The sequence below is a fragment of the Actinomyces gerencseriae DSM 6844 genome (assembly GCF_000429265.1).
Classification (GTDB): Bacteria; Actinomycetota; Actinomycetes; order Actinomycetales; family Actinomycetaceae; genus Actinomyces; species Actinomyces gerencseriae.
On sequence record NZ_AUBN01000013.1, the window covers coordinates 1 to 57,671 of the forward strand.

Consider the following 57,671-nt stretch of genomic DNA (forward strand, 5'->3'; position numbering starts at 1 on the left):
CGCCGTCGAGTTCGGTTCGGTTCCGGCTCGAGTTCGGTTCGTTGTCGTGGTTGTGTGGTGGGGTGGTTCGTGGCGGGGCCGGTGGTGGGTGGTGGTTGTCGGACGGACGTGCTGTGCGGCTTGCGGTCGGGGTGGGTGGTCGTGGTCGGGGTGTGGGGGTGATGGGTCGGGTGGGGTCTGGTGCGGTGGGAGGGTTGTGCGGTGGTGCCGTTGCTCGTGCGGTCGTACGTCCGACGGGGCCGGCGGCCGTTGCCTCGGGCCGGTCGTACCCGGGCTCGCGCGGTCGTACCCGGGCTCGCGCGGTCGTACCCGGGCTCGCGCGGTCGTACATGAATGCGCGTGGTCGTACGCTGCGGCGCCGGGTCGTACTGTAGGGGGGCTTTAGGGTACGACCGTGCGGCGTCGGGTACGACCCCGTGGATCTGGGTACGACCGTGCGGCGTCGGGTACGACCCCGCGGTGCTGGTCGGGCCCGTGCGGGGTGAGCGGTCCGTGCGGGGCGAGCGGTCCGGCGCTCGTGGGGGAACCCGCCGGCGCACGGCCTCGCCCCCGTCGAGGTCGACATTTCGGCGCGAGTCCGACGGCGGCGTCGTCGGACTCGCGCCGAAATGCCCGCCTCGCGGCCCCGGCCCCCGGGCGCGCCGCCGTCGAACCGATCTCGACGCGGAACTGAACCGATCTCGACGCGGAACTGAACCGATCTCGACGCGGAACCGGACCGATCTCGGCACGGAACCGGACCGATCTCGACGAAGGAAGAAGGAAGCAGAGGGGCGAGCTCGCGGTCCGGGCCGGCTCAACTCGGCTCGGCTCAGCTCAACTCGGCTCGGCTTGGCTCTGCTCGGCTCGGCTTGGCTCTGCTCAACTCGGGGCGGCTCCCGAGACCAGGTAGGCCATGCGGCGGGCCACGGATGTCGAGTGATCCCCGAAGCGCTCCAGGAACCGCCCCATGAGGACGGCATCGACGACCTGCTGACGGCTCAGCTCGTTGGAGGGATCCAGGATCATCTGGAAGGACTGGCGGTGCAGGTCGTCGAGCTCGGAGTCGTCGCGCTGGATCCGGGCCGCCAGCTCCAGGTCGTGGGTCGCGATGAGACGGGCGACGTCGGCCCCGGCGCGCACGGCGGCGTCGGCCATCTGCAGGATCAGGCCCATGACCGGCTCGGGAACCGCGGGCTCGGGGTAGCGGCCGCGCGCGATGGCGGCCACGTGGCGGGCGAGATCCCCTTGCCGTTCGAGGGTCTGCGCCATGCGCAGCGCCGAGATGACGTTGCGCAGGTCCCCGGCCACGGGCTGCTGGCGCGCCAGCAGCATGATGCACATGTCATCGATGTCCCGCTGCAGGTCGTTGATGCGCTCATCGGCGTCGATGACCTGCTCGGCGACGATGATGTCCCCGTTGCTCAGCGACTCGGCCGCCCGCTCGATCGCCGTCGCCACCTGAGTGGCCATGGTCTCAAGGTCCGAGCCGAGTTGCTTGAGCTCCTGGTTGAAGATGTCGCGCACGAGATCGCTCCTGATTCTGTGTGGCGGATCGCGGTGGTCGGGTGCCCGTGCCCGGACGCCCGGCGGTCACCATTGTGGCCGCCGAGGGGACGGATCGGGGAGCCCGGGCCGCGCGCCCCGGGCCCGGCCTCGCCGCGCTGGATTCCGGACAGCCGCGGGCCGCCCGGGCCGCATGCTCGGGGCCGGCTCACAGCGAAGGGCCGACCAGGCGACACGGACGGCCCGGGCCGTGCGCCCCTGGGGCCCGGGCCGCGCGCTCGCCTCCGGGGAACCGTCCGGAGACGACCGGCCGCTCGTTCTCATCGCCTCGTTCCCGCGCTCTTGCTGAGAGACGCCGCCGCCTCCGGCCCGGCGGCTCGCTATCGCCGCCCTCCCGCCTCTACCCTTGGGGACGTGGGAAGCATTGTGCTGCTGATCGGCGTTGCCGTCGTTTGTCTCGGTGCGGGCGCTGCCGTCGCCTTCGCGTTCGCGCTGCCGCCCTATGACCCGCGCTCGAATGGCATTACCGCGGGATCGACCCTTGAGGACGACGGCCTCGTGCCCGTCCTGGCCGCGCTGCGCTCGACCGTCGTCGTGCTGGATGACGACGACGAGGTGCTGCGCGCCTCCGCCACTGCGTACACCTACAACATCGTGCGCGACGATGAAGTCTGCGAACCGCGCGTGGCGGAGATGGTCGCCCGTGTGCGCGCCGGGGGAGATCCCGAGGACGTCGAGCTGGCCGTCGCCCGCGGACGCGTCGCCGGGGCGGGGCAGTTCCATCTCCACGTGCGCGTGGCCGCCATCGGGCGCGGCCGCGTCCTCGTGCTCATCGAGGACCGCACCGCCGCCAAGCGCCTGGAGGACATGCGCCGCGACTTCGTCGCCAACGTCTCCCACGAGCTCAAGACCCCCGTCGGGGCCATCGCGCTGCTGGCCGAGACGGTCGAGGGCGCCGTGGACGACCCCGACCTCGTCCGCAACTACATCGGTCGCATACGCAAGGAGTCCGCGCGTCTGGGCGTCCTCGTCCAGGAGATCATCGAGCTCTCCCGCCTCCAGGAGGGGGACGCGCTGGTCGAGCCCGACGACGTCGATCTCGACGCCGTCGTCGCCGAGGCCATCGACCGCGTGCGCACCGAGGCCGAGAGCAAGGAGGTCGCGCTCGTCTCGGGCGGCACTCCCGGCCTGCACGTGCGCGGGGACGCCGCCCTCATCACCACGGCCGTGCGCAACCTGCTGGACAACGCCATCCGCTACTCCGACCCGCGCACGCGCGTGAGCGTCGGGCTCAGCGTCGATGGAGTCGAAGGGTCCGCCGAGGGCGCGGGGGGCGCGGCCGGTGCCGCCCGTGCGGGAGGGGCCGAGGGCTCCGACGGCGCTGCGGGGGGCGCGGCCGGCGCGAGCGGCCCAGGCGTCGCGGCCGGCGAGGACGACGCCGACGGCGCACGCGGCGCTGATGGCGCGGATGACGATGCCGACGGCGCGGATTCCGCAGCCGGCGCGGCTTCAGCGGATCCGGCCGGTGATGAGCTGGTGCGCATCGCCGTCGTCGACCAGGGCATCGGGATCGCCAAGGAGGCGCAGGAGCGCGTCTTCGAGCGCTTCTACCGCGTCGACAAGGCGCGATCGAGGGCCACCGGAGGCACGGGGCTGGGGCTGTCCATCGTGAAGCACGTGGCCGCGGATCACGGCGGTACAGTGGAGCTGTGGTCGACCCCGGGGCGCGGCTCCACCTTCACCCTCGTTCTGCCGCGCCTGATTCCGGATCAGCCGGATGAGTCGGACGCGGCCCCGGATCCCGAGGCCGCCGCCGCCGTCGCTTCCGGTGCCGCGGGTGCGGCTTTCGCCGCCATCGCCGCGATCTCCGAGGGGGATCAGACGTGACCCGCATTCTGCTCGTCGAGGACGAGGAGAACTATCGCGATCCGCTCGCCCTCGGTCTGCGCCGAGACGGCTTCGAGGTCGTGGAGGCCCAGGACGGCATCACGGCCGTTGAGCGCTTCGAGGCGGCCGGCAGGGCGGACGGGGCCGATCCGATCGACCTCGTGCTGCTCGACCTCATGCTCCCGCGTCTGTCGGGAACCGAGGTGTGTCGCCGCATTCGGCGCGCCTCCCGGGTCCCCGTCATCATGCTCACCGCCAAGGACTCCGAGGTCGACAAGGTCGTCGGCCTGGAGATCGGTGCGGACGACTACGTCACCAAGCCCTACTCCTATCGCGAGCTGCTCGCCCGCGTGCACGCCGTCCTGCGCCGCAGCCACGAGGACGGGCCGTACGATCGGTTGCTGAGCGCGGACCGGGTCGTCATGGACCTCGAGCGCCACGAGGTGCGCGTGGACGGTGAGGCCGTCACCATGCCGCTGCGGGAGTTCGAGCTGCTCGAGCTGTTCCTGCGACATCCCGATCGAGTGCTCGCGCGCAGTCAGATCATCGAGCAGATCTGGGGGGCGAACTACGTCGGCGACACGAAGACCCTTGACGTCCACGTCAAACGCATCCGGGCCAAGATCGAGGTCGAGCCGGGCGCTCCCCGGCTGCTGACCACCGTGCGCGGAGTGGGGTACATGCTGGTCTCCGCCGGGGAGGCCCGGGAGGACGCCTGAGGGCCGACGACGCCGCGGGCGCTGCGGACCCCTCTGGTTCCGAGCCGGTGCGGGCGCGGGCGCGCTGCTCAGCCGCCGGGTGCCGGCCGGGGACGCGGTTCCGAGCCGGTGCGGGCGCGCCCGGCGGCTGAAGGCGCTTGAGAAGACGAGGCGGTGCCGCCGGACTCCGAGCGGCCCGTGTGTGACCTGTGAGGTACCTCCCCGGAATATGCCCAGCATTTCCTGGTAAACTGGGGCTCCTGCCATTAGTTACGGAGTGACGTCACCCATGACCTTTGAAGTCGGCGAGACCGTCGTCTACCCCCACCACGGGGCGGCTCGGATTATTGATATCCGTCAACGCAAGGTGCGCGGCGAGGAGAAGACCTATCTACAGCTGGAGGTCGCGCAGGGGGATCTGACAATCCTCGTCCCCGCGGAGAGCGTGGAGCTCATCGGAGTGCGGGATGTGGTGGACGCCGCCGGTCTTAAAAAGGTCTTCGACGTCCTGCGCGCCCCTCTGACGGAGGAGCCCACCAACTGGTCGCGCCGTTTCAAGGCCAACCAGGAGAAGATCGCCTCGGGCGACGTCATTAAGGTCGCCGAGGTCGTCCGCGATCTCTCCCGCCGGGACACCGATCGCGGCCTGTCCGCGGGGGAGAAGCGCATGCTGTCCAAGGCTCGTCAGATTCTCGTCTCCGAGCTCGCCCTCGCTGAGAAGACTGCTGAGGATCAGGCCGAGTCCAAGCTCGACGAGGTCCTCGCCGCCGGCGCCGCCGCCTGAGGCCCGAGCCGCTCGTGCCCGCGACGAACGGTGCCGATGGTGCTGCTCAGTTCGGTGACGCGGGTCGTGCCGGTCGTGTCGGCGGAGCCGACGGCGTTGTCGCCGTTCTGACCGCGGCCGGATCCGGAGCCCGTCTGGGCGCCGCCGAACCCAAGGCGCTCGTCGAGGTCGCGGGGGAGACCCTCGTGCGCCGTGCGGCACGCGGCCTGCTGTCCTCCGGGGTTGTTGATCACGTCGTCGTCACCTCCCCCGCGGAGCATCTCGACCGTTTCCGGGACGAGGTCGTCGGGATCAGCGCCCTCGGCGTCTGCGGCGCGATCGAGGTCGTCCCGGGGTCGCCCGACTCCCGGCAGGCCAGCGTCGCCCTCGGCCTGTCCGCCGCGATCGCAGCTCGGCCCGACGCCCTCGTCGTCCTCGTGCACGACGCCGCTCGCGCTCTCACTCCGCCCGAGGTCGTGCGCCGCGTCGTGGCGGCGGTCAGGGCCGGTCATGACGCAGTCGTCCCGGCCCTGCCCGTGACGGATACCGTCAAGGAGATCGCCGGGCCGGGCCGCGGCGACCCGGGGGACGCCCTCGCCGGCGATGTGCCGGTCGAGGCGGTCGTCGGCACTCCCGATCGCACTCGGCTGCGGGCGGTGCAGACTCCTCAGGGCTTCGCCATCGCCGCTCTCGTCGCCGCCCATCGGCTGGGAGCCGACCGCGCCACCGATGAGGCGCGGGCCGCCTCCGATGACGCCGGGCTGGTCGAAGCCGCCGGTGGTGCCGTCGTCGTCGTCCAGGGGGATCCGCGCGCCATGAAGATCACGACGCCGGTCGATCTGGCCCTCGCCGAGGTGCTCGCGGCCGCGCGGTGACGCCCTGGTGCGGAGGGGCGCGGAACGCGTCGCCATGGCCCGCCTGTCGGGCGCGGCGTCGTCGGACCGATCTCGGTGCGGAACCGGACCGATCTCGGCGGACGTGGACCTAAGGTCACCTCGCCGACGCCCTCAGCATCGTAGGCTCACCGTTATGACCCAGACCCCCCAGTCCCAGGGCGACCTCGCCGTCGCCGCTCGACCCGAGCCCCGCAGCGGCCCGCATCCGGATGGGCGGACCCGCTTGCTGTCCTGGCCCGTCCTGGCCTGGGGGCTGTGGGACTGGGGGAGCGCCGCCTTCAACGCCGTGATCACCACCTTCGTCTTCACCGTCTACCTCACCAGCTCGGCCTTCGGCGAGAAGGCGTCCAATGAGTCCTCTCTGTCCCTGGGGCTGTCGATCGCGGGGGCGTTCATCGCTTTGCTGGCGCCGGTCACCGGCCAGCGCTCCGATCGGGCGGGGCGGACGGTCTTCTGGCTCGGCGCCTACACGATGATCGTGGTGGCCATCAGCGCGGCGCTGTTCCTGGTCCTGCCCGAACCCGGTTACCTCTGGTTCGGCATCGCACTGCTGGGTATCGGCAACGTCTTCTTCGAGCTGGCGAGTGTGAACTACAACGGAATCCTGTCCCAGATCGCCACTAAGGACCGGGTCGGCGCCGTCTCCGGACTCGGTTGGGGCATGGGGTACATCGGCGGCATCGTTCTGCTGCTCATCGTCTACGTGGGATTCATCAACCCGGAGATCGGCTGGTTCGGAGTCACCGGGGAGAACGGCCTCAATGTCCGCGTGTCCATGATCGTGGCCGCCGTCTGGTTCTGCCTGAGCGCGATTCCGGTCCTGGTGACCCAGTCCGGTAGGCGGGGGAGACGACTCCGTCAGGCCGTCCTCGATGAAGCTCGTCGCGGCGCCGACCGGGAGAGGGCGGGGATCGAGACCGAGCCCGCCGAGCCGTCGTCGGGACCCGTGACGGGCGTTCGCCGTCGGGAGTCGATATGGGTCTCCTACAAGCGACTGTGGCGCACGCTCGTGGCTCTGCATCGGACTCATCCCGAGGTGCTGTGGTTCCTGCTCGCCGCCGCCGTCTTCCGCGACGGTCTGGCCGGGGTGTTCACCTACGGTGGCGTCATCGCCCAGAACACGTTCGGCTTCTCCAGTGGGAGCGTCATCATCTTCGCCATCGCGGCCAACGTGGTCGCCGGCGTCGCGACCATCGCCTCGGGGACTCTCGACGACCGCGTCGGGCCCCGCAAGGTGATCCTCGGGTCGCTCACCATCCTCGTGGTCGCCGGCGTCGGCATCTTCGTCCTGCACAAGGGCGGGGCGATGGTGTTCTGGACGCTCGGCCTGGTCCTGGCCGGATGCGTCGGTCCGACCCAGTCCGCGGCGAGGTCCTTCCTGGCCCGCGTCATCCCCGAGGGGAGGGAGGGCGAGATCTTCGGCCTGTACGCGACGACGGGCCGAGCCGTGTCCTTCATGGCGCCGGCCATGTACGGGGCGTTCATCTGGATCGGCGTCCGAGTGGTCGGGCAGGAGGCGTCGTACTGGGGCATTCTCGGGATCGTATCGATCCTGGTGATCGGCCTGCTGCTCATGGCCCGGGTCAAGGATCCCGCTGGCCGTATCACCGATCTCGGGGATTGACGCGTTCTGGTGATTCGGGGCTCCTCCTCGCCCTCTCCCTCGGACTCGCCGGTACGGGCTCTCGGGATCACCGGCCCCTGCGCGCCGATGACGACGGTTGGGCCTCGATGTCCTCCTCCGACAGCGGGCCCTGGGCGGTGCCCGGCTCGCCGTCGTCGCGGATCCAGACGACGGCGAGCCGATCCCTCTGCCCGAAGCGGGCCAGATGGATACCGGTGACCCGTTCGAGGCGATCGAGGTTCTCCGCCGTGGTGCGCAGCGTGAGGACGAGTGCGCCGTCGTCGCAGGCCAGCTCGACGACGCCGGTCACCGGGCCCTCGAGGTCGAAGGACAGCAGGCCGGTAGCGGAGTCATCGTCCCAGTTCGTCGTGATCTTACGGCCCATATGGGCGACGAGCTGACGTCCGTACCGGGCGGGCCGGTCCGTTGTCACATGCGCGACGGAGCGATGACTGAAGATCGGGGTCTCGGACGAGCTCATGACCCGAGGCTACCCTTACCTCCATTGATCACCTCTGCTGTGTCCGCCCGAGATGCTGCTGATCCCTGCTCCGTGGTCCCCATTAATGATATGCCGAGCCGTGGTAGTCCCTGATCAGCTTCTCGTACAGGGTCACCATGCTCATCGCCATCGTCGATGAGTCGAACTCCCGGGCCACATCCAGAGACCCCCTGGACATCTGCTCCAGCTTATCCGGATTGGAGAACAGGTCGTTGAACGCCCGTGCCAGGCTCTCGCCCTCGATGCCGTCGGTCAGGATTGCGTTGCGCTCGGTCAGGCCCTCCGTCATCTGCTCGTCGCAGTACACGATCGGCAGGCCGCTCGACGCCGCTTCGAGGAACGTCATCGGCTGGTTGTCGAAGTGGTACGACGCGAGGGAGAAAACGTCCGCCTGTTTGAGCAGGGAGGCGACCTTGTCGCTCGGCTGCATGCCAGTGAATATGACCCGGTTCGCGACATTCAGCTCCTCGGATCGCCTCCGCAGGTCCTGCTCGTAGGGCCCTCCTCCGGTGAGGACGAGCGCGACGTTCCTGTCGGAAATGTGCGGGAGTGCCTCGATGAGGGCCTTCTGGCGCTTCTCCGGACTGAGGCGGGCTACTGATATGATGAATTTCTCTCCCGGTTTCTTCGAAATAGGGGAATCGGCGGGGTCGGCGTCGCGGTACCGTTTCGTGTCGATGCCGTTCGGGCGCACGTAGCACGGCGCCGTCAGTCCGCCCTCGTCTATCAGAATCCTCGCCAGGTGCTTCGACGGCGATATGCAGGCCTCGCACTTGTTCGCGAAGGCGGCGGTCAGCCTCCAGCCCTGGTGGGAGAAGGTTTCCTTGATCGCCTCCTTGCTCATTGTGCGCAGCTGCTCGCGAGACGGCGTCGGCAGGATCGGCTTGGTTCGCAGCACGATCGGCAGCGCCGCCGTCAGGGCGATGATGCCGGCCGTCACCATGAGCGGGTAGTCGTCGATCAGCTCCGTGTACAGTGTGTGCACGGTTGTGATGTGAGGAATATTCTGCCGCTTGGCCACGCTGTGCGCCAGGACGCCCACGTAGAACTGCATCTGGCTGTGGACGATGTCGAAATCGTACTTGTCGAGCCTTCTCGCGAGGCCCGGGTATATGACGCCCGTCTCGCGTTTGTCGAAAATATAGCTTTTCGATGATGGGACGCGGATGACGTGGTCGTCGTCATCGTCGTACCCCTTGCATTTCGGGGCTATGATGTACACCTCGTGCCCGAGGTCCTCCAATGCTTTTTTCAGGCTTGTCGTTGAAGTTGCCACGCCGTGCACCGACGGCAGATAATCGTCAATAAATATACCGATCCGCACGGTTCATTGTATCACGGATGCGGATATGCGCGCTTCCGGGTTCGATAGCGGCCCTGCCTGTTTTCGCCCGCCGGAGCGGGGAGGGACTTTCCCTATTTCCGGTGGCGTGGTTGCGCACGGGCCTTTTGCTGAGTGCTGTCACTCTCGGTGCGAGAGGGGTCGTCGCGGCTGAAATCCACTGGCCCGAGATTCTTGAGGAGGTGGGGCATGGTTGCTTCTTCACCGTTGGTGACGATGAGAATGGTGCGCCGCTCTGAACGCCTTGGGTGCCGCCGGCGTTTCTCGCACAGCCAGGCCTCGCTGACCTCCGGAAGCTGCGTGAGGGGTGTCCAGAAGGGGGGCGTGTCGTGAGTGGTGAGGACGAGCTGCGCGCCTGTGCGGAAGAGGACGAGGGAAAGCTGAGGGGTCCGGAGGGTCTCCTCGGGGATCTCCGCGTCCGTCCCGTCGTCGCTTCTGAGGTTGCCTCGCAGCCTGCTGAGGATCTTGGGTGGGATGTCGTGCTCCTCGAGCTCGACGCGAGGACTCGACTCCGGCCAGGAAGCTGCCGGGGCGCGGTGCGAGCGTCGTGAGGTCGCGCGGCCTTCACCGCTCGCCGCCCGGGAGATCGACATGTCCGGGTCCGTCGCCGAGTCGTGCGCTTGCCGCTGTGCGGTGGTGGTCGGGACCGGGGCTCCGGTCCCCGGAGTCCCTGCGACGGGCCGCCCTCGACTCCGTGTCAGGTGTCTGAGGTGCGCTCCTCGTGTCCAAATCTGCCGCAAAGGTCCGGAACCGATCGGGGAGCGAGAAGAGAATCGTTGGTATTCCGGGATTTCCTCCACCGATGATTCCAGTGCGGGGTGTCTTTGTGTCAGATTTGGACAACTGTTGCCTGTATCGGAGGGTGTCGTGCCTGTCCGTGCGGGGCTCGCGCCCAGTCGAGTCCTCGCGGACCACCGCATCGGTCGCCGTGCCCATTGGGGGGTGGCCGGCGCTGTGGTCGGCCACACCGCGGTCGCGGGTTCGGGCTTCTCCGCGTGCTTCGTCAGGTGGATCGATGCTTCGGCCCGCAACGGTGTACGGCACCGGCCCAAGCGGCGAAGTGCACGCGCGGACCGATCTCGACGCGGAACTGAACCGATCTCGGCGAAGGGGCGGGCCGTCGGATCGCTCGCCGGGTCGCCGGGCCGCTGGTCGGGGATCGGCGCGCTCCGCGATTGTGCATGCTGTACATGTGTGATATACACAGTATGTGCACATCGTTCTCTCCCGGACGTCCGGGACGCCCATGTACGAGCAGATCGTCGACCAGATCCGGCAGGCCATCTGGTCCGGCGATCTGCCCGCCGGGACCCCCCTGCCCTCGCTGCGCAGGCTCGCGAGGGACCTCGAGGTCTCCCTGATCACCACCACTCGCGCCTACAACGACCTCGCCGCGGCCGGCCTCATCGCCAATCAGGCCGGCCGCGGCAGCTTCGTCCTCCCCCAGGACGAGGCCGAGACCCGCGAACGACTCCTCGTCCGGCTGGACGCCCAGCTCGACGACGCCGTCGCCACCGCGCGCCTGGTCGGCCTCGACCTCCCCGATCTCCACGAAAGGACCGCACAACGATGGACCGAGAAGAAGCGGACCGGCGGGAAGCCGGCCGAGAAGGAATGAACGGGCCGGCGCCCGCGGACGCGGCCCGTCCTGAGCTCGCAGACGCCATCCGCCTGGATGCCGTCGTGCGCACGCAGGGCTCCTTCACGCTGGGGCCCCTCGATATGACCGTGCCCGTCGGCATGGTCACCGGATTCGTCGGCCCCAACGGGGCCGGCAAGACCACCACCATCAAGGCGATGCTCGGTATGGTCGGCATCGACGCCGGTTCGATCGGCGTGCTCGACGGCGCCCCCGGGGCCCGTCGCGATCGCATCGGCGTCGTCCTGGACACCGTGGCCCTGCCCCGGGAGTGGACGGCGGCCTCCGCCGCCCGCAACCTGGAGCGCTTCTACCCCGACTGGGACCGGGGCCGGCTCGATGAGCTCCTGGCCCGGCTGGACGTGCCGGCCCGGGTCAAGGTGAAGGACCTGTCGCGGGGACAGGGCGTCAAGCTCCAGCTCGCCCTCGCTCTCGCCCACCATCCCGAGCTCCTCATCCTCGATGAGCCGACCTCGGGCCTGGACCCCGTCGCGCGTCTGGAGGTCCTCGACATCTTCCGCGACTTCCTCATCGCCGAGGGGCGGACGATCCTCTTCTCGACCCACATCACCTCCGACCTGGAGCGGATCGCCGACCACCTTCACGTGATCGGCGCCGGCCGCACCCGCTTCGCCGGGCCCCTGCCCGATCTCTTCGAGCAGTGGGCCGCGGCCCGCGGACCCGTCTCCGCTCTGACGCCCGAGGCCGAGGCCGTCCTCGTCGGGGCCCGGCACAACGGGGCGGGCGTCTTCTCGGGGCTCATCAGGACCGCGGACACCGCCGTCTTCGGCCCCGACGTCCTCATCGAGACCCCGTCCATCGACGAGGCCGTCGTGGCCATGACCCGCGGCCCGGACCCCGACCGCGGTCGCACTCGTCCCACCGCCGCGCCCGCGGCACTCGCCGAGAAGCAGTGAGAGAAGCACTGGAAGAAGCACTGAGAAGAGGCGCCGATATGCACATCATCTGGAACCTGCTGCGCGCGGAGCTGTCCGCCCACGCCGCCACGCTGCGCACCTTCGCGGTCATCACGGCCGTGATCGTCGGGACGAACCTCGCCATGGGCGGGGCGACGCCGGCCATCGCCATATGCGTTCTGACGGTCGGCTTCCTGCCCGGCCTCCTGTTCGCGCAGGACGAGCGCGCGCACCTGGACACCATGTACTCGATCCTGCCGGTGACGCGCGCGCAGTTCGTCGTCGCCCGCTATCTGCTCGTCGTCCTGGCCGCCGCTGTTGCGGCTCTCGTGGGCGTCGTCGTCGCGCGGATCGACGACGCCGTGCGCGGGCCCGGGGCCGGTGTCCTCCCCCTGTCCACGGCGGGGGTCGCGGGCCTGGCCGTGGCGGCGGTCGGCATGGTCGCCGCCGTTCAGCTCCTCCTCCTGTTCTCCCTCGGCCACGCGCGCACGGGTGTGTACGCCTACGGCGCGACCATGGTCCTCATGTTCGGCGGAATGTTCCTGATCGAGAGGTTCCCCGACCTGGCCCTCACCATCATCCGGTGGGCGGGCTCGCCGTGGGCCGGGGCGGCCGGACCGGGGGCCGCGGCGGCGGTGCTCGCCCTGTCGGCCATGGGCGCGGTGCGTCTCTACCGGCGTCGGAGCCTGTGAGGCCGGGGCACCGCTGAGCGGGTCGGGACGCGGGCCCGGCCCGCCCTTCGCCGAGACCGGTTCAGTTCCGCATCGAGATCGGTCCGACGGCGCCATGCCCCGTCGAGGCGGGCAATCCTGCGCGGGTCCGACGGCGTCGTCGTCCGGCTCGTTCCGACATGCCCGCCTCGTGTCTCCGGCCTCTTTTCCCCCACTGGTGCGACCGTCAGCGGCGAAGACGACGGTAGTCGGCGTCGAAGTAGCGGCCGGCGCGGATGTCGTAGGTCATTCCCTCGTAGGGGGCCTCGGCGATGACCTCTTATCAGATCCTTATCGCGTGCGGCTCATCCGGATGCCTTCGTGCGTGGCGCGGCTCGTCGGACCGCCACGCCCATCATGACGCCGGCCAGGACTTGGATGCCGGCCAGGACCCACCATCCGATCAGGGCTGGAGTGGTCACGAGAATGCTGAACACAGTTGGTCCGATCATCACGCTAAGATCCAGCCCGGAGTTGAAAGTACCTTGGTACTCGCCCAGGCGATCCCCCGGTGCTAGGTCGAATGCCAGTTCCCAACTGGCGGCTGACTGCAAGAGTTCCCCGATCAGGTGGAAGAGGGCCGCGACGATGAGCGCTGTCACCTGCAGCGGCCCTGCGAGGCTGCTCGAGCACACCAGCAGGAGAACGGCTGCAGTGAGGGCTAGCCCCGTTCCGAGGCATGCGTGCGCGGCGTCGCGAGGCGTTTTCACGAAGCTGCTCATCGGCACCTGGACGAGCACGACGCCGATGGTGTTGATGAGAACAACCACCGAGATGAGGTAACTGGGCGCGGAGGTGCGCTCGCTGATCCACAGGGGGAAGGCGACGCTGAGCATCGGCACGTGAGTCATCAGGATCGCGCTTAATCCGACGACCATCAGGAAGCGCGAATTCTTCATGACCGGCACAGAGGCGATCGCAGGAGTCCTTGGGGAGGACTCGGTCTTCCCGCCCTCGGCGCTGCCTCTCGGAGCACTCGCGTAGGGCAGGCTGACCGACGCTGTCAGTGCTGCACCAAGAAGATACCCCACCGGTACGGCTCCCATGGCGATCGTTGTGGCGGTTGGCGACGCGTAGCCCAGCGCTACTCCGCCGAGGGCAGCACCCACGGCCATAGCGGCGTTGGCCACGGACCTCACCGTGGCGCGGTAGGTGACGAGGCGCTCTCGGCCCACCATTGCGGCCATGAAGGGGCCGCGGACCGCGGCTCCGCCTCGTCCGGCGATGGAGACGGCGCCCACCATGACACCGAGCAGAACGGGCGAGGTGGAGACCAGGTATCCTGCGGCCGCAACAGCCTGGACCACGCCGAGGGCGGGCATGAGCCTGCGAAGATTACGGCCGTCGGACCACGCGCCCAGGGCGACGCCCGCTACCAGACCCAGCATCGCCCCGCAGGTCAGTGCGAATCCGAGGTGCACCGGCGTGATATTGAGGTTCTGGGTGACGAAGACAACCTGGACTGTGAGCATGAGGCCCGTCCCCAGGCTGCTCACGAAGTTCGACGCCAGGTACCGCAACTCGTTCGAGAGTCGTTTGTGGGGTCGAGGAACACAATCGTCACTTATTGTCATGACTTTCTTGCGTGGTCGGCGATTCGGGGTGCGAGCGGCGCGGGGAGGATGCCTCTCATCACTGAGAAACGATCATCCGGCGCTATCCGCTCTCCGTGCGCCACTCGATGGATTCGAGGGCCCGTCGAAGCTCGGCCGAGGAATTCGCTCGCACGATCATGCCTCCGACGGCGTCGACGGAGTGCTGCGGCTCGGCGGTCGTGCGCGGGCGCGTCCAGGTCGACGCGACCCATTCGGGGAGCGGGTCGCCCAATGCGGGAACGACGGCGGTGAAGAGCATCCACCCTGCCGAGGTCTCGGGCGGCGGCGTCGGAGTGATGGCGTCGCCGAGGCCCGCGGCCAGGAGGTAGCCCTCTCGGGCCAGATCCCGACCCGTCGCCTCGCGAACCGCCGCTCGAATCCCGCCGCCCCCCATGCGGGCGCCCACCTCGCCGGCGGTCACACCACTCCCGTTCGGGCTTTCGAAGAGCTCGAAGTGGAGCATGGTCGCTCCATGATCCCGCGGGAGGCTCTCGACGAGATGCTCGACGCAGCGTCGGGCCTCCGGGTAGGTCGGGTCGCTCGTATCCAGGGTGTACGAGGTGTAGTTGTGCGTGGCGTAGGCGCCGGGAGGGGCCAGTGTTCGAGAGACCGAGAAGGTCTTGATGCCGCTGCCCGACAGTGTGACGTCGCAGTGGAGCCCGTCGCCGACGACGTACTTCTCCCACATCAACCGCCCTGCGTGAAGGTCATCCAGAACCGGCGTCACCGCCGCCAGGACGTCGGCGTGCCGAGCGTCGGCATCGATCGTCACCAGGCCCTTGGCCCCCATGCCGTCCAGGGGCTTGACCACCCCGCGGCCGTGCTCGCGAGTCAGCGCCACGATATCGCTCACGCATCGCACCGCCGAGGCGGGAGCGGCTCCAAGACCGGCGTTCGCGAAGAGGCGCTTCATCATGAGCTTGTCACGGAAGGCGAGAGCCGTGCGGGCCGACATTCCGGGCAGGCCCAGCGCGTCACGGACCTCGGCCACGCGCAGGACGTCCTGCTCGGCGTTGCTGACGATGCGGTCGGCTCCCATCGCCTGCGCCTCGTCATAGGCGATGGTCATCGTCTCCGGTGAGAAGTAGTCCTTCGCCTCGACCACCTTCACGCCCTCGGCGTATTCTCCTCGCCGAACCGATCGCGGACCCGTGATGAGCGTCAGATCTGCCTGGGGATCGGCCTGGAGGAGCCAGTGGTCGACCGGCGACGAGGAACTCGGTTGTTGCAGGATGAGTACGCCGGTCATGCGTAGACCAACCTGAAGGACTCTGCGATGCGGGTCGCGGACGCGGTCACGTCGTCGGCATCGGCGTGGAAGACGACATAGCCCGAGCCGACCGAGGAATGACGGTAGCCGGATGTGCGGCCGGCCCGGCAGGTCACGACGATCTCGTCGACTCCCGGCAGGGCCGCTATCTCGTCGGCGGGGGTCCAGTCCGCGACGGGCCGCTTCGCCTCGGGCAGCATCACGCAGGCGATCACCTGGGACGTGTCGTTCTCGATGCCGCGGGGGACCTCGCGACCCAGCGTGGTCGCGACGAAGGCGTCCCACGCGTTGACGCCCAGGTGATGCTTCATGAGCGGAGAGCAGCTTCCGCCCCCGGGGCGTCCGGCGATCTCGCCGACGACGAAGCCCTCGGCGGTCTCGAAGATCTCGCAGTGGGTGACGCCGTCGGTCACGTTCAGTGCGGCCACGGCCGCAGTGGCTAGAGAATCGACGTGGCCGTGGGCGGGATCGTCCGGATGGACGGTGTAAGAGCCGCGCGGGCCCGGCTCGCGCCAGTTCATCGGCGGTGCGAAATAACGTCCGACGAGGTCGTACATGATGACGCCGCCGGAGATGACGGCGTCGACGTGGTACTCGGCGATGACATCGAGTTTCTTCTCGATCAGGGTGTAGTAGTCCTCGGTGCTGACATAGGCGGGCGGACTGGCGAATGCCGCCTCGCGCTCGCTCTCGGTGGTCACGGCGGTGATGCGGACGGCGCCGGTGCCGCGGGACGGTTTGATGATGAGCGGGAGCGGTCGGGAGGAGACGGCCTCACGGAACTGGTCGAGACCCCGGATCGCCTGGAACTCGGCGACGGGAAGACCGGCGGCCCGCCAGGCCCGCTTCATCAGGTACTTGTCGGTGAGGCGCGCGCACTCCTCGAAGCCGGGCCCATCGAGCCCGAAGTAGGAGCGGACGAAACCGGCGGGCTGCACCGCGCGCTCGGTGCCGCCGATGACGCCGACGGGGTCGATCGATTCCAGCAGGCGGGCGAACTCCCCGCGAACCGCAGTGAGGTCTTCCATCGCGGGGACCGAGAAGACGGGGTCGAACCCGGCGGCCTCGTAATCTGCGCGGTACTTGTGCTCGGTGAAGATGATCATCCTGTAACGAGGATCTTCTGCCGCCTGCCTCTTGAGCCCCGAGACTCGGTTTGTGGCAAGGACGACTAAGGTCTCGGTCATTGTTTTCCTCGCTTGAAATCTGTGCGATCAGGGACGGAAATTATTACACGTGAACGAGGTGTTCGAATGACATGCTGTGAACCCTGTGATTCTCCTTCGTGATCTGTCCAGGTGGTGGCAGTGCCTGTCGGGGCGCATGCCCGGTTGTTGTCAACGTGGAGGTGCAAGCAACCGTAACTATAGTGACCTTTGAATGCGTTGGCGGAGCCGACCAGGGCCCGCCGGGCGGTCTCGGGCATGGGGCGTGATCGCACAGCTCCTCCCACGCGCGCCGTCCCCTCCCGCGCACGCCGTCGAGCCGGGGCCCGCGACTCACAGCGGGTTCATGGGGAGCGGATGCCCGGCTGATAGAGACCTCCTCGACAGTGGAGCCCATCGACCGCGCCCGGGCGGCGTCGGGCGACTCGCCGCGTCGCCGTCCGCCGCCCCCGGCGGCACCGGACGCCACGTCCTCCGCCGCGCCGCCCGTCGAGCCCAGCGGGCCTGCCGAACCGATCGGCCCGCCACCCACGGAACCGAGGAGATGCACCATGACCACGTCATCCACGTCATCCACGTCATCCACGTCGCCCCCTTCGGCGCATCCGTCGAAGCCCCCGACCCCGTTCGCGCCGCCCCGCCCGCCTCTCTCCGACGCCGATGCCGGCGGTCCGCCCGACTCGGGGGTCTCCTTCGCCCTGCGGCGCCGCAGCCTCCTGGTGGGAGGCCTCGGCATGGCGGCCGCCGGTGTGCTCATGGCCTGCGGTTCCGGCGGCGCCGACGCCACCCCCTCCGGCTTCTCGACCGCGACCGGCTCCTTCACAGGGACCGACGGGACCGACGCCGATGCGGGCGGCACCGCCTCGGGCCCCGAGTACCACGAGGCCAGCGCCTCCAACACGCCCCTGTCGGCAGGCACCTGGAGCGGCACCATCGGCGACAAGCAGGTGACTCTCTCGGGCGCCTACCTCGTGGACGGCATCACCGCCACCATCGACGGAGGCACCTTCGAGTCCACCGCCGCCGACCAGACCGTCTTCCTCGTCGTGAACGGCGGCAGCCTGTCGATCACCAACGCCAGGGTCGCCAAGTCCGGCGACGCCTCCACCGACGGTCAGCACGGCGTCGATGACTCCTACAACTTCTACGGCCTCAACTCCGCCGTCGTGACCGTGGGCGAGGGCTCCGCCGTCACCGTGGGCGAGACGACCCTGACGACAAACGCCTCCGGGGCCAACGCCATCATCGCCACCGGGGCCGCCACCGCGACCGTGACCGCCTGCGCCATCGCCACCACCGGCGAGTCCTCCCGCGGACTGCACGCCACCTACGCGGGCGTCATCAACGGCTCCGACCTGGCCATCGAGACCCGGGGCGCCCACTGCGCCGCCGTCGCGACCGACCGCGGCTCGGGCACCGTCACCGTCGACGGCACCAACACCTTCACCACCAATGGCGACGGCTCCCCATGCCTGTACTCCACCGGTCGGATCACCGTGTCCGGCCTGACCGGGCGGGCCAACGCCTCCCAGGCCGTCGTCGTCGAGGGCAGGAACCACGCCGTCGTCTTCGGCTCGACCCTGACCAGCGCCTCCGACAGGGGCGGAGTCATGCTCTACCAGTCGATGTCCGGGGACGCCGCCGACTCCGACGCCGCCACCGAGGTCTCCACCCTCGCCCTGACGGACGTGAGCCTCACCTGCACGCAGGAGGCCCCGATCCTCTACGTCACCAACACCTCCTCGCAGGCGACCCTCACCCGCTGCGCGCTGGAGGCCCCCGGGGGCCTGGCCACGGCCGACGAGGACCGCTGGGGGACGGCCGGCTCCAACGGCGGCGTCCTGGCCCTCACCATGGACGCCACCACCTCCGATGGCGCCATCACCGCCGGCTCGTCATCCTCCATCACGGTGACGACAACGGGCGGGGGAGCGGCCACGGGGACGACCTCGGGCGGCGTCACCGTCTCCTGAGCCCCGGGGCGGCGGGGTCGCCGTCGCGCCCCTGGCCGGTGCCGGGGGGGGCGACCCCGACGGGTGGCGGCCCGCCTCATCGCGGGGACGCCGTTACGAGTCTGATCCGGGACGGCCCCGACGGGTGGCGGCCCGCCAGGCGAACTCCTGGACGAGGGCCGTCGTCCAGGCGCGCTGGGTGTGCGAGCCCACGCCGAGGTGCCCGCCCTCGGCGGTCTCCAGGTAGGAGACGTCCTGGCCCAGTGCGAGGAGCCGGTGCGCCATCGCGCGGGCGTGCACGGGGTGGACGCGGTCGTCGCGCGTGGAGGTCAGCAGGAGCAGCGGCGGGTAGACGCGCCCGGCCTCCAGCGAGTGGAGGGGCGACAGCTCCCGCATCCAGGCCCATTGATCGGGGTCGTCCGGGTCGCCGAACTCGCTCGTCCAGAAGGCCCCCGCGAGCAGGTGGGTGTACCGGCTCATGTCCGTCAGCGGCACCTCGGCCACCGCCCCGCCGATGAGATCCGGATGGCGGGTGAGCATCTGCCCGACGAGCAGTCCCCCCGCCGAGCCGCCGTGGACCACGAGCCGCTCCGGCGTCGTCGCCCCTCGCCGGATGAGCGAGCGGGCGACCGCCGCCAGGTCCTCCAGCACCCGATGGCGCCCCGGTCCCGTGGCCGTCAGATGCCAGCCCGGCCCGTACTCGCCGCCGCCGCGCGTGTTCGCGACCACGTAGGTTCCTCCCCGCTCCAACCACCCCTTGCCGGTCAGCGGCTGGTAGCAGGGCGTCTGCGAGGTCCCGAAGGCTCCGTAGGCGTACAGCAGCGTCGGTCCGGGACCGGAGCGCGGCCGGCCGACCTGGAAGTAGGGGATCCGGGTGCCGTCCTCGCTCGTGGCCATGTGCTGGGTCACGCCGACGCTGCGCGCGTCGTAGAGGGCGGGCGCCTGCCGCAGTACGGACATGCCGGTGATCTCGCCGGCCCCGGTGAGACGGCCCACGGCGAGGGACGCCGGCGTCGTCCAGCCCTCCGCGGAGATCCACAGGTAGTCGGTGTCCCGCGGGCGGACCGCCCGGGTGCTCACGGTCAGCAGGGCGCGGCCGGGGCGCAGCTCCGTGCTGTCGGCGCCGTCTGTGCCGCTTGCGCCGTGAGCGGCTCCTGCGTCGTGAGCGCCGACGGGGTCGGCGGGCGTCGAGCGGCCGGGCGGGTCGGCGGCGCCGGTGAGGTCGATCCCGTGGCGGGCCCACTCGCCGTTCCCGGAGGCGGGAGGCGTGCGCACCTCGAGGCGGCTCGCGACGTCGTCGAGGACGGTGAGGATGAGGTGATGGCGCGTCCAGGCGGCAGCGGTCAGGGCGGACGACGGCGTGGGGGAGAACAGGACGGTCATGGTCCGGTCGCCGGCGAGATAGCCGTCGAGGCGCGCGCCCAGGAGCGTCCCGGCGGGGTGGGCGCTCCCGGCCACCCGGCAGGGCTCGCGCAGCTCGACGGTGAGCCACTCGGCACCGACCCCCGCGGACGCCGACTCGGGCACGTCGAGCCGGATGGCGCCGTCGGGCACGACCATCCCGCCCGAGCCCAGCGCGGCCCTGGCCGCCTCCTCGCCGGAGAGGGCGACGACGTCGTCGGGCAGGAGCCAGACGCGCACGGCCCCCGCCGAGGGCATGGCCATGAGCCACGTGCGGCCCCAGGCGTCGCGGGAGGCCTTCGCGACGATCGCGTCCGGCGGGATCGTCAGGAGCACCTCCGCCTCCTCGATCCGCTGGCCGCGGCGCAGACGACGGACCTGCCGGGGGAAGCCCGCCGGCGACAGGGACCCCTCGCCGAAGTCGGCCGAGACGAGAACCGCGCTGCCATCGGCATCGCCCCACGTCAGGGAGCCGTGCGACGCCGGCCGGCGGAAGCCCCCGTCCGCCTCGGCCACGAAGCGACCGGTGCCCAGGTCGAGCTCCTCGGTCGTGGCGGCGTCGGAGCCCTCCTCGGACAGGGTGACGAGGGCACGACGCCCGGCGAGCGGTCCCTCGGCGAGCACCTGCGCCCCGCCCCAGGTCAGGTGCCTGCCGCGCGCGTGGGAGAGCTCGTCGATGTCGAGGAGCGTCTCCCAGCGGGTGGCGGCCCCGTGCCCGTCTCCGCGCCCGGCGGGGGCGCCGCTCCCGGTGGTGGGGGCGCCGGAGGCGTAGGACTCCCACGTCGTGCGTCGCCACAGGCCCCGGGGATGGGCCGGGCCGACCCAGATGTTGTAGAGCATCCCGGCGGCCTCGCTCACGGCCGGGACGCGGTCGGGCGCGTCGAGGATCCCCTGCATGTCGTCGACGAGCCGGAGGAATGCGGGGTCGTCGCCGAAGGCGCGCTCGGTGGCCTCGTTGCGCTCCGACACCCAGGCGCGGGACGCCTCGCCGTCGATCTCGTCGAGCCAGGCGGGAGTCGTCGACGGCGAGGCGGGGCGGCTGCCGTCCGCGGTGTCTGGCGCATGGTCTTCGTCTGGCGCATGGTCTTCCACACCAGTATTCGAGCACATCGGGGCGGGGCGGGACGAGTTCGTTGTCGTGGTCGTCGGCGGCCAGGGCGCGGCGCATCGCGTGCCCAGCACCGAGCAGTCGTGCCCTTGCGGACTCGGGCGATCTCACAGAGACTCTCATCGAGAAGGGACCATGACCGTCGTCCCTTGAGAACCCGGGAGATCTCCGCCCTGAGGGTCTCATCGTGCACGCTCCTGGCGCCGGGAGGCCGGCAGCGACGGGCGCGAGTCAGATGCCCGGGGCGATCCGTGCGCCAGTGTCAAGAGCGTTGACGGAGAGCGACCGGGCCCCGAGTTCCTCGGCGACCCGCCGGATCGCGCCTCTGAACCGCGCCGGACCAGTCGGCACGACCCGACATCATCCATATCGCCCGCTCGCGCGGTCGTACCTGGGCTCGCGCGGTCGTACCTTAGAGCCTCCCTAAGGTACGACCTGGCGCCGTGACGTACGATCTGGCGTGGGAGGGTACGACCGCGCGCAACGACGTACGACCGCGCGGGACCTCGGGGACAGCTGGCAGCGTCGGGGCACCCGGGACCGCCGGCAGCGCCGGGACCGCCGGCAGCGTCAAGGGCGCAGGACTGTCGGGGTGCTGGCCCATAGGATCAGACGCCCGGGCCGCGGCCATCAGCGCTCGGTCATCGGTGCCAGTCCCTCCGTGAGAACGCGCGCAGGCCTTTGAACATGCTCGCAGGCCCGCCCGAGCCCCCGACGACGCTCTCCGACGGCGCCTGCCGACGACGCGCCCCGGGAACGCGAAGCGATCCTTCCAGTCACGTCCGAACAAAGACTTCCCGGGCTGCGCGCCTGTGGCAGGCTCACCCCATGCGCAAAGAGGCCTTCCCCCGCACCGACCGCCCTCGCGTCGTCGTCACCACCGACCCCGAGCTCGACGACCTCAACTCCATGATCCGTCTGCTCACCCATGCCGATGAGATCGACCTGCGCGGCCTGGTCTACGCGGGATCCGAGTGCCACTGGGCGGGGGACCCCGATCGCGGTATCGCCCCGCACCGCTGGCCCGCCCCCGGCGAGACCCTCCACATCGAGACGGCGATCAACGCCTACGCCCGGGTCGAGGACACCCTGCGCGTCCACGACCCCCGTTTCCCCACGGCTGATCACCTGCGGTCCCTGGTCCGCGTGGGCAATGTCGCCGTCGCCGGCGAGATGGACGACGTCACCCCGGGCTCCGCCCTCATCGCCGATCTCCTGCGCGAGACCGCGCTGACCCCCGACGGGGCTCTGGCCGACGACGGCGCGCCGGCCGACGCCACCCGTCCGCTGTTCGTCCAGGCCTGGGGCGGGGTGTCCACCATCGCCCGCGCTCTGCGCAGCGTCGAGGAGGAGCTGGGGCCGCGCCCCGACTGGCCGGATCTCAAGCAGCGCATCCTCGACCGGCTCGTCATCTCCTCCTTCGCGGAGCAGGACTCGGCTCTCGACAGCTGCATCCGCCCCGCCTGGCCGGGACTGGAGCACCGCGAGGTCGCCACCATCACCTGGGGCTACATGACCCGCACGGTGCTGCCGCCCCGGGACCAGGATCTCGTCGGCGCCGAGTGGACCCGGAGGAATGTCAGCGCCCGGGGGCCGCTCGGAGCCGCCTACCGCGTCTGGGGCGACGGCCGTCGGATGGCCGGCGACTTCGACGACGAGGACTACTTCGGCGAGTCCGGCAGGAGCGAGGAGCAGCTGCGGGACCAGGGCTACCGCGTCTGGTGCCCGCTTCAGGAGCCCGGCGCCTTCATCTCCGAGGGCGACACCTCCAACCTCACCCCGCTGATCCCCAACGGCCTGCGCTCCTGGGAGGACGCCTCCTTCGGCGGATGGGGCGGACGCCAGACGCCCGACCCCGAGCATCCCGACACCCTTACCTCCGACATGGTCTTCGCCCTGCCCGGGGCCCCGGCTCCCACCCGCGACAGGCTCGTCGTCGACCGCGCCGCCGACGGCTCCGCCCCGCCCGAGTACCACATGACCCGCTGGTGGCGGGCCGTCCAGAACGAGTTCGCCGCCCGGCTCGCGTGGTCGGTGACCCCGCGCTACGACGACGCCAACCATCCGCCGCTCGTCCTCGTCTCCGGCGCCCCCGCCACCGCCGAGGGCGGTCTGGCCCGCGATGCGCGCCCCGGCGAGGTCGTCACCCTGACGGCCACGGCCACCGACCCCGACGGCGACGATGTCCTCCTGCGCTGGTGGGCCTATCCGGAGGCCGGGTCGAACCCGTGCCCCGCGCCCCCGCGGCTCCAGGACGACGGCGCCGGCACCGTCGTCGTCACCGTCCCGAGGGGCGCCGAGCCGGGCCAGGCGATCCACCTCATCGTCGAGGGCACCGACACCGGAGCCCCGCCCCTCACCCGCTACCAGCGTGTGGTGCTCACGGTGGTGTGAGCCGGGCCCCGCGGAGCTCGTGGGCGTCCGCCAGGTTCGATGTTGAGCGGCCCGCGAGAGTGACGCTGCCCCGCGCGGCCTCAGGCCCGCGGGGCGACGGGCGCGATGTCCGCGTAGGAGGCCGCGGCGCCCGCGGACAGGACCGCCGTCGAGCCCGCGCGCATGCCCTCGCTCACCGCATCCGGGAAGTCGTGACCCGCGGCGAGCGCCGCCGCGAGCACGCCGACCGCGGCGTCCCCGGCTCCCGTCGTGTCGATGACCGGCCCCAGGTCGATCGCTGGGACGTGCACCGTCCCCTCGTCCGAGGCCCGCACGGAGCCGTTTCCGCCGAGCGTCACGAGCACGCAGGGGATGCCCCGCCCGCGCAGCGCCACTGCCGCGGCGATGGCCTCCTCGACCGTCTCGGGCGCCGGAGCCCCCAGGACGAGCCCGCACTCGCTCTCATTGACGACGAGGACGTCCACGCCCGCCAGCGTCTCCGGGGGGATCGGGTAGACGGGGGCCAGGTTGAGGACCACCCTCGCCCCGGCCGCGTGCGTCCAGGCGATGACGGCCTCGTTGACGTCCGGAGGGATCTCGCCCTGCAGGACGACGACGTCGTCGGGCCCGAGCTCGACCTCCGCGGCCGCCTGCTCCCCGGTGACGCGGCCGTTGGCCCCGGCGTCGAGGATGATCGTGTTCTCCCCGGCCGCGCTCACGGTGATGAAGGCGATCCCGCTGGTGACCTCCTCGTCCGTGCGCAGGGCGGAGATGTCCACGCCGTGCGCGCGCAGCCCCTCGCGCAGGGTGATGCCCGACGCGTCGCCGCCGACGCGGCCGACGAACAATGTGGTCGCCCCTCCGTGGGCGGCGGCCGCGGCCTGGTTCGCCCCCTTGCCGCCCAGGCGGTAGGTGGTGGAGGTGCCCGAGAGGGTCTCGCCCGGATGGGGGAAGCGGTCGACCGTGACCGTGATGTCCTGGTTGATGGAACCGACGACGATGACGCGTCCCATGATGAGCTCCTTTGCTTCGGTGGGGTGGGTCGTCACAGGGTGGATCGTAGCGGGGGATCGGCTTCGAGCGGTCAGGATGCGGGCTCGGGGCCGAAGGTCGGCAGAACGCCCTTGGTCAGGAGGCAGCACCCGTAGGGGCGCGTCTCCTGGGTGTGGACGACGATCGTGGCGGCCCTCGCCCTCTCGTAGAAGTCGAAACGGTCCAGGGGCGCCCCGTGGATCGCGCGTCCCTCCGTGCGCGCGGCCGCGTCGAGAACGTCGCGGGTCACCTCGCGCATGTCCTCGCCGGCGGCCCCCGTCATGTACTGCACGGGCGCCTCGACGAAGGTGTCGAGGGGCATGAGCTCGACGATGAGCCGTACCGCCTCGGGGGCGTCGAGCGACGGCATGGGCACGACCGGGCGCCCCGTGGCATAGGCGGGGTAGTTCGAGTCGACGACGGCGATCGTGTCGCCGTGCCCCATGCGGGCCAGGGCGGTGAGGAGCTCCGGCGTCATGAGCGGATTGATTCCCTTGAGCATGCGTGCGTCCTTGTCTGCGGCCTGTGTCTGTTGTCTGTCGTCCCTGGCCCGGTTGCGCCGACCTGCCGGGGTATCGGGGTCCTGCGGCTGAGACCCGGTCGCCGCTGCGTGCCCCGTCTTTCGTCGTTGAGGCGGGTCTGCGCGGGTGAACGGGCCCGTCCGGTGAGGGGCGAACGTGGCTGGAAACGTTTCCATCGACAGTGGAAGAGAATGGCACGTCCGAGGTTCGCGGTCAAGGGAGGGTGCGGTGCTGAGGGGGTGGGGCCGTGGTCGGTCCGGGAGGCCGAGGGAGCCCGAGGTCGAGTGGGGCGCGTGGTTGTTCCCGGATGCGGGGAGACTGCCGGCGGCCTTGTGCGGCAGGCGCGCGGGGTGCGCCGGGTCTCGATACTGATGATCCTCATGCCGCTGTCGGTCGTGGTGACTTGATTTCCGAGGTGCTTCAGCCAGAGTAGCTGAATTCTCTCAGGAATAGGCGGTCCCGTGCAATGCTCGCGATTTGCTGCCGAAGCACTCTGAGCCACTCTATGAGAATAAGCCTCCTGAGCTTCTCGCGGAAACGGTCGGATCCTATGGGCTCTCCCCGTGGAGGGATGGGTAGTACACGGGGAGCGTCCCTTGATGGCACCATCACGTTGTGATTACACTCCGTTTCTGAACACGTTCTCACCAAGGAGTTCCTATGGCCTCGGCATTCTTCCGTTCGCTCCGCATTTCCTCGACGGCGCCATCTCGTCGGTCTTTTGTGGGCCTGTCGCTTTTGGCGGGTGTCGGGGTGCCGGTGCTGGCCGGGTGCGACGTGCTTTCCGGGATGTCGAAGGGCGGGGACGTCTCGGCGCCGTCGGATTCGGCGTCGGCGGGCTCCTCGTCCGCGGTGAGCGGGTCCGCATCCGCCAGCGGGGGAGTCGGGGTCGGCAGCACCGACTGGCAGGAGCTCGATGCTCACATCATGGGCCACAACGTGGCGGTGCGGGTCTCTCCCGTCATCCGCAAGAACGAGACCACCTCGATCATGGCCCTGGAGCTGACCCGAGCCGAGGACGACGCCTCCATCGACGATGTCAACGCCAACTCCTACAGCGACAACGGCAACAAGCTCGGCATCTCGCACTACCTCGGGGCCCCATCCATCTTTCGTCCCGGCGCCGGCGCCGACCTGGTCAAGCTTCTCGACCTGGAGGGCGGGCGCGTGTGGAGCGCCACCGACGGCGGCGGCGGATTCCTCGACACGACCCCCGGTGAGAAAGTCACCTCCTATCTGTCCTTCGGCAAGGTCGATACCGACCAGGTGACTGTCCTCGTCCCGATGGCCGGCTTCACCACCGTCTCGGTGCTGGAGGCCGACGCCGCCAAGAAGGCCGGCATCGACCTGAGCACCGCCAGCAGCGAAGTCGATAAGTTCCCGGGCGCCGCCACCGAGCTCGCCGGGCCCGTGGCCATCGAGCGCTACACCAGGGCCCTGGACGACTCCACCAGCACCCAGGCCGGTGGCGATGACGTCACCGTCACCCTGGCCAGCGATGTCACCTTCGCCTCCGACTCCGCCGACCTGGCCCCGGGTGCCGAGGCCCAGCTCCAGACCGTGTCCGGCCAACTCGCCCAGTACCCCGACGGCGGGACGCTGACCATCGTCGGCCACACCGACGACATCCAGGACGACGCCTACAACCAGACCCTGTCCGAGAAACGCGCCGACGCCGTCAAAACCCGACTCGAGCAGCTCACCGGCCTCGACAAGTGGCAGACCTCCGTGACCGGCAAGGGCGAGTCCGAGCCCCGCGTCAAGGACACCACCGACGAGGCCCGAGCCGCCAACCGGCGCGTCGAGATCACCCTGACCCCCACCGGCGGTACCACCAATAAGAGCGGCAGCCCGACCGCGGCCCCTACTGCCACCCCCGGCAACGGCAGCGGTGGTTCGCTGCCGGCGCCGCAGGGTCCCGTCGCCAAGGGCTCCGAGGGCGTCACCCTCACCGCCAAGAGCACCGACACCAGCGGCGAGGTCACCATCACCCTCGATCACGTCACCCGCACCGGCGGTTATCTCCTAGGCGCCATCACCTGCACCGTCGAACCCGGCTCCACCGGCGCCCCACTTCACCAACTGCTCCAGGACCCTCAGACACTCCTCTCCAACCAGCGCGACGAGGACGGCGGCTCCCTGCCAACCTTCAACGCCTGCGACGGCCTGACTCTCATCGCCGCCGGCGAGCGCATCTTCCCCGCCGACTATCTCAATGCCTACGCCGAGCAGCACATACCCCTGACCGAGCTCAACGTCTCCGATCACCTTAAGGCTGGCACCACCACCATCTGTGTCATCTGGCCCGATCCCGGCGGCGACACCATCACCCTCGACCATCCTGACGGCAAGTACGCACTCAAAGGCACCGCCTACCGCCTCAGCGACATCCCCGTCACGAGCAACTGAAAGGACCCGTAACGATGCGTCGTCGAATGTTTCTCTCCGGGTCTTCGATCCTGGCCGGCGTTGGGCTGCTGGCCCTGGCCGGTTGTGAGCCGCCCTGGAGGTCGCGGGGCGAGGGCCCCGACGCCTCGACGTCGGCGGCGTCGGGCGGCGCGGGCTCAGGCTCGGCCAGCGCATCGGCGTCGGGCTCGGCTGGTGCCTCGGGTGGTTCGGGTCAGGGCGTGACCCGGACGGTGACGACTGTGGGGGCGACCCTGGAGGTCACAGTGGGGCCGGCTGTGGTCTCCGACGACGTCATGGTGGTGCCCCTGGTTGTCCACCTGGTCAAAGCCGGGTCCAGCAGCCCGTCCACGCCTGGTTTCAGCCCGCACCTGGTATGGAACGGCACGGGATCCTTCACTGGTGCTGATGGTGTGCGCTTGGTGGACTTCGACGCCGGTACGGTGCAGGAGACCTTCAAGGCCTCCTCTGAGAGCACCGGGCTGTCGGAGGAGGAGCCCGACGCCACGCTGCACGCCCTGTTCAAGCCGGTTGATGCCAAGACCATCAACGTCCTGGTGCCCGAGTCCGGCTTGTTCGAGGGCGTGCCGGTGGTGCGCGACGGCAAGCTGTCCGACGAGGCCAAGAAGGCGCTGGAGTACGTGAATACGACCGAGAACACTCCTGATCCGGTGGCGTTGGAGACCTTCACCGCCTCGGTGGACGGGGCCTCGGACACGCGGGTGGCGGACAAGTCTGTGGTCATCAACCTGGCCTCCGACGTGCTGTTCGCCTCGGACTCGGCCGACCTGAGCTCCCAGGCGGACGCCACGTTGAAGAAGGCGGCGGACCAGCTGGCCACCTACCCCGGTGGCGAGGTCTCGATCGTGGGGCACACCGATGACGTCGCCGATGACGCTCACAACCTGGATCTGTCGAAGCGTCGGGCGACGTCCGTCTCCGACAGGTTGGGGCAGCTGACCAACATGTCGGCCTTCTCGGTGTCCACTGACGGTAAGGGGGAGAGCACACCGCGGGTTCCCAACGACTCCGACGGCAACCGTCAGCTCAACCGCCGCGTGGAGATCACCCTGGTACCCACCCAGGCCGCCTCCTCCACGTCGAGCCCCGACGCGAGCAAGGGCACGGGACAAGGCGGTGGTGACCTGCCTCAGGCCGAGGGACCGGTCGCCAAGGGCAGCGAAGGGGTCACGGTCACACGGGGCAACAGTGAGGACAAGATGACCTTCGTGCTCACGGAGGTCACCCGCCGAGGGACGTACCTCGTCGGCGAGGTCAAGGCCACCGGAGGCACCGGAGGCACTCAAACCGGCCCAGCGGACTGGTTGCAGCCGACCCAGCTGGACGGAAGCGCCCGCGGCGAGGAGGACAACAATCTGTTGGGCGCGGTGACGGGGCTGAGCCTGCTGACGCCCCAGACGCGCTACTACCCGGTCGACTACACCGTCGCCGAGGGAACCCACCACCCGCTCAGCGAGATCACCGCCAACAACAAGCTGACCGCCGGTGACGCCACGACCCTGACAGTGGTGTGGCCCGACACCGGACAGGACACCGTCACCCTCGACCTCGAACCCTCCACACGCGCCACCCGCCCCAACAACCCCTTCCGCCTCACCGACATCCCCGTCAAAAGGTAAGCATGGGGGCTTATTCATGGGGCGTAGGTGATTATGAGTCCGAGGGTGGATTTGATGGTTGCTGGGAATGTTCTCAGTCGTCTTCTGCAGCCGGTGTGCAGGACCCTCCAGGTGTTGTTCGGCGGGGGTTCTTCTGGTGGCTGCGGAGCGGGATTCTGATGCTTGTTCCTGCTTCCTGCCTGTTGCGGGGTGTGTTGCGGTGAGGGCTCGGCGGGAGAGCGATGACGGTGAAGTGGTGGTCTCCGCGGGCGCCGGTGGTGGGGGCGGGGTCGTGGTGCCGGCTGCTGGGGGTGGGCGTCGGCGGCGTAGGTGGGCGCCTGCTGATGGTGGGGGGCCGACGAGGTTTGACCTGCGCCTGGGCGAGAGCATCCATATCGATGGCATGGGCGCCATCACTCTGCTGGAGGTTGAACCGGCCCCGCTCTCGGGCTCCAATGTCCCTGGCGGCCCTTCGGGCGCTGTCGTCAACATTAGTTTCGCTCCGGGGGTCTCTGAGTGCTGGTTCGGGAATTCTGTGAAAATTAGCCTGCTGGGTGGGTGGGGTTTGCTTTCCGAGTGGCCGTTAGCTGACTGGGCGCGTCTAGGCTGACGCCGGTTCATAGTGTTGTCATGAAGTCGTTTCCAAGGCGGATGACTGGGGTTGTGATGACCCTGAGGCCGAGTGGTTGTCTCAGGGGCCTGACCGAAATTTGTGCGATGAAAGTTTCGCTCATACTCCTCGCGAGTGATTACAATAACGCTGCCCGAATATGTTGTCGAACTGCCGGCTAAATTGAACCCATGGGGATTATGCAAGGTGACGTGCTCGTCCTCAATCGCCACAACCGTGCAGGAATGTGGTGCGACAAGCTGATACGTGCCCTGCTCGTCGTCGTCCCGGGTCACGTGGTCGCGCAGGTACTGCCGGCCCTCCGCAGTTTGCGAGTAGGCCTGCAGAGCCGAGTAGGGCGCAGTAGTTGACTGCGCCCTGGCGGGCTTGAGGGGACCAGGCCCTGTGCCCATCGGCCTGAAGTCTGATCCCCCGAATCTCATTCGGGGTCAAGGGTGTTGTGGCATCAGCCGATGACTCGTCCGCATCCACGCTGCCGGCTCGGGGTCCGCGGTGTCTCCGGCGTCGTCGGTGTCGGTGGTGGTGGTGAGGGGTGCTGCGGTGCGGGTGGTGGCGACGCGGCGTGCCCCGGTACGGAGCGTCCCGCTGCTTCCGGGGCTCGCGCGGTCGTACGTGGGCTTGCGCGGTCGTACCCTCTCGCGCCAGGTCGTACCTTAGGGAGGCTTTAACGTACGACCGCGTGCATCCGAGTACGACCGCAAGGAGTTGCGTACGACCGCGCGTGTTCAGGTACGACCGCGCCGCCCCGGGTACGACCGCGTGAGGTGCGGGGCGATGCGAGGCGCGCGCCCCAGTCCGGAGGAGGATCGTCAGGTTCAAATCGTCAGGTTCAAAGAGAGACTGGAGACGGACATGACCGCGCGCCCCAGTCTGGGAGGAGCGCCGAATATCCGGATCGACATCACGGCGCGAGTGCGACGGCGGCGTCGTCGGACTCGTCCCGACATGCCGGCCTCGTTCGGACATGCTCGACTCGTGGTCCCGGCGGCCGGGCGCGGCGCCGTCGGACCGATTTCGGTGCGGAACTGAACCGATCTCGAGCCGGAACTCGACCGATTTCGGCGAGCCATGCCCACTCGGCGCGCCATGCTCGCCCCGCCCGGCGCGCCCGCTCAGCGCAGCGTGGTCACGGACTCGCGCCGGATCAGCGAGGCGGGCACTCGCTGCGAGGCGGGACGTTCGCCGTCGATCGTCTCGCAGATCATCTCGACGGCGCGCGCGGCCTGGCGCGCCGGATGCTGGGTGATGACCGTGAGCCGCGGAAGCAGGAGGTTGAAGACCTCGAGGTCGTCGTAGCTGATGATCGAGGCATCGCGGCCGATCCTGCGTCCCGTGTCCTGAAGGTGGCGGACCGCGACGAGGGTGTGGGGGGAGTACCCGAAGACGAGCGCCGTGGTCCCGGTCCCCAGGTGCTCGTCGAGCTCGCCGAGCCACTGCGTGTCGGTGTTGCCCGCGCGGATGACGCGCGCCGACCCCTGCGCGAGCAGCGGGGCGGCGACCCTCTCGAAGGCGGCCAGGCGCTCGCGTCCCGTGGGGGAGCCCAGGAGTCCGGCCACGTAGGTGACCGAGCTGTGCCCGTGGGCGACCAGCTCCTCAACGGCGGACCGCATTCCGGGAGCGGGGTCGGAGTCGATCGAGGGCACGTCCAGCTCGGTGATCGTGCGGTCGACGAACACGAGCGGGATCCTCCGCTCGATGAGGGCGTGCAACCCCGGAGTGGCGTCTCCCTGCGGGGCGAGGATCACGCCGTCGATGCGCTGCTCCAGCAGGACGCGCAGGTAGCGGTCCTGCTGCTCGGCGTCCTCGGAGGCCGAGCTGATGAGCGTCGTCAGCCCCCGTGCGAACAGGGCGGTCTGGACGGTGTGGGCGAGCTGGGCGAAGAAGGTGTTGCGCACGTCCGGCACCAGGAGGGCGACGACGTCGGAGCGCGCGGCTCGTAGCGAGCGGGCCCGGGCATTGACGGTGTAGCCGAGCCGGGCGGCGGCGGCGGTGACCCTTTCGCGCGAGCGCGCCGAGGTCGAGGGGTGCCCGGTGAGGACGCGGGAGGCCGTCCCCAGGGAGACGCCGGCCAGCGCGGCGACGTCCTTGATGGTGGGAGCCCCCACGGCGGTCTCCTCGTCTGCGGTCGGTTCTGCACGGCAACGGTGCGGGTCCGCGGAGGGAAACGTTTCCAGCTCCGGACTCGCCGCGATGCTCACACGGCTCGACGCCTCCGTCAAGGCGGACGGCGTCGCGCCTGCGCGGTCGGGAGCGGTGGACGTCCCCGTGCCGACGGCGACGATGGGTGGACCGCGCCCGCGCGGGCCGGGTCGCCCGTCCAGAGCGCTGGGAATCCTCGTACCTCCTGTGGAAACGTTTCCAAATGTCGGAGAAGTCCTATACGATGCCTCAGTGCCGTCAGGGCGCCGCCCTCCCGTTCGCCGGCCATCGGTGCGCGGAGGGCCCCTCGGTCCTCGGCGCGGTGACGACGTCGCGCCGAGGAGCCCACCGCAGGGAAGCACATCCACCGTCACAGTTACAAAGGAGTCGCGTGTGACAACCAAGATGATCCTCGATTGCGATCCGGGCCATGATGACGCGATCGCGATCCTCCTCGCGCTCGGGAGCCCGGAGATCGACCTCCTGGGCATCACGACCATCGGCGGCAACCACAGCCTCGAGAAGGTCACCTTCAACGCCCGTGCGGTGTGCGAGCTCGCCGGCCGCCCCGAGGTCCCCGTCCACGCCGGCTGCATGAAGCCGCTCGTCCGCGAGGCCATCGACGCCGCCTACATCCACGGCGAGACCGGCCTGGACGGCGTCGAGCTGCCCGAGCCGAGCCGCCCGCTGGCCGAGCAGCACGCCGTCGCCTGGCTCATCGAGACCGTGATGAGCCACGAGCCCGGCACCATCACCGTCGTCGCCACCGGCCCCCTGACCAATATCGCGGTGGCCGCTCGCATGGAGCCCCGCATCGTCGAACGCCTCAAGGAGATCGTCCTCATGGGCGGCGCCTACGGCGTCGGCAACGCGACACCGGTGGCCGAGTTCAACATCCTGTGCGACCCCGAGGCCGCCCACGTCGTCTTCAACGAGCGCTGGCCGCTGACCATGATCGGCCTGGATGTCACCCACCGGGCCCTGTGCACCCCCGATGTCCAGAGGGCCCTCGGCCGGGCCAATCCCGGACTCGCCGACGCCGTGGACGGCCTCATGGACTTCTTCCGATCCACCTACCAGGACCAGGAGGCCTTCCCGGACCCGCCGACCCACGACCCCTGCGCCGTCGCCTACGTCATCGACCCCGCCCTCGTCCCGACGCGGCGCTGCCCCGTCGATGTCGAGCTGCGCGGCGCCCTGACCTACGGGATGACCGTGGCCGACATGCGCGCCATCGCCGAGGACGCGGGGGACGCCGGGGACTCCTGCACCTCCCGGGTCGGGATCGGCCTGGAGACCGACCGCTTCTGGGACCTCGTCGCGAGCGCCCTCGCCCGCCTGGACTGAGGCCGCCGTTCGGCGCCGGGCGGCCATCCGGCCCCCGAGCGCCCTCGCCCGCCCGGACTCGGGCCGTCCGAGCGGTTGTCCCCTCCTCCCGGCCGCCCGGCCGGGCAGTCGCGGACATCCGCTCTCCGCTCCTCTTGTCAACCACCCATCTCCCGTCGCACACGAAGGGTCGTTTCATGCCTCTGACATCCTTGGCCGTCAATATCCTGGGAGTTCTCGTATTCCTCGCAGCAGGATGGCTGTTCTCCCACGACCGCCGGAAGATCCACTGGCAGTCGGTCGGTATCCTCACCGCGCTCAACCTCGTCATCGCCTGGATCCTCACGAGCTTCTCGTGGGGCCGCGCCGCCGTTCAGGGCGCGGCGGCGGGCTTCAACGAGCTCGTCTCGGTGGCGTGGAAGGGCATCAACTTCGCCCTGGCCAACTGGGTCGGCGCCGAGGGCGTGGATCCCAAACCCGTGAACTTCATCGTCAGCGCGCTGCTGCCGATCCTCCTGGTCGTCCCCGTCTTCGACATCCTCACCTACATCGGTTTCCTGCCGTGGGTCATCAAGTGGATCGGACGCGGCCTGAGCATCATCACCCGCCAGCCCAGGTTCGAGGCCTTCTACTCGATCGAGATGATGTTCCTGGGCAACACGGAGGCCCTGGCCGTCTCCAAGCTCCAGATGCAGAAGATGAGTCCGGCGCGCAACGTCGTCATCGCCATGATGTCGATGAGCTGCGTGACCGCGTCGATCCTCGCCGCCTACATCCAGATGGTCCCCGCCGAGTTCGTCCTGACGGCGGTGCCCATCAACTGCCTCAACGCTCTCATCGTCACCAGCATGCTCTACCCGGTGGACGTCCCGCCCGAGGAGGACGTCATCGTCGCCTACGAGAGCGAGGCCGAGGTCGAGGCCGTCCCGGTCGCCGCCGGCTCCGCGGCGGGCTCCGCCGTCGAGGGCGACGACGCCGGGGCCGCAGGCTCCGAGACGGGCTCCGGGGAGAGGGCCGGCGAGGCCGTCGTCGAGGGCGCCGACTCCGAGGAGGCCTCCTCCGCCGCCGACTCCGAGGACGAGAAGCGGGACAGGGCCCACTCGGGCGGGTTCAGCGCCCTGGTCGCCAATGTCCTCAAGAAGGATCGCGGCAGGCCCGCCAAGGAGCCCTTCTTCTCCTTCCTCGGCGACTCCATCCTCGGCGCGGGCAAGCTCGTGCTCATCATCACCGCCAACGTCATCACCTTCGTCGCACTGGCTGCCCTCATCGACAAGATCCTCGGCGCCATCTGGGCCCCGCTCTCCCTGGAGTCGATCCTCGGCGTCTTCATGTTCGTGCCCGCCATGCTCCTCGGCCTGGACCCGTCGACCGGATGGGACATGTCGCAGATCATGGGGCTCAAGCTCGTCACCAACGAGTTCGTCGCCATGGGGCAGGTCACCTCCGAGATCACGGGCTACGCCCGCCACTACCAGGCCGTCCTGACCGTCTTCCTCACGTCCTTCGCGAACTTCGGCACGCTCGGCATGATCATCGGCTGCTTCAAGGGACTCGTCGACAAGGAGCGCAACGACCTGGTCGCCAAGAACGTCGGCCGCATGCTCCTGTCCGGGATCCTCGTGTCCCTGATGTCCGCCGGCATCGTCGGCATCTTCGTCTGGTGAGTGAAGGAAGAGAAGGAGAAACACCCATGAGCAGGAAACTCATCCTCGATCTGGACACCGGCATCGACGACGCCCTCGCGATCGCCTACGCGCTCGGCAGCCCCGAGGCGGAGCTCATCGGCATCACCGCCACATACGGCAACGTCCTCATGGAGGACTCGGTGCGAAATTCCCTGGCAGTCCTCGACATCCTCGGCGCCTCCTCGGTGCCGGTGCACCCGGGCCTGCCCCACTCCAGCACCGCCGAGGACTTCTCCGTCCAGGAGATCTCCGCCTTCATCCACGGCCGCAACGGGGTGGGCGAGGTCGACATCGCCCCCTCCCCCCGGAGCGCCGAGGCGACCGGTGCCGTCGATTTCATCATCGAGGCCTCGCACCGGTACGGCGACGAGCTCGTCTACGTCCTCACCGGGCCGCTGACCAACCTCGCCGCCGCCCTGGAGAAGGACCCGGGTCTGGCCGGGCGCCTCAGGGTCGTCCTCATGGGCGGCGCCCTGTCCGTCTCCGGGAACGTCAGCCCCTGGGCCGAGGCCAATATCAGTCAGGATCCCGACGCCGCCGACGCCGTGCTCCGCTCCGGCATCGACGCCACCATGATCGGCCTCGACGTGACCCTGCAGACCCTGCTCACCCGCGAGCAGACGCGCCGCTGGCGCGAGCTGGGCACGCCGGCCGGCGCATTCCTGGCCGACATGACCGACTACTACATCAAGGCCTACGAGACGACCGCCCCCGGACTCGGCGGGTGCGGCCTGCACGACCCGCTCGCCGTCGGCGTCGCCATTGATCCCACCCTCGTCACCGCCTTCCCCGTCAACCTCCAGGTCGACGTCGAGGGCCCGACGCGCGGGCGGACCATCGGGGACGTCACCCGTCTCAACGACCCGCGCAAGACCAGTCGCGCCGCCCTCGACGTCGACGTCGATCGCTTCCTGGAGGAGTTCATGTCCCGGATCACCTCGCGGCTCCGGGCGCGCTGACCCTCGGGCGCGTCGGCGCCCCTCCTGCGTGCGGGGCGCCGTGGACATGCCCGCGGCGTCCCGCACGCTTCGGCGTGGCTCGGAGCGGCTCGGCGCAGGTCGCTGCACCTCGATTCAGTGCGTCGAGGTGAGCCTTCTCGCGCGAGAGTGACATTTTTGCGCGAGTCGGACGGCGTCGTCGTCGGACTCGCGCCGAAAAGCCCGACTCGTGACTCAGGCGGCCGGGTACGGCGTCGTCGGACCGATCTCGGTGCGGAACTGAACCGATCTCGGCGAGAGAAAGCGGCGGAGGGCTCAGCGGGCGGCGGGCGGGTGGGCCTCCAGGTCGACCAGCGGCAGCTGCACGGCGCCGGGGTGCTCGGCGTCGTGCAGGACGGTCAGGCGGACGGGGGATCCGCCCGCCGGGCGGGCGACGGCGTAGCGGGGCCAGTCCGAGCCGGCGAGGTCCACGCGCAGGCGGTGGCCGGCCGGGACGTGCACCCCGGTGGCCCACATATCGACCTCGACCTCGACGGGCTCGCCCGGGACGAGCGGATCGCGGCGATCCGGGCCGCCACGCGCGGACAGGCGCAGCGCCCCGTCGGTGAGCAGGACCGAGGTGCCGTCCGGCAGGACCTCGGTGAGGCGGGCGTGCAGGTGGGCGTCCTCGGCGTCGGCCGCGACCCAGGCGCGCAGGCGCACCGGGCCGAGCACGGTGACCGCCTCGGCGAGGACGGGACCGGTGAAGACGACGACGTCGTCGCGCGCCTCGACGCCGCGCTGGTCGTGCGGACCCGCGTTCTCGGCCGGTCCCATGAGCATCTGGCCGCCCTCGGTGGGCACGGGGCCGCCCGGGTCGTGAGTCCAGGACGTGGCTCCGGCGGCGGGCCGGTCGTCCCCGGGCGCGAGGAGGGCGCCGCCGTCGGCGAGGCGCCAGGAGGTGATGACGGCGTCCGGCGCGGGCCAGGCGGGCAGGTCGATCCAGCGGTCGGCTCCCATGATGTAGACGCGCACCGGTTCCCGGGGCAGGCGGGCGGCGGCCTCCGCGTCCCCGAGGGAGGCCCTCCAGACGTCCAGGGTCAGCTCGCCCAGGCCCAGCTCGCGCGTTCCGCCCTCGGGGAAGGCGCGTCCGGCGAGACGGCCGTCGAAGGTCAGATGGGTCCACGGCCCGATGACGAGACGCTGGCGGCCTCCGGCCGATCCCGAGGCCATGGCCTCGTAGTTGCGCAGGGTCCCGCCGAGGAACAGGTCGTACCAGCCCGCCACGTGGAGGGCCGGCACGTCGAGGCCGGCGAGGCCCTCCCACGGGTAGGAGACGGACTCCCAGTAGTCGTCGTGCAGCGGGTGCTCCACCCAGTCGGTGACGTGCGCCCCGGCGGTGTGCGCCAGGGCCAGCGCCCGGGCGGCGGACGCGATGCCGACCCGCTCCAGGTAGGGGGTGAACGCCTCCACCGGCTCGGGCAGGACATCCTGGGGCGCGTCCTCCTCCCCGTCGTGCGCAAGGCCGGTGCGCACCTGCTGGCGGGCCCACTCGTAGGAGGGGCCCTCCAGGAGGATGCCGCCGCGCATGGCGAGATCGCCGTCGTAGGTGGAGGGGGCGACCCAGGGCGCCATGGCGGCCAGGTGCTCGGTGGAGGCCAGGGCCGCCGTCAGCTGGGTCGTGGACAGGTACGACTGGCCGAAGGTCAGGACGTCTCCGTCGCACCACGGCAGGGTCGCCAGGGCCTCGCGGGTGGCGACGCCGTCGGAGGCCTCATCGGCGTGGAAGCGGAAGCGGCCTCCGGAGATGTCCGTGCCCCGGCAGGCCTGGACGACGACCGCGAAGCCCTCCTCGATCGCCCGGTCCAGGCCCACCGAGGTCTGCATGCCGAGGACCGCCGCCATGAGGCCGGGGGCGGCCGGATCGGCGCCCACGGCCTCGGCGAGCATGGGCCGCCACTGCCCGAGGTAGGGGCAGCGGGCGAGCAGGACGGGATGGGCGTCATCGTCGTCCGGGCGCACGACGTCGGCGCGCAGGACCGTGCCGTCCGTCATGGGGAGGGGGAGGACCTCGTGGACGGCGTGCGAGGCCGGGCCGTCCGGAACGGGCAGCACGAGGGCCGCGCGGACGGCGTCGGGGACGGCGGGAGCATCGGGGGTGGACTGGGCGGACTGATCGGCCATCGGAATCGTGCTCCTTCCGGGACGTGCGCGAGCCGCTTGCCGCATGGGCGCGACGTCGCGATGCGCGCGGCGCGCATACGGCCGGTATAGCAGGTTCCGCCGGCGCGGGGCCGTACGTCCCGGAACCACCGGGTCCGGTCGCGCCCGGGCCTCCGTGATCCTGCGGGTCCGAGGAAGGCCGGCGGCGCGCCGGGCCCGGGGCGCGCTCGGGCCTCCGGCGGATCCTTGAGGCGGAGACGCAGGTCCTGATCGGGCAGGTGGGCGGACGGGGCCGTGAGGCGGAGACGCGAACGAACCGCCGGGCCCGGGGCGCGCTCAGGCCTCCAGGTGGTGGCGGCCGTGGCCGAGCAGGATCGGCTCGGCCGGCGACTCGCCCTCGCGGCCCGGCAGTGCGACTCGCGCCGTGGCCCCCACCGGCACGACGACGTCCAGGCTCAGGCGCCCGTCGTCGTCGAGCCTCCAGGCCGAGGCCGCCCAGCCGCGGGGCGTGCGGTGGACGGACTCGGCCGCGCTCAGCCCGCCGCCGGGGACCGGGGCGATGTCGATGATCCGGTAGCCGGGCGCGGCGGGTGCCAGGCCGCCGACCGTCCGCTGCAGCCATGCGGCCACGGCCCCCAGGGCGTAGTGGTTGAAGCTCGTCATACCGCCGGGGTTGATCGAGCCGTCGGGGAGCATGGAGTCCCAGCGCTCCCACGTCGTCGTCGCCCCCATGGTCACCGCGTACAGCCAGGAGGGGCAGGAGGTCCGGGTCAGCAGCCGGTAGGCGGCCTCCGCGTGGCCGGTCGCGGACAGTGCCGCGGTGAGGACGGGCGTGCCCGCGAAGCCGGTGGCGACGTGGCCTCCCGCCGCGTCCACCAGGTCGGCCAGGTGCTGGCCCGCCGAGGCGCGGCGCTCCTCGTCCCCGCACAGGTCGAAGGCGATGGCCAGGGCGTAGGCGCACTGGGAGTGCGAGGTCATGCGGCCCGTGCCGTCGGTGAAGCGCTCCCGGAAGGCCTCGCCGACGGCGTCGGCCAGCTCGCCGTAGCGCGCGGCGTCGGCCGTCTCGCCGAGCTCGGCCGCCCAGCGGGCGACGATGCGAGCGGAGTGGGCGAAGAACGCCGTGGCCACCAGGTGGGGATCGGTCATGGCCAGCATGGGGTTGTCCGGCGGGGCCGAGGGGTCGAGCCAGTCGCCCAGCTGGAGGCCGGAGTCCCACACGTGGTCCGCCCCGGCCAGGGAGTCCACCAGATCGACCCAGGCGCGCGCCGACTCGTACTGGGCGGCGAGCAGACCCCGGTCGCCGGTGGCCAGGTACAGCTCCCAGGGCACCACCGCGGCGGCGTCGCCCCACACGGCCGCGGGCCGCGGCGGCGTCCAGAAGCCGCCCGGGATGACGGGCACGTACCACGGCACGGTGCCGTGGGCCTCCTGCTCGATGGCCAGGTCGGTCAGCCAGGAGGAGAGCATGCCCGTGCAGCCGTAGTGGAAGGCGGCGGTCGGGGTGAATGCCTGGATGTCGCCGGTCCAGCCCAGGCGCTCGTCGCGCTGGGGGCAGTCGGTGGGGATGGACACGAAGTTGTCGCGCATGGACCAGCGCGAGTTCTCGTGCAGGCGGGTCACGCGCTCGTCGGAGCAGGAGAAGGCGCCCAGGCGCTCCATGTCGGTGTGGATGACGACGGCGCGCACCGCTCCGTCCGCGATCGCCTCGGCGGCGGCCCGGGCGCCCCCGGGCCAGCCGGTGACGTCGGCGTAGCGGAAGCCGTGAATGGTGAAGGCCGGTTCCCACTCCTCGACGCCGTCGCCGGCGAGGGTGCAGGTGTCGGTCGCGGCGGCATCGCGCAGGGGGCGGGTGCCCAGCACCCCGTCCTCCAGGACCTCGGCGTGGCGCAGTTCGATGGTGGTGCCGGCGGGGCCGGACACGCGGATGCGCAGGCGGCCGGAGATGTTCTGCCCGAAGTCGATGAGCGCCCGCTCGGGGGAGGTCTCGATCTCGCCCTCGCCCAGGTGCATGACCCGGCGCTCCTGAACGGTGACGGCGACCGGATCGAGGATCTGGGTGGCGCGCACGGGCGCGTCGGCGGGCATGACCAGTCGCTCGGCGTCGGAGGCGCCGACGGCGACCGGGGACCAGGTCGAGTCGTCGAAGCCGGGGGAGGACCAGCCGGGGGTGGCCCGGCGGGCGTCGACGGTCTCGCCCTCGTACAGGCCGGTGAAGAGGATCTCGCCCGCGCCGGCTCGCCAGGACGCGTCGGTGACGATCGTCGAGCGGGAGCCGTCGGCGTGGGTGAGCTCGAGCTGGATGATGGCGGCGACGTCCTCGCCGTAGAGGTTTCGGTACCCGCCGTCGAAGCCGATGTGGCCGCGGTACCAGCCGTCGGCAAGCCGGGCGCCCAGGGCGTGACGGCCGACGCCGTCCCCGGGGGAGGCGGGGGCGCCGTCGGCGTTCGGGTCATTGGACGCGCCGGCCGGAGCGTCGGGTGCGCCGCCGGGGCCGTCGGGGCGGGTTCCCGTACTGCGGGGCCCGGCTCCCGTGCCGCCGGAAGAGGTCAGGAGCGTCTCGGTGACGTCGTAGGCGCGGGCCACGAGCCGCTTGCCGTAGACGGTCCAGCCGGGGACGAGCTCGTCGTCGCCGATGCGAAGGCCGTCGAGCTCGGCGCGGATGAGGCCGTGGGCGCTGACGTAGGCGCGAGCGGCGACGACCGGGGAGGCCACCTCGAACTCGCCGCGGACCCGTGGCGGTCGGCGGTCGGCGCCGGGATTCTCCGGCCAGGCGGGCCCCACGGGGAGGGCCTGCCAGTCCTCGGGGGACAGGAGGCCGGTCTCGTAGACGACCGGGGCGGACCAATCGGTGGTGGTCGCGACCGTGGCGGGGGCGGCCGGGGCGTTGGGGGAGGCGGAGCCGGGCGTGGGGGAGCCGGGTGCGTCGTTGTCGCTCTTGCCGATCCTGCCGCTCACGCGCACTCGCAGGGCGACGCGCTCGCGGGAGGTGAGCGGCGCGGCGGGCCAGGCGACCAGGACGCCGTCGGCGGCGGCCAGGGGGAGGCGCTCGGGTGCGGCGAGCGGAGCGCCCGCCAGGTCGGTGCGGGTGATCTCGAGCTCAGCGGAGGTCGCCGTCCAACCGGTCGGGGCGGAGGCGATCTCCCAGGAGATGCGCGGTGTCGGGGAGCTGCCGCCCAGGATGTCGCCGGGCAGGTACTGCTCGAGGCGGAGGTGGCTGGGGTCTGCGAGGTCCCCGAGGGGGTCGGGCAAGCCCGCGGCGGTGATCACGGGCTCGGGGGAGGCCGGTCGAATGGTCGTGAGGGTGGTGCGCTGGGCGTCGGGGCGGGTGTCCACGGTGGCCTCCGGAAGCTCGCTGCTCGTCATTGAAACGACTCAACGATAAGTTCTCGGGGTGAGCGCGGTCAATGGCCTGGCCTGTTCGCGCGGTCGTACGTGAGGTCGCGCGGTCGTACCCAGATCCACGCGGTCGCACCTTAGGGCCTCTCTAAGGCACGACCGGGCGCTGCGGGGTACGACCGTGCGGAATTGCAATGATCTCCAGACGATCCCCATGAGAACTGAAGAACTCGCCTTGCTTCTGGAGAGCGCGGTGAGGAAGGGCCGGACAATGCAGTGCGACCCGGTCGCCCGGTCCCGTCGGTGTTCTGGTCCTGACGGCGTCGCGCAATGGTGCGTCGGGCGCGCCTTAGTAGCCGGCGTTCCAGTGTGAGCGTGCATGCAGTTCCGGCCAGGACCAGGAGCGGAGCGACAACCCGGTCCTTCGTGGGCGCCATCGGATGACGGCCTTGTCGAATGATGCGCACCGGACGAACAAGGTTCATCGGCATATAGAAGAAGGCTCTCGGTCGCCGCCGAGGCCGTCCTCGCCGAGTCGGGATCCTCGGCGCGAGCGGGCGCCGTCGGACCGATCTCGAGCCGGAACCGGACCGATCTCGGCGAAGGGAGAGAGCGGGTCCGCCCGCCCCCGTCTCGACGGCGGAGGCCCTGCCGCGTGGAAATTCAGCCGCGTTGCGCGGCGGGCGGCTCGACGGCCCCGGGCGCGACCTCCTCGATGGTCGCCGTCAGCGCGGCCGCCGCCTGCTCCATGCCGGGAATGAAGCCGTGCATGGTGGCAGCCCCCGGCACGATGCGGGCGGTCGAGCCCAGCTCGTGGGTCAGGAACCCCATGAGAGCGGCCGCGGGATCCTTCGCGTAGGCCGGGTGCGTGCCCGCCACCGCCTCGACGACGCGTCCCCAGGCGCGCCGGTCGTCGATGAGGTCGCGCACGGTGAGGATCCCGCGCCGCTCGGCCCCCGGACCCCCTGCGTCTTCGATCCCGAGCCCTCCCGCGGGCGCGCTCACCATCCGCTCGTGCAGGCCATGGCCCACCGTCTCGGGATCACCGCCCGGCAGCACGAGCTCCGCCGTCGCCCCCACGGGCACCCTCACCCGCACGCGCAGGCGGTCGCCGTCGAGCTCCCAGGAGACGCTCGCCACCCCGAGCGGCAGCCGCCGCACGACGCTCGCCGAGGCGAATCCATGACCCGCCAGTGGCGCCACCCGCAGGGCGCGACCCCCGGCGCCCACGACGTCGAGCCCCGCGATGGCGGTCAGCAGCCACTGGGAGACGGCGCCGAAGGCGTAGTGGTTGAAGCTCGTCATCTCCCCGGGGTTGATCGAGCCGTCGGGGAGCATGGAGTCCCAGCGCTCCCAGATGGTGGTCGCCCCCATCGTGACGGGGTACAGCCAGCTCGGGCACTCCTCCTCCAGCACCAGGCGCGCGGCCGTGGCCGCCTGCCCGCCCTTGACCAGGGCCCCGGGCACGAGCGGGGTGCCGACGAAACCGGTGGAGATGCGGAAGCAGCGCAGGCGCACCAGGTCGGCGAGCCGGGCCCCGGCGCCGGCGATCCGCCGGGGCGTGTCGAGCAGGTCCCAGGCCAGCGCCTGGGCGTAGACGGTCGCGCAGTCGGACAGGATGAGGCCGTCGGCCGTGACGTAGGCGTCCAGGTAGGCGGCGCGGACGCTCGCGGCCAGGGCCTCGTAGCGGGCCGCGCGCTCATCCTCCCCCAGGACCGCCAGGGCGCGGGCGGTGATGCCGGCGCTGCGGGCGAAGTAGGCGGTGGCGACGACGTCGGGGTCCGCCTTGGCGGCCCCCGGGTTCTCGGGCGGGGCGTCGGGGTCGAGCCAGTCCCCGAACTGGAAGCCGCCGCGCCACAGGTGCGAGGGCCCCGCCACGGAATCGACGCCATCGACGAAGCGGGCCATGGCGTCCACGGCCCCGGCGAGGACGGAGGCGTCGCCGGTGGCCTCGTAGACCGCCCACGGCACCAGCGCGATCGCGTCGCCCCAGGCGCTCGTCAGCCTGGTGCCGCCCAGGACGTCGGGGGAGACGACGGGCAGGGCGCCGTCGGGCGACTGCGCGGCGGCCAGGTCCCTCGCCCAGGAGGTCAGGAAGCCCGCCGCGTCGTACAGGGACAGGGCGGTGGGGGCGAAGACGCCGATGTCGCCGGTCCACCCCAGGCGCTCGTCGCGTTGCGGGCAGTCCGTGGGCACGGTGATGAAGTTGCCGATCGTGGACCAGCGCGTGTTCTCAACCAGTCGGTTGACGAGGGGCTGGTCCGAGTCGAACCACGCCGTCCGTTCCATCCCCGCCGAGACGACCCGCGCGGTGAGGGCGCCCAGCAGCGCGGCGTCGTCCCCGGGGAAGCCGTCCACCTCCACGTAGCGGAAGCCGTGCTGGGTGAGCGTTGGGGCGAAGACGTCGTCGCCCCCGGACAGCGTGACCCGGTCGGTGCACTCGGCGCCGCGCAGGGGCCGACTCCCCAGCTCTCCCTCCTCGAGGACCTCGGCGTGGCGCAGAGCGATCGTGCGCCCGGCCTCGCCGCGGACGGTCAGGCGCACGTGCCCGGTGAGGTTCTGACCGAAGTCGACCACCCGCTTGCCCGAGGGCGTCGTGATCACCTCGACGCCGTCGAGCTCGCCGACGACGGCGGGCATGGGCAGGGCGGTGGGCTCCAGTGAGGCCTCGGGCAGGGGGCGGACCTCCACTGGCGCCTCGGCGTCGGGCGAGCCGAGCTCGGGCAGTCTCAGGTCGGAGGACTGGCCGTTGTAGAGATCGTTGGCGGTGATGCTGGAGGGGCGCCAGGACCAGTCGGCGTCCGTGCCGACGACGACGGCGCCCTCCCGGCCGGTCAGCTCGACCTGGGCCAGGAGCCACAGGTCCGGGCCGTAGACGCACTCGCGCATCTCCCAGGTCAGGTGACCGCGGTACCAGCCGTTGCCGAGCACAACGGCGAGCTCGTGCTCGCCCGGGGTCAGGACGGCGGTGACGTCGTGGGTCCGGACGAGAAGGCGGTCGCGGTACTCGGTCCAGCCCGGGGCGAGCTCGTCGGTGCCGACCTTGACGCCGTCGATGCGCGCCTCGTAGACGCCGCCCGCGGTCAGGTGCAGGCGGGCCGCGGTGATGCCCGGCGGGATCGTGAGGCGGCGCACCAGGACCGGGGCGGCGTCGGTGCGCGCGTTGCCAGGGGCGCTGATGGGGCGGGCGGTCCAGTCGGAGCGCTCCAGCAGGCCGGTCTCGACGATGGCGGGGGCGGACCAGGGCGAGAGGGCGCCGTCGTCCCCGGCCACGCGCACGCGCCAGGTGACGCGCTCGCGGGAGGCCAGTGGGGCCACGGGCCAGGGGACGAACGTCGAGGCGGGGCCGTCGAGGATCGCGGTCTCGGTGGTGGTGCCCTCAGCGGTGGTGCGCACCATCTCGATCTCGGCGCGGGCCTGGGCCCAGCCCGCGGGGGCGGCGGGCACCTCCCACGATAGGGACGGCGCTGCGAGGGTGCCGCCGAGCACGTCGACGTCGGGGCGGTGGTGGTCGACGCGCAGACGGACGGGGGCGACCAGCGGGCCGACCGGGTCGGCGGACAAGGGTGCGGGCTCGGTGAGCAGCTCGATCGCCGGGATGGCGGGCATGAGGTCCTCCGGGTCATTGTTGAAACGTTTCATGAACGGGCTGGGCTCAGATTAGGGATGTTCGTGCGGGGCGTCAATGGAGCGCCGGGGCGCCGTCGGGACGGCGGGAACGACGGTGGTTCATTGGCCGGAGGGCTCGGCCGGGGCGGCGGGATGCGGAGGTCCGCGCGGTCGTACCGGTCGTACCGGGGCGCGCGCGGTCGTACCTTACGACCTCTCCAACGTACGACCGCGCGGTATCGCGTGCGACCGCGAGTCGCGGTGTACGACCGCGCGGCGCGGGGTGCGAGCGCACGACCCGATGCGCGACGGCGCGACCGGTCGCGCGATTCGGGGTGCGCCCGCGTCGGACTCCGCCGACCCCGGATCGCGGGCCATCAGGTGGTCGCGGGCCGGCCCCTGGTCGCGGGTGCTCAATCCGCCCGGAGCTCCTGGGCGAATGAGCGGATGACGGCGGCCATGTCGAGGTCGCGGTCCAGGAGCCACTCGCTCTGGACTCCTTCGATGAGACAGGCGAGTCGCGTCGTGGTCAGGTCGAGGTCGAGGTCGGCCCGGAGCCTGCCCGCGGCCTGCTCCGCCGCGAGGTCGGCGCGCAGATGAGCGCGGAAGCGTCTGGCCAGGCCGACGACGTACTCATGGGCGGGGTGGTCGGGGTTGACGGCCTCGGCGCGCATGAGCGAGTCGAGCTGGATGAGGCCGGGGATCGTGGCGTTGTGCTCCATGATCCTGGGCAGGGCGTCGAGCAGGCCGTGCTCGGCGAAGAGGGCGTCGCGCCACCGCGCCTCGGTCTCCTCCCGGCGGGTGAGCACCGCCTGGAGAAGGGCGTCCTTGGTGCCGAAGTGGTGGCGCAGCAGCGTGTGGCTGACCCCGACGGCCTCGGCGATCTGACGCAGGGAGAGGTTGTTGAAGCCCTGCTCGGCGAAGACCTCCATGGCGGCGTCGACGATCTCGGCGCGGCGCCGCTGGCCGTTGGCGTAGCGAGTGCGGCCGTCGGGCGGGGCCACGGCGCTGGTCGGGGCCACGGTGGAGGCGGGTGGCACGGCGCTGGTCGGTGGGGCGGCGCTGGTGGGCGACACCGAGACGGTGTCCGCCGACGGTGTCCGCCGGCGGCCCACTCTCCGTCGCTCGTCCTCCGCGGTGGTGCCGCGATGTTCGCTCGGCATGGGGTCCTCGCCTCTTCCCGGGTCTCCGTCGGCATGTGGTCGGTCGTGCTCCGCTGGCCATCCTAATCGGCGGAAGTGCGGGGATGCGGTCAGTGTAGTGATTTAAATCTCTTACAAAGTGGACAATCTATGACTACAGTGAAACGTGTCAACGGGTCCGGACTCTCCGCCGGGCCTCCGTCGTCGGCGCAGTCGCCGACCTCATCTCAAGGACGATCGATGAGCAATCCCACCGATACCCCTTCCCGGGACGGCGACGCGCCCCTCCGGGTCCTCGTCGACGAGCCCCCGGATCCCCGGGCCGCCGACGGCGAGGGCGCTCCCGCCGTCGAGCCCGAGGCTGCCGCTGGCGGGCCCGAGGCTGCCGCTGGCGGGCCCGAGGCTGCCGCTGGCGGGCCCGAGGCTGCCGCTGGCGGGCCCGAGAGCGACGCCGAGAGCCCCACCGCCGTCGAGCCCGAGGACGACGCCGAGGCCATCACCCGCGTCTACGGCAGGCCCTCCCGCACCATCCCGCTGGTCCTCCTGGCGGCCGTGGGCGGGTACATCATGATGCTCACCCTGGGCACGGCCCTTCAGCTGCGGCTCTCCGCGATGGACGAGGCCACCGCCACCACCGTCTACTCGCGGATCACCACCGTGTCGGGCATCCTCATGCTCGTCGCGATCCCGTTGATCGGGGCCCTGTCGGACCGCACGACCAGCCGCTTCGGGCGCCGTCGTCCCTGGATCCTCGGCGGCTACCTCGTCAGCCTCGCCTGCATGGCCGTCATCGGCACCATGACGGACCACCTCGTCATCGGCGCCGCCTACGTCGTGGGCATCACCGCGGCCCAGGCGGGCTTCAACGCCTACTCCGTCATCCCCGTCGAGGGCGTTCCCAACAAGATGCGCGCCCGGGTCATGGGCTTCATGGGCATGATGGGCGCGCTCGCCATGAGCGCCGGCGCGGCCATCGCGGGCAGGCTCGTCGGCACCCCCGCCCTCATGATGACCGTCCCCGTGCTGCTGGCCCTGGCCACCACCTTCCCGCTCATCCTGCTCTACAAGGATCCTCAGCGCGACAAGGACGACGTCCCGGCCCTGGACCTGGGCGGCCTGATCGGCGGCTTCTTCGTCGACCCCCGCAAGCACCCGAACTTCGGGTGGGTCTGGCTCTCCCGCTTCCTGGCCGGCGTCGCCATGACCGCCTTCCTGGCCTTCTTCGTCCTCTACCTCATCACCAACCTCCACTACTCCCCGGCCGAGGCCGGGGCCCGGGCCAGCCTGCTCTCCCTGTACTCCGCGCCCGTGTCGATCCTCCTGTTCACCGGGTCGGGCTGGCTGTCGGACAAGATGGGGCGGCGCAAGCCCTTCGTCATCGGCTCGGCCGCCGTCATGGCGCTCGCCCTCGTCATCGGCGGGCGGGCCGGCAGCTTCAACCAGTTCGTCATCGCCTGGATGGTCTTCGCCGTCGGCCAGGCCATGTACCTCACCGTCGACCTGGCCCTGTGCGCCCAGGTCCTGCCCAACGAGGCGGACACCGGCAAGGACATGGCGGTCTTCGGGCTGGCCCTCAACCTGCCCAACATCCTCGTCCCGGCCGTGGCCCCCTTCATCCTGGGCGCCGAGAACAACTACACGCTCCTGTGGGGCGTCGCGGCCGCCCTGTGCGCGCTGGGCGCCCTCGTCATCCCCCTGGTCAAGGGTGTGAAGTAGCCCGACGATGGCGCGGCGCGCCCGCCCGGCCCGCAACCGGCCGGGCGCGCCGCCCTCCGGGCCCCGTCGTCGCCCGCGACCCCACTCCTCCCGGGGTGCGGGGCCCTGGATAACGGCTCGCCCGGCTCGCTCAGTCGCAGCCTTCCCGGGGCGCGAGGCCCCGGGCCTCTCGAGGGCCCGCAACCGCATGTCCGAACCGATTCGAAACCCACCCGAGGAGACGTCCCCATGACCAGTACCACTGCCACTACTGCACCCGCGCCCTTCCCCGAGGGCTTCCTCTGGGGAACCGCCACCGCCTCCCACCAGGTCGAGGGCGGCAACACGAACAACGACGTCTGGCTCTACGAGCACGTTCCGAACACCATGTACGCCGAGTCCTCCGGCGACGCCTGCGACCACTTCAACCGCTACCGCGAGGACATCGCGCTGCTCGCCTCCCTCGGCCTGAACGCCTACCGCTTCTCCCTGGAGTGGAGTCGCATCGAGCCCGCGCCCGGCGAGTTCTCCGCCGTCGCCATCGAGCACTACCGCGACGTGCTGCGAGCCTGCCATGAGCACGGGCTCGCCCCGATCGTCACCTACCACCACTTCACCTCCCCGACCTGGCTCATCGCCCGCGGCGGCTGGGAGGACGACGGCACTCCCGGGCTCTTCGCCCGCTACTGCCGACGCGTCACCGAGGAGCTCGGCGATCTGTTCGAGATCGCCTGCACCATGAACGAGCCCAACCTCGCCATCCTCCTGGGCGAGATGGGCCTGTGCGAGGCCGCCCCCGAGGCGCGCCTGGGCAACCCCACCTGGGAGGGGGCCGCTCGCGCGCTCGGGACGACGGCGGACAGGATCGCCGGCTTCCAGCTCAGCGCCACCGAGGAGGCCTTCGAGATCAAGGTCGCCGCCCACAAGGCCGCGGTCGAGGCCATCAAGGACGTGAAGCCGTCGATGAGAGTCGGTTGGACGCTCGCCAACTCCGACTTCCACGCCGCCCCCGGCGGCGAGGAGCGCGTGGCGCGCATGATCGAGGAGAACAACCTGCGCTACCTGCGCGTGAGCGAGGGCGACGACTTCGTCGGCCTGCAGACCTACAACCGCACCGTTCTGGGCCCCGACGGCCCGGTGCCGCCCGCCGAGGGCGCTGTGGTCAACCCGGCCGGCGAGGAGATCTGGCCCTGGGCGATCGGCGCCGTCGTGCGCCAGGCCTGGGACACCGTCAAGGTTCCGATCATCGTCACCGAGAACGGCCTGAACACCGAGGACGACTCCCAGCGCGTGGACTTCCTGCGCACCGCCATCGCGGAGGTCGGCGCGGCGATCGCCGACGGCGTCCCGGTGAGCGGCTACATGTGCTGGTCCGCCATGGACAACTTCGAGTGGATCTTCGGCTACGGGCCGAAGTTCGGCGTCATCGCCGTGGATCGGAGCACGCAGGAGCGCACGCTCAAGGAGTCGGCCCGCGTCTACGGCGAGATCGCCCGGACCAACGGGGCCTGCCTGGCCTGAGCCCCCGTCGCCGCGCGGGCCGTCGTCTCGCCGAGATCGGTTCAGTTCCGTGCCGAGTTCGGTCGGGTTCCGCGTCGAGATCGGTCGGGTTCCGGCTCGAGATCGGTCCGGTGGGGCCTCGCCCGGCTACTGGAACCACGAGTCTGGCCTTTCGGCGCGAGTCCGACGACGCCGTCGTCCGACTCGCGCAGGAATGCCCGACTCGTAGGGGAGAGCCCGGTTCGCCGAGGTGAGCAGGATACCGGGTCGCACCGCTCTGGCCTGTAAGGTTTATATGATGAGCAGCCCCGGAGAGCAACGGCCGATCCTGCGCCGCCGCATGTCGGTGGAGGAGTTCGACGCCGGCTACTACTACGCGACGGAGATCAGGGCATTCGCGCATGAGCTGGGGATTCCGGTGGGCAATCGTCGCAAGACTGATCTCGAGGATCTGATCCGCGAGTTCCTGCGGACGCGAGAAGTGCCTGCGCGAAGACCGGTGCCGTCTCGAAAGCGGGGGCGGGCGCGGGACGAGTTGTCACTCGATACTGCGGTGACCAACTATGTGGGGGACCGAGTCACGAAGGAGTTCATGCTTGAGCACGTCCGAGCCGAGAACCCCGGGATCCGGAACAAGTCAGGGCAGTGGTATTGGCTGAATGACTGGCGTCGGCGTCAGCAGGAGGCGGGGCGCAGGTTCACCTACCGGGACCTGGTGAATCATCTGCGTGACCTGATGCTGACGGAGGGGAGGCTGCCGCAGATCCCGTCGGCGCGAATGAACAACTTCATCACCGATTTCCGAGCGGATCCCGACAGTCCCGACATGACGAGGGACCGCCTGCTTGAGGAGTGGTACTGGCTCAAGCAGCAGGCCGGTCCTCACACCTATGCGCAGTATCGACGCTTGCGTCCTCATGGGACCGGGCTCGAGTGAGGGGAGAAAAGCGGGGAGCAGGAGTGATGGGGTGAAGCCCTCGAGGGGGGCCGCAGCCTCCGGGCCACGAAGTTCTTCTCGCGCGAGTCCCATGCAGCCGGTCTCGTGCGGGAATGCCGGTGCCGTTCCGCGGGCCCGGAGCCTCGAACCGATCTCGATGCGGAACTGAACCGATCTCGGTGGGTACGACCGAACTCGACGGGAAGGGCCGGCGGGAGAGGGGCCAGCAAGAAGGGCGAGGACCTCGTCGTCCTCGCCCTGTTCGGCGTGCGGGCTGGTTCCCGCGTGTCTCCGGTTCACGGCTCCCGGAGATGAGCGTCAGCCGTGCTCGGCTGCTCGACGCTGCTCAGTTCTGCTCGTCCTGGGCCTGCGTCTCGGCGATGGCGCGCTGCATCTCGCGCTCGCGGGCGACGGCGGCACGGACGGTGAGGTCGATATCGAAGAACATGAGGGTTCCTTTCGCGGTTGCTTTCGCGGTTCCCGTTCCGGAGGTGGAACGAGAAGACGCACATCCGAACGGGGCTCCGTCGTCGTGCGTCCTGGCCAGCCTAACCATCGGGGCGGTCGATTTCCATCCGCCTGGCGCTGTGACGTTCGAGACGGGTGGACCGGGGCACTGCGGACGGGGAGCTCGGTGCACGCGCTGGAGCCGTCCGTGGATGTGGTTTCGTGGATGCCGTCCGCCTCGACGTGCGCATGGGGCGCCGTGCGGTCCTCCCGGCCCTGGTGGTCGCCTCCGGCGTCTCAGCCCAAGAACGCCGGACTCGCCCCGGTTCGATGGGGACGGATTCAACTGGTTCCCAACACCGTGTCGGCGTGTCGCGGCCGGTGGGAGGGGCCGCGGCGCGCCGGTGCGGTGCGGTTGGTGGTCAGTTGTCCGGGGTGCTGGTGTAGGCGGGGGAAGCCGTCACTGGTGTCGGTGGTCCGGGTCATCGGAGGCGTTCTCCTCGTCTCGTTGCTGGCCAGTCTAGTTCTGGTCGCCGTCATCATCGGCGGGCCGATGGCCAGCGCCGTCCGACCGGTCGTCGTCGTTGCGGGTGGAGATGACCTTGAAGTTCAGGTCGGTGTCGCCTCGTTTGATGCTGTCCCATGGCGTCGTCGGGCCCGTGCCCCGTGCCGGCGGGATCGTCGCTCTTGCTGCCGATCTTGTCCAGGACGCTCTTGAGGCGGGTGACGATGGGCTGGATCTTGTTCAGGAGCTTGGACAGGGCCTGGAAGGAGGAGATGAGGTCGTTCACGCGGCGGGTGACCTTGGTGACCTTGTCGGCGACCCAGGTGCTGATCTGGGCGGCGACCGCGGGGGTGGCCAGGCCAAGACCTCCTCCAGGACGGACTGGAAGAACATGCCGATGGCCTCGGCGATCAGGTCGCGGACCATGTCGTGGACGACCTGGACCAGGGTGGCGGCCACGCCCAGGCCCGAGGAGATGCCCTCGGCCAGGGACGACAGGGACTCCAGGGCGCCGGTGAGGACCTGTCCCTGGGAGCGCCAGGCGTCGGCGGCCCCGATCCCGGCCATGGTGCCCTGGGCCCACGAGCCCTGGCCGATGGCCTCCGACAGGTCCGAGATCCTCACCCAGACCCGTACCCGACCAGAACGACGACGAATCCTGCCGCGACGCCGCCAACGAGTTCTCGCTCACGACCAAACACCACCATCGGTCACAGCATGATCACGGGACATCGGGGACACCCCGATCACGCAACCCCAACCGCCCCCGAATGCGCACCCCCGAACTCGCTGGCCCGCCATCCCCACCGCTATCGCCACGATCGTCTCGGGGCCGCTCCGCGGAGCGGCCCCGAGCTGCTCATCGGGCGATTCCAGACTTCTTTAGACGGCCCTTCTTCAGACAGCCGGAGGCCGCCCCGGGCGGGTCGTCCCGAGCGGGCCTCTCATCGAGCGGGCCGCCTCGGATCGCCTCAGGCCGTGGTCGGCAGATCGGCCAGGCGCAGCCCCAGCGTGTGCCGGCTGCCGACGGCGCCCGCCGAATCGACGGTGTCGGCCAGCAGACCGGTGACGTCGTGGACCTCGAACTCGGTGTAGTCGTGGTAGCTGGTCCAGCCCGGGGCCAGGACCGTGCCGCCCACCGGGGTCCCGTCGATGGACGCGTCGATGACGCCCTGGGCGCTCACGTAGAGGCGGGCGCGGGTGATCGGCGCGGGGAGGGCGGCGTCCGGGCCCGTGCCCGCACGGGCGCTCAGGTCGAGCTCCTGGCGCACCAGCTTGACGGGGTGGAGGCGATCGCCGGCGGGCGGGCGATCCTGGGGTGCGAAGAGGGTCTCGAGGCTGACGGGCGGCTCGGGCTCCACCGGCGTCTGGGCGGGCTCCACCCAGGGGGAGGCGACGTCGGCGGCCTCGAGGAGCGAGGTGGAGAAGGTGGAGACGGCCCAGTCCGACGGCGCCGGCTCGGGGGCGGCGGGCCGCGCGTCGGCCCCGGCCGCGTCCGGGCCGGGAGCCGGAGACGAGGCGTCGGACGCGCCGGCGCCGATCGCCTCCGGGCCGTCGATCGGTGCAGGGCCGTCGGGCCGCGCGCCGGTCCCGGCCGCCGAGGTCCACACGCGCACGCGCCAGGTGTGGTCGGCGTCCGAGACCAGGGGCGCCCCGGCGTACGGCAGCCACGGGCGCATCGGCGGCTCGGGGACCTCCACGCGCCCGGTGGCCCAGACGGCGGGGTCGAGGGGCTCCCCGGTGGCCGCATCGCGGCGGCGGACCTCCACCTCGTAGGCGGTGGCGGGCGCTGCTCCCGGGACCTGCCGGGCCAGGACGGGCTCGCGGACGGCCACGCCGATGGGGGCGTGCTGGTGGTCCACCGTGAGACGGGCGGGCGTCGGGCTGGCGGGCGCGCTCATGACGGGCTCCTTCGTCCTCGGATGCGGGCGGTGGTGGCGGGCGGCGCCGACGTAGAGGCGCCGACCGCCGCTGGACCGGGCCTCCGAGGGCCCTCAGAACAGGTCGGTGGGCACGTCGAAGGCCTTGACGACGGCGTGCAGCTCGGCGTCGGTGACGCCCTGGCCGAGCCCGCCCGTCATCAGGTTGCGGACCTCGTACATGGCGCCGGTCTCGGCGTACTCGACCTTATCGACGGCCGCCAGGGGCGAGTCGTCGGAGCGCACCATGATGCCGTGCTTGGACCACAGGACGATGACGTGGTCGCGCAGGGCCCGCACATTGTTCTCCATGAGGGTCCGCGAGCCGGGGACCATGAAGTCGAGCACCTCGATGCCGGCGGGCAGCTGGACGATGGTCTCGGGCTCCCAGCGCAGGATGCGGCGGTTGAACTCGCGGGTGGTGCGGATGTCCCTGATGTGGGAGAGCTGGACCAGGTACGGGGGCTGGGCGTGGATGACGGCCTGGAAGTCCACTCCGCGTCGGGCGACCTGGTCGTCGTGGACGGCCAGGTGGGAGTTGAACTCGCTCGTGGGTCGCTCGTAGGCCCGCTGCGGGTGGGTGTACCAGGTGCCGGTGGCCCCGCCCTCGTCCACGACGAAGGCGGACACGTTCGCCTCGGGGGAGTCGGCGACGTCGCGCAGCCGGCAGCCCGAGCCGGTCACCAGGACCGTGCGGCCCGCCAGGGCCGGGGCCGGCAGCGGCAGCTCGGTGCCGGGACGGGCCTGCGGGAAGCGGTCGGTCAGACCGAGCTCGTCGGCGCCCGCGGCGATGGACGCGGAGACGTTGCCGGCGCCGGCCTCGACGGCGCTCATGTGGTCCAGACGGCGTCCGGCGGCGCCCATCTGGGCGAGGACGTCGTCGAGGGTCGGGTGCGTGCTCATGATTCTCCTGGTTCTCTGATTCGAAATGACTCGTGGATGCTGGTCGCCTCCCGGCTCCCGCCCGGGCGGCCTCCGCGCGGGGCCGCCGGTGCGCCGCCCCGCGGGCGGCATCGGTGACCGGCCGCTCGAACGGGGAGCTCCCGGTGGGTCACCGCGCGCGTGCGAGGCGGGCGGCGAAGCGGTCGAGCGATCGGCTCGTGAGCGGGCTGCCGACGGCGTTGAGGTGCCCGTGGGGGACGCCCGCGCAGGTGACGCACTCGACACGGCGCCCGCCGCCGCCAGTTGGCGGGCGAAGGCCTCGCCGGAGGCGCGCAGGTCGTGGTCATGGGGCGTCCTCCTGATGAGCGGGCGGGGCGTTCGGTCCGACCGGCTCAGCCGAGGAGCCTGCGCTCGGCGGCCTCCCAGCCGGGGGTGGCGTCGGGGTCCGGGGTGTACCGCGTGATCCGGCTGGAGTCGCGGATGAGACGGCGCAGGTCCTCCAGCTCGCCCTCGATCAGGCCGGCGCCGCGGGCGGCGACGACCATGTTGCCCAGGGCGGTGCCCTCGGCGGGGCCCGCCAGGACCGGCAGTCCGGTCGCGTCGGCGGCCAGCTGGCACAGGAGCCGGTTGCGGGTGCCGCCGCCGACCATGTGCACCACCCTCACCTCCCGTCCGGACAGCTCGGCGGCCTGGCGCACGGCGCGGCGGTAGGCCAGGGCCAGGGAGTCGTTGATGCAGCGCACGTACTCCCCGACGTCGCGGGGCCGGGGCTGCCCGGTGGCGCGAGCGGCGTCGTCGATGCGGGCGGCCATGTCCCCGGGGGAGTAGAAGGCGGGGTCGTTGATGTCGACGACGGTGCGCAGCGGCTCGGCGGCGGCCGCGGCGGCGTCGAGCTCGGGCAGGGAGGTCTCCAGGCCCTGACTGCGCCAGGCGCGCACGGCCTCGTTGAGGACCCACAGGCCCATGACGTTCTTGAGGTAGCGGACCGTGTGGTCCACGCCGAGCTCGTTGGTGAAGTTGGCCGCCTGCGAGGCCAGGGTGAGCACCGGCTCGTCCAGTTCCAGTCCGACCAGCGACCAGGTTCCGCAGGAGATGTAGGCGAAGTCGGGCTCCTGAGCGGGGACGGCGACGACGGCGGAGGCCGTGTCGTGGCTGCCGACGGCGACCACCGGCGTGGGGGCGCCGTCGGGGCCGAAGACCTCCAGCGCCTCGGGCCGCACCGGTCCGATGACGGTGCCCGGCTCGATGACGTCGGGCAGGACGCCGTCCAGATCGAGGCCGAGCTCGGTGCGCAGGCGCTCCAGCAGGGGCCGCGACCAGGTGCGCAGCCGCGCGTCGACCAGGCCGGTGGTCGATGCGTTGGTGACCTCGGCGACCCGCTGGCCGGTGAGGAAGCAGGCCAGGAGGTCGGGCAGGAGCAGCATGGTGCGGGCGTAGGCGCCGTTCGAGGTCCTGGGGATGCCATTGTCGCGCGCCTGGGCCACGAGCTGGAACATCGTGTTGAAGTCCTGCACCTGCAGCCCGTTGATCGAGTAGATCTCCCGTGCCGGGATCGCGGCGAAGACCTGCTCGGGGACGCCGCGGGTGCGCGCGGAGCGGTAGGCGTGGACCTGGGCGGACAGGGTGCCCGCGCCGTTGACCAGGCCGTAGTCCACACCCCAGGTGTCGATGCCGATGGCCGACAGGGGACCGACGTCGCGGACCGCGGCGAGCAGTCCCTCGCGCACCTCGTTCCACAGGTGGAGCACGTCCCAGAACAGGCGCTCGCCCTCGCGGGTGGGCAGGGGGATGGCTCCGTTGGCGAAACGACGCGTCTCGGTCACGGTGATGCGTCCGTCGGCGATGGTGCCGACCATGACGCGTCCGGAGGAGGCGCCGAGGTCGACGGCGCCTATGTGGATGGGGCGGTCGGGGCGGTCGGGACGGGTGGCGGTCATGGGAGGTTCCTTTCGGGCGACGTCGTGAGGTGCGGGCTCGTTCCCGGGGATGCGAGGCGCCGTCAGGCCCCCCAGCCCGCGGCGTCGCCGCCGACGCGCTCGGTGCGCACCCGCTCCAGGTAGCCGGAGTCGAGGAAGGCGCGCATCGGGTCGGGGTCCAGGCCCCGGGAGTCGCGCAGCTCGGCCAGCAGCGGGCGGACGTCGGTGTTGAAGGCGTCGACGAGGACATCGTTGGCGCCCAGCACGTCCCCGGCGACCTGGGCGGCCCGCAGGGCCTCGCGGTCCACCAGGAGGGCCTTGGCGGTGGCCTCCTGGACGTTGGTCGCCGAGCGGATCTCGCCGGGGATCTTCTCCTCCAGGTTGTGGCACTGGTCGAGCATGAAGTTGACACCCGAGTCGGGCGCCAGCGCCCCGGCGGCCACGATCTCGTTCATGATGCGGAAGAGCTGGTAGGGGTCGGCCGCTCCCACGATGAGGTCGTCGTCGGCGTAGAAGCGCGAGTTGAAGTCGAAGGCTCCCAGGCGCCCCAGGCGGATCAGCTGGGCGACGATGAACTCGATGTTCGTGCCCGGGGCGTGGTGCCCTGTGTCCAGGACGACCTTGGCGCGCTCGCCCAGTGCCTGGCAGTGCACCAGGGAGGTGCCCCAGTCCGGCACATCGGTGTGGTAGAAGGCGGGCTCGAAGAACTTGTACTCCAGGACGAGCTGCTGGTCGGAGTCGAGGGCGGCGTAGATCCGGGCCAGCGAGTCGGCCAGGCGGTCCTGGCGCTCGCGGATGGAGTCCTGGCCGGGGTAGTTCGTGCCGTCGGCCAGCCAGATCTTCAGGGCCGGCGAGCCGGTGGCCCGCATGATGTCGATGCACTCCAGGTGGTGGGCGATCGCCTTGGCGCGGATCCTCTCGTCGGGGTTGCACAGGGAGCCGAGCTTGTAGTCCTCGTCCTGGAAGACGTTGGAGTTGATGGTTCCGATCGTCACGCCGCGCTCCTCGGCGTGGGCGCGCAGGGCCTCGTAGTCGTCGGTTCTGTCCCACGGGATGTGGAGGGACACGCGGGGGGTGATGCCGGTGAAGGCGTTGACCCGGGCGACGTCGTCGATCTTCTCGAAGGGGTCGCGGGGCACTCCCGCGGTGGTGAAGACGCGGAAGCGGGTGCCGGAGTTGCCGAAGGCCCAGCTGGGCAGCTCGATGGTCTGGGTCTCCAGCAGGCCGCGGGCCTCGGGGCTCAGGTCGGACAGGGTCGGGGTGGTCATGGTGATTCTCCGTTTCAGCGGGTCGGACTGGATGTCGGGTTCGGTGTCGGATGCGGATTCGTGCGCGGGTGCCGACGTCGCCGGGGTCCGGCGGGCCGGCGACGTGGGGGCGGCCGCGTCCCCGCGGGCCGGGTCGGTCGGGCCCGCCGGACTCGGTCGGGCCGCGGCTCAGGCGCTGGTCACGTGCTCTCCGTAGCGCTCCATCTCGATCTCCTCCAGGCTCTTGCCCTGCGTCCTCGGCGCGCCGATGGTGCCGACGGCGGTGGCGGCCACGAGGAATCCTATGAGGATGATGCCATCGATCATCAAGCCGCCGGGGCGCGCCAGGATGATCGGGAAGATCAGCGAGATGAGACCGGAGGCGAGGCGGACGACGAAGAAGACGATGCCCTGGGCCGCCGAGCGGTACGGGGTGGCGAACAGCTCGGGCGACCACACCGAGTAGAAGGCCTGAGCGGACGGGCCTGCGGACAGGCCCCAGATCATGGTGTAGCCGAAGGCGGTCCAGGCGGCGTCGGAGGGACCGAAGACGAGGATGATCCACGACGCGATGGCGAGCAGTCCGCCGACCAGGTAGTGCCAGCGGTAGGGCACTCGGTCCACCAGGCGCATGAAGACGAAGGTGGAGGCGATGACGAAGCCCCAGGAGAGCATGGAGAACAGGTCGGTCTGCAGGGTCTCGTAGCCCATGGAGCCGAGGATGGTGGGCAGGAAGATGCCGTTCTGGGAGGCGGCCTGGTTCCAGCAG

General features: G+C 70.8%; 40 protein-coding genes (1 of these 40 running past the window's edge). 18 read left to right on the plus strand and 22 right to left on the minus strand.

All coding sequences use genetic code 11. The annotated features are described in order from the left end of the window. Positions 1 to 861: 861 nt before the first annotated feature. Positions 862 to 1,506, minus strand: a complete 645-nt coding sequence (gene phoU, locus G448_RS0106465) for a phosphate signaling complex protein PhoU (protein ID WP_026407324.1) — start codon at positions 1,504 to 1,506, stop codon at positions 862 to 864. Positions 1,507 to 1,899: 393 nt separating this feature from the next. On the opposite strand from phoU, the gene G448_RS0106470 reads away from it, so the two are divergent. The 5 genes from G448_RS0106470 to G448_RS0106490 all read left to right on the plus strand — a co-directional run bounded on the left by G448_RS0106470 (position 1,900) and on the right by G448_RS0106490 (position 7,353). Continuing rightward, a complete protein-coding gene (locus G448_RS0106470; protein ID WP_026407325.1) occupies positions 1,900 to 3,372 on the plus strand; it encodes a sensor histidine kinase in 1,473 nt (490 codons plus the stop codon). After that, positions 3,369 to 4,091 carry a response regulator transcription factor gene (locus G448_RS0106475; RefSeq protein WP_026407326.1) on the plus strand — a complete coding sequence of 241 codons (723 nt, stop codon included), beginning with the start codon at positions 3,369 to 3,371 and terminating at the stop codon, positions 4,089 to 4,091. The genes G448_RS0106470 and G448_RS0106475 overlap by 4 nt, the downstream gene beginning before the upstream one ends. Before the next feature lie 268 nt (positions 4,092 to 4,359). Next, a complete protein-coding gene (locus G448_RS0106480) occupies positions 4,360 to 4,854 on the plus strand; it encodes a CarD family transcriptional regulator (RefSeq protein WP_026407327.1) in 495 nt (164 codons plus the stop codon). Positions 4,855 to 4,868: 14 nt separating this feature from the next. Further along, complete coding sequence (locus G448_RS0106485) at positions 4,869 to 5,708, plus strand: IspD/TarI family cytidylyltransferase (protein WP_084436417.1); 840 nt, start codon at positions 4,869 to 4,871, stop codon at positions 5,706 to 5,708. A 154-nt stretch (positions 5,709 to 5,862) separates the two neighbouring features. Next, positions 5,863 to 7,353 carry an MFS transporter gene (locus G448_RS0106490; RefSeq protein WP_026407329.1) on the plus strand — a complete coding sequence of 497 codons (1,491 nt, stop codon included), beginning with the start codon at positions 5,863 to 5,865 and terminating at the stop codon, positions 7,351 to 7,353. 67 nt (positions 7,354 to 7,420) lie between these two features. Here the strand turns inward: G448_RS0106490 and G448_RS0106495 are convergent, their stop codons facing one another. The 3 genes from G448_RS0106495 to G448_RS0106505 form a co-directional block, all read right to left on the minus strand. Then, positions 7,421 to 7,834, minus strand: coding sequence for a DUF2218 domain-containing protein (locus G448_RS0106495; protein ID WP_026407330.1), 414 nt, complete (start codon positions 7,832 to 7,834; stop codon positions 7,421 to 7,423). An 82-nt stretch (positions 7,835 to 7,916) separates the two neighbouring features. Further along, on the minus strand, positions 7,917 to 9,179 hold the full coding sequence (locus G448_RS0106500) for a glycosyltransferase (protein ID WP_026407331.1): 1,263 nt from the start codon (positions 9,177 to 9,179) through the stop codon (positions 7,917 to 7,919). 92 nt (positions 9,180 to 9,271) lie between these two features. Further along, positions 9,272 to 9,790 (minus strand): hypothetical protein, encoded by a 519-nt coding sequence (locus G448_RS0106505; protein WP_026407332.1) that lies wholly within the window; start codon positions 9,788 to 9,790, stop codon positions 9,272 to 9,274. A 617-nt stretch (positions 9,791 to 10,407) separates the two neighbouring features. Here G448_RS0106505 and G448_RS0106510 point away from each other — a divergent pair. The 3 genes from G448_RS0106510 to G448_RS0106520 are packed head-to-tail and all read left to right on the plus strand — an operon-like array spanning position 10,408 to position 12,445. Continuing rightward, complete coding sequence (locus G448_RS0106510; RefSeq protein ID WP_026407333.1) at positions 10,408 to 10,815, plus strand: GntR family transcriptional regulator; 408 nt, start codon at positions 10,408 to 10,410, stop codon at positions 10,813 to 10,815. Further along, entirely contained in the window at positions 10,812 to 11,753 is a 942-nt protein-coding gene (locus tag G448_RS0106515) for an ABC transporter ATP-binding protein (RefSeq protein WP_034494631.1), read from the plus strand. Before G448_RS0106510 ends, G448_RS0106515 begins: the two co-directional genes overlap by 4 nt. Before the next feature lie 38 nt (positions 11,754 to 11,791). Continuing rightward, positions 11,792 to 12,445: an ABC-2 transporter permease gene (locus G448_RS0106520; RefSeq protein WP_026407335.1), complete on the plus strand. Its 654-nt coding sequence runs from the start codon at positions 11,792 to 11,794 to the stop codon at positions 12,443 to 12,445. A 323-nt stretch (positions 12,446 to 12,768) separates the two neighbouring features. Here the strand turns inward: G448_RS0106520 and G448_RS0106525 are convergent, their stop codons facing one another. The 3 genes from G448_RS0106525 to G448_RS0106535 all read right to left on the minus strand — a co-directional run bounded on the left by G448_RS0106525 (position 12,769) and on the right by G448_RS0106535 (position 16,434). After that, positions 12,769 to 14,037: an MFS transporter gene (locus G448_RS0106525; RefSeq protein WP_342663531.1), complete on the minus strand. Its 1,269-nt coding sequence runs from the start codon at positions 14,035 to 14,037 to the stop codon at positions 12,769 to 12,771. A gap of 82 nt (positions 14,038 to 14,119) precedes the next feature. Then, a complete protein-coding gene (locus tag G448_RS0106530) occupies positions 14,120 to 15,307 on the minus strand; it encodes an ATP-grasp domain-containing protein (protein WP_034494632.1) in 1,188 nt (395 codons plus the stop codon). Beyond that, on the minus strand, positions 15,304 to 16,434 hold the full coding sequence (locus G448_RS0106535) for an ATP-grasp domain-containing protein (RefSeq protein ID WP_026407338.1): 1,131 nt from the start codon (positions 16,432 to 16,434) through the stop codon (positions 15,304 to 15,306). Before G448_RS0106535 ends, G448_RS0106530 begins: the two co-directional genes overlap by 4 nt. A gap of 611 nt (positions 16,435 to 17,045) precedes the next feature. Here G448_RS0106535 and G448_RS15445 point away from each other — a divergent pair. After that, on the plus strand, positions 17,046 to 18,467 hold the full coding sequence (locus G448_RS15445; RefSeq protein WP_084436418.1) for a hypothetical protein: 1,422 nt from the start codon (positions 17,046 to 17,048) through the stop codon (positions 18,465 to 18,467). Between the two features lie 93 nt (positions 18,468 to 18,560). On the opposite strand, the gene G448_RS15450 is transcribed toward G448_RS15445, so the two are convergent. Beyond that, positions 18,561 to 20,939 carry a prolyl oligopeptidase family serine peptidase gene (locus tag G448_RS15450; RefSeq protein WP_051268690.1) on the minus strand — a complete coding sequence of 793 codons (2,379 nt, stop codon included), beginning with the start codon at positions 20,937 to 20,939 and terminating at the stop codon, positions 18,561 to 18,563. Between the two features lie 844 nt (positions 20,940 to 21,783). On the opposite strand from G448_RS15450, the gene G448_RS0106550 reads away from it, so the two are divergent. Next, positions 21,784 to 23,349: a DUF1593 domain-containing protein gene (locus G448_RS0106550; protein WP_026407339.1), complete on the plus strand. Its 1,566-nt coding sequence runs from the start codon at positions 21,784 to 21,786 to the stop codon at positions 23,347 to 23,349. An 80-nt stretch (positions 23,350 to 23,429) separates the two neighbouring features. Here G448_RS0106550 and G448_RS0106555 read toward each other — a convergent pair whose 3' ends face one another. Together G448_RS0106555 and G448_RS0106560 are read right to left on the minus strand one after the other, a co-directional pair. Continuing rightward, a complete protein-coding gene (locus G448_RS0106555) occupies positions 23,430 to 24,341 on the minus strand; it encodes a PfkB family carbohydrate kinase (RefSeq protein WP_026407340.1) in 912 nt (303 codons plus the stop codon). 71 nt (positions 24,342 to 24,412) lie between these two features. Further along, on the minus strand, positions 24,413 to 24,862 hold the full coding sequence (locus tag G448_RS0106560) for an RbsD/FucU family protein (protein WP_026407341.1): 450 nt from the start codon (positions 24,860 to 24,862) through the stop codon (positions 24,413 to 24,415). A 679-nt stretch (positions 24,863 to 25,541) separates the two neighbouring features. On the opposite strand from G448_RS0106560, the gene G448_RS0106565 reads away from it, so the two are divergent. Both G448_RS0106565 and G448_RS15455 read left to right on the plus strand, forming a co-directional pair. After that, on the plus strand, positions 25,542 to 27,290 hold the full coding sequence (locus G448_RS0106565; RefSeq protein ID WP_169720827.1) for an OmpA family protein: 1,749 nt from the start codon (positions 25,542 to 25,544) through the stop codon (positions 27,288 to 27,290). 218 nt (positions 27,291 to 27,508) lie between these two features. Beyond that, on the plus strand, positions 27,509 to 28,927 hold the full coding sequence (locus tag G448_RS15455) for an OmpA family protein (RefSeq protein WP_156910946.1): 1,419 nt from the start codon (positions 27,509 to 27,511) through the stop codon (positions 28,925 to 28,927). Positions 28,928 to 30,649: 1,722 nt separating this feature from the next. Here the strand turns inward: G448_RS15455 and G448_RS18075 are convergent. Beyond that, on the minus strand, positions 30,650 to 31,642 hold the full coding sequence (locus G448_RS18075) for a LacI family DNA-binding transcriptional regulator (RefSeq protein WP_026407343.1): 993 nt from the start codon (positions 31,640 to 31,642) through the stop codon (positions 30,650 to 30,652). Between the two features lie 427 nt (positions 31,643 to 32,069). Here G448_RS18075 and uriH point away from each other — a divergent pair, with 427 nt between their 5' ends. The 3 genes from uriH to G448_RS0106590 all read left to right on the plus strand — a co-directional run bounded on the left by uriH (position 32,070) and on the right by G448_RS0106590 (position 35,646). Next, positions 32,070 to 33,023 carry a uridine-preferring nucleoside hydrolase UriH gene (gene uriH / locus G448_RS0106580; RefSeq protein WP_026407344.1) on the plus strand — a complete coding sequence of 318 codons (954 nt, stop codon included), beginning with the start codon at positions 32,070 to 32,072 and terminating at the stop codon, positions 33,021 to 33,023. Between the two features lie 176 nt (positions 33,024 to 33,199). Further along, positions 33,200 to 34,666 (plus strand): NupC/NupG family nucleoside CNT transporter, encoded by a 1,467-nt coding sequence (locus G448_RS0106585; protein ID WP_026407345.1) that lies wholly within the window; start codon positions 33,200 to 33,202, stop codon positions 34,664 to 34,666. 26 nt (positions 34,667 to 34,692) lie between these two features. Next, complete coding sequence (locus G448_RS0106590; RefSeq protein WP_026407346.1) at positions 34,693 to 35,646, plus strand: nucleoside hydrolase; 954 nt, start codon at positions 34,693 to 34,695, stop codon at positions 35,644 to 35,646. Between the two features lie 294 nt (positions 35,647 to 35,940). Here G448_RS0106590 and G448_RS0106595 read toward each other — a convergent pair whose 3' ends face one another. The 4 genes from G448_RS0106595 to G448_RS0106610 all read right to left on the minus strand — a co-directional run bounded on the left by G448_RS0106595 (position 35,941) and on the right by G448_RS0106610 (position 45,788). Beyond that, positions 35,941 to 37,788 carry a CocE/NonD family hydrolase gene (locus tag G448_RS0106595; protein ID WP_026407347.1) on the minus strand — a complete coding sequence of 616 codons (1,848 nt, stop codon included), beginning with the start codon at positions 37,786 to 37,788 and terminating at the stop codon, positions 35,941 to 35,943. 315 nt (positions 37,789 to 38,103) lie between these two features. Next, a complete protein-coding gene (locus G448_RS0106600) occupies positions 38,104 to 41,130 on the minus strand; it encodes an alpha-L-rhamnosidase (RefSeq protein ID WP_245572221.1) in 3,027 nt (1,008 codons plus the stop codon). 636 nt (positions 41,131 to 41,766) lie between these two features. Continuing rightward, positions 41,767 to 44,745, minus strand: coding sequence for an alpha-L-rhamnosidase (locus tag G448_RS15460; protein ID WP_156910949.1), 2,979 nt, complete (start codon positions 44,743 to 44,745; stop codon positions 41,767 to 41,769). Between the two features lie 380 nt (positions 44,746 to 45,125). Beyond that, positions 45,126 to 45,788: a TetR/AcrR family transcriptional regulator gene (locus G448_RS0106610; protein WP_245572222.1), complete on the minus strand. Its 663-nt coding sequence runs from the start codon at positions 45,786 to 45,788 to the stop codon at positions 45,126 to 45,128. A 306-nt stretch (positions 45,789 to 46,094) separates the two neighbouring features. Here G448_RS0106610 and G448_RS0106615 point away from each other — a divergent pair, with 306 nt between their 5' ends. From G448_RS0106615 to G448_RS0106625, 3 genes are all read left to right on the plus strand, one after another. Next, positions 46,095 to 47,570 carry an MFS transporter gene (locus G448_RS0106615; RefSeq protein WP_026407350.1) on the plus strand — a complete coding sequence of 492 codons (1,476 nt, stop codon included), beginning with the start codon at positions 46,095 to 46,097 and terminating at the stop codon, positions 47,568 to 47,570. A 228-nt stretch (positions 47,571 to 47,798) separates the two neighbouring features. After that, positions 47,799 to 49,070 carry a glycoside hydrolase family 1 protein gene (locus tag G448_RS0106620; protein WP_026407351.1) on the plus strand — a complete coding sequence of 424 codons (1,272 nt, stop codon included), beginning with the start codon at positions 47,799 to 47,801 and terminating at the stop codon, positions 49,068 to 49,070. Between the two features lie 277 nt (positions 49,071 to 49,347). After that, positions 49,348 to 49,986, plus strand: coding sequence for a hypothetical protein (locus G448_RS0106625; protein ID WP_034494647.1), 639 nt, complete (start codon positions 49,348 to 49,350; stop codon positions 49,984 to 49,986). Positions 49,987 to 50,972: 986 nt separating this feature from the next. On the opposite strand, the gene G448_RS0106635 is transcribed toward G448_RS0106625, so the two are convergent. The 7 genes from G448_RS0106635 to G448_RS0106665 form a co-directional block, all read right to left on the minus strand. Then, positions 50,973 to 51,224 carry a hypothetical protein gene (locus G448_RS0106635; RefSeq protein WP_026407353.1) on the minus strand — a complete coding sequence of 84 codons (252 nt, stop codon included), beginning with the start codon at positions 51,222 to 51,224 and terminating at the stop codon, positions 50,973 to 50,975. Further along, positions 51,221 to 51,562, minus strand: coding sequence for a hypothetical protein (locus G448_RS0106640; protein ID WP_026407354.1), 342 nt, complete (start codon positions 51,560 to 51,562; stop codon positions 51,221 to 51,223). The genes G448_RS0106635 and G448_RS0106640 overlap by 4 nt, the downstream gene beginning before the upstream one ends. A gap of 347 nt (positions 51,563 to 51,909) precedes the next feature. Then, positions 51,910 to 52,839 (minus strand): alpha-L-rhamnosidase N-terminal domain-containing protein, encoded by a 930-nt coding sequence (locus tag G448_RS0106645; RefSeq protein WP_026407355.1) that lies wholly within the window; start codon positions 52,837 to 52,839, stop codon positions 51,910 to 51,912. A 93-nt stretch (positions 52,840 to 52,932) separates the two neighbouring features. Further along, positions 52,933 to 53,760: a class II aldolase/adducin family protein gene (locus G448_RS0106650; RefSeq protein WP_026407356.1), complete on the minus strand. Its 828-nt coding sequence runs from the start codon at positions 53,758 to 53,760 to the stop codon at positions 52,933 to 52,935. 371 nt (positions 53,761 to 54,131) lie between these two features. Then, positions 54,132 to 55,676 carry a rhamnulokinase gene (locus G448_RS0106655; protein WP_026407357.1) on the minus strand — a complete coding sequence of 515 codons (1,545 nt, stop codon included), beginning with the start codon at positions 55,674 to 55,676 and terminating at the stop codon, positions 54,132 to 54,134. Positions 55,677 to 55,738: 62 nt separating this feature from the next. Continuing rightward, positions 55,739 to 56,923, minus strand: a complete 1,185-nt coding sequence (gene rhaI, locus G448_RS0106660) for an L-rhamnose isomerase (RefSeq protein WP_026407358.1) — start codon at positions 56,921 to 56,923, stop codon at positions 55,739 to 55,741. 168 nt (positions 56,924 to 57,091) lie between these two features. Further along, positions 57,092 to 57,671, minus strand: partial view of an MFS transporter gene (locus G448_RS0106665; protein ID WP_026407359.1) — the final stretch only. It continues 716 nt past the right edge of the window; only the last 580 of its 1,296 coding nucleotides appear in the window; its start codon lies off the right edge, out of view; it ends in the stop codon at positions 57,092 to 57,094.

Excerpts from the sequence above, each read along its gene's own strand:
- G448_RS0106480 (WP_026407327.1), top strand. The coding sequence starts at position 4,360 with ATGACCTTTGAAGTCGGCGAGACCGTCGTCTACCCCCACCACGGGGCG.
- G448_RS0106490 (WP_026407329.1), top strand. The coding sequence starts at position 5,863 with ATGACCCAGACCCCCCAGTCCCAGGGCGACCTCGCCGTCGCCGCTCGA.
- G448_RS0106495 (WP_026407330.1), bottom strand. The coding sequence starts at position 7,834 with ATGAGCTCGTCCGAGACCCCGATCTTCAGTCATCGCTCCGTCGCGCAT.
- G448_RS0106505 (WP_026407332.1), bottom strand. The coding sequence starts at position 9,790 with ATGTCGATCTCCCGGGCGGCGAGCGGTGAAGGCCGCGCGACCTCACGA.
- G448_RS0106515 (WP_034494631.1), top strand. The coding sequence starts at position 10,812 with ATGAACGGGCCGGCGCCCGCGGACGCGGCCCGTCCTGAGCTCGCAGAC.
- G448_RS0106520 (WP_026407335.1), top strand. The coding sequence starts at position 11,792 with ATGCACATCATCTGGAACCTGCTGCGCGCGGAGCTGTCCGCCCACGCC.
- G448_RS0106525 (WP_342663531.1), bottom strand. The coding sequence starts at position 14,037 with ATGACAATAAGTGACGATTGTGTTCCTCGACCCCACAAACGACTCTCG.
- G448_RS0106530 (WP_034494632.1), bottom strand. The coding sequence starts at position 15,307 with ATGACCGGCGTACTCATCCTGCAACAACCGAGTTCCTCGTCGCCGGTC.
- G448_RS0106535 (WP_026407338.1), bottom strand. The coding sequence starts at position 16,434 with ATGATCATCTTCACCGAGCACAAGTACCGCGCAGATTACGAGGCCGCC.
- G448_RS15445 (WP_084436418.1), top strand. The coding sequence starts at position 17,046 with ATGACCACGTCATCCACGTCATCCACGTCATCCACGTCGCCCCCTTCG.
- G448_RS0106550 (WP_026407339.1), top strand. The coding sequence starts at position 21,784 with ATGCGCAAAGAGGCCTTCCCCCGCACCGACCGCCCTCGCGTCGTCGTC.
- G448_RS0106555 (WP_026407340.1), bottom strand. The coding sequence starts at position 24,341 with ATGGGACGCGTCATCGTCGTCGGTTCCATCAACCAGGACATCACGGTC.
- G448_RS0106560 (WP_026407341.1), bottom strand. The coding sequence starts at position 24,862 with ATGCTCAAGGGAATCAATCCGCTCATGACGCCGGAGCTCCTCACCGCC.
- G448_RS0106565 (WP_169720827.1), top strand. The coding sequence starts at position 25,542 with ATGGCCTCGGCATTCTTCCGTTCGCTCCGCATTTCCTCGACGGCGCCA.
- G448_RS0106585 (WP_026407345.1), top strand. The coding sequence starts at position 33,200 with ATGCCTCTGACATCCTTGGCCGTCAATATCCTGGGAGTTCTCGTATTC.
- G448_RS0106590 (WP_026407346.1), top strand. The coding sequence starts at position 34,693 with ATGAGCAGGAAACTCATCCTCGATCTGGACACCGGCATCGACGACGCC.
- G448_RS0106595 (WP_026407347.1), bottom strand. The coding sequence starts at position 37,788 with ATGGCCGATCAGTCCGCCCAGTCCACCCCCGATGCTCCCGCCGTCCCC.
- G448_RS0106600 (WP_245572221.1), bottom strand. The coding sequence starts at position 41,130 with ATGACGAGCAGCGAGCTTCCGGAGGCCACCGTGGACACCCGCCCCGAC.
- G448_RS15460 (WP_156910949.1), bottom strand. The coding sequence starts at position 44,745 with ATGAAACGTTTCAACAATGACCCGGAGGACCTCATGCCCGCCATCCCG.
- G448_RS0106615 (WP_026407350.1), top strand. The coding sequence starts at position 46,095 with ATGAGCAATCCCACCGATACCCCTTCCCGGGACGGCGACGCGCCCCTC.
- G448_RS0106620 (WP_026407351.1), top strand. The coding sequence starts at position 47,799 with ATGACCAGTACCACTGCCACTACTGCACCCGCGCCCTTCCCCGAGGGC.
- G448_RS0106625 (WP_034494647.1), top strand. The coding sequence starts at position 49,348 with ATGAGCAGCCCCGGAGAGCAACGGCCGATCCTGCGCCGCCGCATGTCG.
- G448_RS0106645 (WP_026407355.1), bottom strand. The coding sequence starts at position 52,839 with ATGAGCGCGCCCGCCAGCCCGACGCCCGCCCGTCTCACGGTGGACCAC.
- G448_RS0106650 (WP_026407356.1), bottom strand. The coding sequence starts at position 53,760 with ATGAGCACGCACCCGACCCTCGACGACGTCCTCGCCCAGATGGGCGCC.
- G448_RS0106655 (WP_026407357.1), bottom strand. The coding sequence starts at position 55,676 with ATGACCGCCACCCGTCCCGACCGCCCCGACCGCCCCATCCACATAGGC.
- rhaI (WP_026407358.1), bottom strand. The coding sequence starts at position 56,923 with ATGACCACCCCGACCCTGTCCGACCTGAGCCCCGAGGCCCGCGGCCTG.